The sequence below is a fragment of the Providencia sp. PROV156 genome (assembly GCF_028480905.1).
GTDB classification, from domain to species: Bacteria; Pseudomonadota; Gammaproteobacteria; order Enterobacterales; family Enterobacteriaceae; genus Providencia; species Providencia hangzhouensis.
Map to the genome: position 1 here is coordinate 1 of NZ_JAMPPE010000022.1, position 57671 is coordinate 57671.

The 57671-nt window shown below is 41.1% G+C and carries 48 protein-coding genes, 1 tRNA gene and 2 pseudogenes (1 of these 51 running past the window's edge); 37 read left to right on the top strand and 14 right to left on the bottom strand.

The window, feature by feature from the left end:
* The first annotated feature begins 44 nt into the window (after positions 1–44).
* The 14 genes and pseudogenes from PSF31_RS15460 to PSF31_RS15525 all read left to right on the top strand — a co-directional run.
* Complete coding sequence (locus PSF31_RS15460; RefSeq protein ID WP_272537703.1) at positions 45–326, top strand: helix-turn-helix domain-containing protein; 282 nt, start codon at positions 45–47, stop codon at positions 324–326.
* Between the two features lie 45 nt (positions 327–371).
* Positions 372–602, top strand: coding sequence for a helix-turn-helix domain-containing protein (locus PSF31_RS15465; RefSeq protein ID WP_272683207.1), 231 nt, complete (start codon positions 372–374; stop codon positions 600–602).
* Positions 603–760: 158 nt separating this feature from the next.
* Complete coding sequence (locus PSF31_RS15470; protein ID WP_154611496.1) at positions 761–1297, top strand: fimbrial protein; 537 nt, start codon at positions 761–763, stop codon at positions 1295–1297.
* A gap of 76 nt (positions 1298–1373) precedes the next feature.
* Positions 1374–1904 (top strand): fimbrial protein, encoded by a 531-nt coding sequence (locus PSF31_RS15475; protein WP_154611495.1) that lies wholly within the window; start codon positions 1374–1376, stop codon positions 1902–1904.
* A gap of 76 nt (positions 1905–1980) precedes the next feature.
* Complete coding sequence (locus PSF31_RS15480; protein ID WP_272537701.1) at positions 1981–4674, top strand: outer membrane usher protein; 2694 nt, start codon at positions 1981–1983, stop codon at positions 4672–4674.
* A gap of 140 nt (positions 4675–4814) precedes the next feature.
* The gene (locus tag PSF31_RS15485; protein WP_154598341.1) at positions 4815–5549 is read left to right on the top strand and encodes a fimbria/pilus periplasmic chaperone; all 735 of its coding nucleotides are present in this window, start codon (positions 4815–4817) and stop codon (positions 5547–5549) included.
* A 78-nt stretch (positions 5550–5627) separates the two neighbouring features.
* The gene (locus PSF31_RS15490) at positions 5628–6191 is read left to right on the top strand and encodes a fimbrial protein (protein ID WP_442959492.1); all 564 of its coding nucleotides are present in this window, start codon (positions 5628–5630) and stop codon (positions 6189–6191) included.
* A gap of 5 nt (positions 6192–6196) precedes the next feature.
* A complete protein-coding gene (locus PSF31_RS15495; RefSeq protein WP_272683208.1) occupies positions 6197–6742 on the top strand; it encodes a fimbrial protein in 546 nt (181 codons plus the stop codon).
* 10 nt (positions 6743–6752) lie between these two features.
* Positions 6753–7250, top strand: coding sequence for a fimbrial protein (locus tag PSF31_RS15500; RefSeq protein ID WP_311135739.1), 498 nt, complete (start codon positions 6753–6755; stop codon positions 7248–7250).
* An 8-nt stretch (positions 7251–7258) separates the two neighbouring features.
* Positions 7259–7768, top strand: coding sequence for a fimbrial protein (locus tag PSF31_RS15505; RefSeq protein ID WP_196717984.1), 510 nt, complete (start codon positions 7259–7261; stop codon positions 7766–7768).
* A 16-nt stretch (positions 7769–7784) separates the two neighbouring features.
* Positions 7785–8315: a fimbrial protein gene (locus tag PSF31_RS15510; RefSeq protein WP_196717985.1), complete on the top strand. Its 531-nt coding sequence runs from the start codon at positions 7785–7787 to the stop codon at positions 8313–8315.
* A 6-nt stretch (positions 8316–8321) separates the two neighbouring features.
* A complete protein-coding gene (locus tag PSF31_RS15515; RefSeq protein WP_272683209.1) occupies positions 8322–9206 on the top strand; it encodes an MrpH family fimbial adhesin in 885 nt (294 codons plus the stop codon).
* Positions 9207–9609: 403 nt separating this feature from the next.
* Positions 9610–10307, top strand: a protein-coding gene (locus PSF31_RS15520; RefSeq protein WP_272537698.1) for an IS1 family transposase whose coding sequence is annotated in 2 segments (ribosomal slippage) — positions 9610–9859 and positions 9859–10307 — 699 coding nt in all. Because the reading frame shifts where the segments join, the coding sequence is not laid out codon by codon here.
* Positions 10308–10625: 318 nt separating this feature from the next.
* A pseudogene (locus PSF31_RS15525) lies at positions 10626–10742 on the top strand (transposase); the annotation flags it as partial.
* A 219-nt stretch (positions 10743–10961) separates the two neighbouring features.
* On the opposite strand, the pseudogene PSF31_RS15530 reads toward PSF31_RS15525, so the two are convergent.
* The 5 genes and pseudogenes from PSF31_RS15530 to PSF31_RS15550 all read right to left on the bottom strand — a co-directional run.
* Positions 10962–11709 (bottom strand): annotated as a pseudogene (locus PSF31_RS15530) (IS110 family transposase); the annotation flags it as partial.
* Positions 11710–11949: 240 nt separating this feature from the next.
* Positions 11950–12534, bottom strand: coding sequence for an antirestriction protein ArdA (locus PSF31_RS15535; protein ID WP_272537697.1), 585 nt, complete (start codon positions 12532–12534; stop codon positions 11950–11952).
* Between the two features lie 324 nt (positions 12535–12858).
* Positions 12859–13143 carry a hypothetical protein gene (locus PSF31_RS15540; RefSeq protein WP_272537696.1) on the bottom strand — a complete coding sequence of 95 codons (285 nt, stop codon included), beginning with the start codon at positions 13141–13143 and terminating at the stop codon, positions 12859–12861.
* A gap of 255 nt (positions 13144–13398) precedes the next feature.
* Complete coding sequence (locus tag PSF31_RS15545; RefSeq protein WP_241544534.1) at positions 13399–14664, bottom strand: tyrosine-type recombinase/integrase; 1266 nt, start codon at positions 14662–14664, stop codon at positions 13399–13401.
* A 195-nt stretch (positions 14665–14859) separates the two neighbouring features.
* Positions 14860–14934 (bottom strand) — tRNA-Arg (locus PSF31_RS15550).
* 355 nt (positions 14935–15289) lie between these two features.
* Between PSF31_RS15550 and mlaA the strand changes: the two genes are divergently transcribed.
* Entirely contained in the window at positions 15290–16042 is a 753-nt protein-coding gene (gene mlaA / locus PSF31_RS15555) for a phospholipid-binding lipoprotein MlaA (protein WP_004912414.1), read from the top strand.
* 570 nt (positions 16043–16612) lie between these two features.
* On the opposite strand, the gene fadL is transcribed toward mlaA, so the two are convergent.
* Positions 16613–17932: a long-chain fatty acid transporter FadL gene (gene fadL, locus PSF31_RS15560; RefSeq protein WP_096864908.1), complete on the bottom strand. Its 1320-nt coding sequence runs from the start codon at positions 17930–17932 to the stop codon at positions 16613–16615.
* A gap of 353 nt (positions 17933–18285) precedes the next feature.
* On the opposite strand from fadL, the gene PSF31_RS15565 reads away from it, so the two are divergent.
* The 4 genes from PSF31_RS15565 (at position 18286) to sixA (ending at position 23224) form a co-directional block, all read left to right on the top strand.
* Positions 18286–18582, top strand: coding sequence for a YfcZ/YiiS family protein (locus PSF31_RS15565; protein ID WP_004257173.1), 297 nt, complete (start codon positions 18286–18288; stop codon positions 18580–18582).
* A gap of 272 nt (positions 18583–18854) precedes the next feature.
* Positions 18855–20174 (top strand): acetyl-CoA C-acyltransferase FadI, encoded by a 1320-nt coding sequence (gene fadI, locus PSF31_RS15570; RefSeq protein WP_096864909.1) that lies wholly within the window; start codon positions 18855–18857, stop codon positions 20172–20174.
* Positions 20174–22396 (top strand): fatty acid oxidation complex subunit alpha FadJ, encoded by a 2223-nt coding sequence (fadJ, locus tag PSF31_RS15575; protein ID WP_096864910.1) that lies wholly within the window; start codon positions 20174–20176, stop codon positions 22394–22396. Before fadI ends, fadJ begins: the two co-directional genes overlap by 1 nt.
* 345 nt (positions 22397–22741) lie before the next feature.
* The gene (sixA, locus tag PSF31_RS15580; RefSeq protein ID WP_096864911.1) at positions 22742–23224 is read left to right on the top strand and encodes a phosphohistidine phosphatase SixA; all 483 of its coding nucleotides are present in this window, start codon (positions 22742–22744) and stop codon (positions 23222–23224) included.
* Between the two features lie 19 nt (positions 23225–23243).
* On the opposite strand, the gene smrB is transcribed toward sixA, so the two are convergent.
* Positions 23244–23786 (bottom strand): endonuclease SmrB, encoded by a 543-nt coding sequence (smrB, locus tag PSF31_RS15585; protein WP_004257192.1) that lies wholly within the window; start codon positions 23784–23786, stop codon positions 23244–23246.
* A gap of 227 nt (positions 23787–24013) precedes the next feature.
* Here smrB and hutI point away from each other — a divergent pair, with 227 nt between their 5' ends.
* The 11 genes from hutI to PSF31_RS15640 all read left to right on the top strand — a co-directional run bounded on the left by hutI (position 24014) and on the right by PSF31_RS15640 (position 36072).
* Positions 24014–25252, top strand: a complete 1239-nt coding sequence (gene hutI, locus PSF31_RS15590) for an imidazolonepropionase (protein ID WP_096864912.1) — start codon at positions 24014–24016, stop codon at positions 25250–25252.
* Positions 25253–25522: 270 nt separating this feature from the next.
* Complete coding sequence (hutC, locus tag PSF31_RS15595) at positions 25523–26260, top strand: histidine utilization repressor (RefSeq protein ID WP_176489325.1); 738 nt, start codon at positions 25523–25525, stop codon at positions 26258–26260.
* A gap of 322 nt (positions 26261–26582) precedes the next feature.
* On the top strand, positions 26583–28262 hold the full coding sequence (gene hutU / locus PSF31_RS15600) for a urocanate hydratase (RefSeq protein ID WP_096864913.1): 1680 nt from the start codon (positions 26583–26585) through the stop codon (positions 28260–28262).
* 11 nt (positions 28263–28273) lie between these two features.
* Positions 28274–29806 carry a histidine ammonia-lyase gene (gene hutH, locus PSF31_RS15605; RefSeq protein WP_164561095.1) on the top strand — a complete coding sequence of 511 codons (1533 nt, stop codon included), beginning with the start codon at positions 28274–28276 and terminating at the stop codon, positions 29804–29806.
* An 89-nt stretch (positions 29807–29895) separates the two neighbouring features.
* Positions 29896–31287 (top strand): amino acid permease, encoded by a 1392-nt coding sequence (locus tag PSF31_RS15610; protein ID WP_272683210.1) that lies wholly within the window; start codon positions 29896–29898, stop codon positions 31285–31287.
* A gap of 212 nt (positions 31288–31499) precedes the next feature.
* On the top strand, positions 31500–32432 hold the full coding sequence (gene prmB / locus PSF31_RS15615) for a 50S ribosomal protein L3 N(5)-glutamine methyltransferase (RefSeq protein ID WP_004257202.1): 933 nt from the start codon (positions 31500–31502) through the stop codon (positions 32430–32432).
* 115 nt (positions 32433–32547) lie between these two features.
* Complete coding sequence (gene aroC, locus PSF31_RS15620) at positions 32548–33636, top strand: chorismate synthase (RefSeq protein ID WP_004257206.1); 1089 nt, start codon at positions 32548–32550, stop codon at positions 33634–33636.
* A gap of 177 nt (positions 33637–33813) precedes the next feature.
* Positions 33814–34617, top strand: a complete 804-nt coding sequence (locus PSF31_RS15625; protein ID WP_004257209.1) for a TSUP family transporter — start codon at positions 33814–33816, stop codon at positions 34615–34617.
* 17 nt (positions 34618–34634) lie between these two features.
* Entirely contained in the window at positions 34635–35183 is a 549-nt protein-coding gene (locus PSF31_RS15630; RefSeq protein ID WP_004257212.1) for an elongation factor P hydroxylase, read from the top strand.
* A gap of 28 nt (positions 35184–35211) precedes the next feature.
* Positions 35212–35484: a YfcL family protein gene (locus PSF31_RS15635; RefSeq protein ID WP_004257217.1), complete on the top strand. Its 273-nt coding sequence runs from the start codon at positions 35212–35214 to the stop codon at positions 35482–35484.
* A 72-nt stretch (positions 35485–35556) separates the two neighbouring features.
* On the top strand, positions 35557–36072 hold the full coding sequence (locus tag PSF31_RS15640) for a GNAT family N-acetyltransferase (RefSeq protein WP_096864914.1): 516 nt from the start codon (positions 35557–35559) through the stop codon (positions 36070–36072).
* Positions 36073–36076: 4 nt separating this feature from the next.
* Here PSF31_RS15640 and mnmC read toward each other — a convergent pair whose 3' ends face one another.
* Positions 36077–38116, bottom strand: a complete 2040-nt coding sequence (gene mnmC / locus PSF31_RS15645) for a bifunctional tRNA (5-methylaminomethyl-2-thiouridine)(34)-methyltransferase MnmD/FAD-dependent 5-carboxymethylaminomethyl-2-thiouridine(34) oxidoreductase MnmC (protein ID WP_096864915.1) — start codon at positions 38114–38116, stop codon at positions 36077–36079.
* A 201-nt stretch (positions 38117–38317) separates the two neighbouring features.
* On the opposite strand from mnmC, the gene fabB reads away from it, so the two are divergent.
* Both fabB and PSF31_RS15655 read left to right on the top strand, forming a co-directional pair.
* Entirely contained in the window at positions 38318–39532 is a 1215-nt protein-coding gene (gene fabB / locus PSF31_RS15650) for a beta-ketoacyl-ACP synthase I (protein ID WP_096864916.1), read from the top strand.
* 169 nt (positions 39533–39701) lie between these two features.
* Positions 39702–40517, top strand: a complete 816-nt coding sequence (locus tag PSF31_RS15655; RefSeq protein WP_164561094.1) for a hypothetical protein — start codon at positions 39702–39704, stop codon at positions 40515–40517.
* Positions 40518–40871: 354 nt separating this feature from the next.
* Here PSF31_RS15655 and PSF31_RS15660 read toward each other — a convergent pair whose 3' ends face one another.
* Genes PSF31_RS15660 through PSF31_RS15670 form a run of 3 tightly spaced genes read right to left on the bottom strand, consistent with a single transcriptional unit; the run spans position 40872 to position 43806 of the window.
* Positions 40872–42377 (bottom strand): tripartite tricarboxylate transporter permease, encoded by a 1506-nt coding sequence (locus PSF31_RS15660; RefSeq protein ID WP_096864919.1) that lies wholly within the window; start codon positions 42375–42377, stop codon positions 40872–40874.
* A gap of 11 nt (positions 42378–42388) precedes the next feature.
* Complete coding sequence (locus PSF31_RS15665; protein WP_094962691.1) at positions 42389–42820, bottom strand: tripartite tricarboxylate transporter TctB family protein; 432 nt, start codon at positions 42818–42820, stop codon at positions 42389–42391.
* 11 nt (positions 42821–42831) lie between these two features.
* Complete coding sequence (locus PSF31_RS15670; RefSeq protein WP_004257243.1) at positions 42832–43806, bottom strand: Bug family tripartite tricarboxylate transporter substrate binding protein; 975 nt, start codon at positions 43804–43806, stop codon at positions 42832–42834.
* 309 nt (positions 43807–44115) lie between these two features.
* Between PSF31_RS15670 and tctD the strand changes: the two genes are divergently transcribed.
* Positions 44116–44784 carry a transcriptional regulator TctD gene (tctD, locus tag PSF31_RS15675; RefSeq protein WP_004257247.1) on the top strand — a complete coding sequence of 223 codons (669 nt, stop codon included), beginning with the start codon at positions 44116–44118 and terminating at the stop codon, positions 44782–44784.
* Positions 44781–46205 carry a sensor histidine kinase gene (locus tag PSF31_RS15680; protein WP_096864920.1) on the top strand — a complete coding sequence of 475 codons (1425 nt, stop codon included), beginning with the start codon at positions 44781–44783 and terminating at the stop codon, positions 46203–46205. The genes tctD and PSF31_RS15680 overlap by 4 nt, the downstream gene beginning before the upstream one ends.
* 75 nt (positions 46206–46280) lie before the next feature.
* Here the strand turns inward: PSF31_RS15680 and PSF31_RS15685 are convergent, their stop codons facing one another.
* The 3 genes from PSF31_RS15685 to PSF31_RS15695 all read right to left on the bottom strand — a co-directional run bounded on the left by PSF31_RS15685 (position 46281) and on the right by PSF31_RS15695 (position 54493).
* Positions 46281–48317 carry a hypothetical protein gene (locus PSF31_RS15685; protein ID WP_164561093.1) on the bottom strand — a complete coding sequence of 679 codons (2037 nt, stop codon included), beginning with the start codon at positions 48315–48317 and terminating at the stop codon, positions 46281–46283.
* A 235-nt stretch (positions 48318–48552) separates the two neighbouring features.
* Positions 48553–53217, bottom strand: coding sequence for a tetratricopeptide repeat protein (locus PSF31_RS15690; protein WP_232062894.1), 4665 nt, complete (start codon positions 53215–53217; stop codon positions 48553–48555).
* Between the two features lie 355 nt (positions 53218–53572).
* Positions 53573–54493 (bottom strand): DMT family transporter, encoded by a 921-nt coding sequence (locus PSF31_RS15695; RefSeq protein ID WP_036957974.1) that lies wholly within the window; start codon positions 54491–54493, stop codon positions 53573–53575.
* A 101-nt stretch (positions 54494–54594) separates the two neighbouring features.
* Between PSF31_RS15695 and PSF31_RS15700 the strand changes: the two genes are divergently transcribed.
* The 3 genes from PSF31_RS15700 to PSF31_RS15710 form a co-directional block, all read left to right on the top strand.
* On the top strand, positions 54595–55407 hold the full coding sequence (locus PSF31_RS15700) for an AraC family transcriptional regulator (protein WP_096864925.1): 813 nt from the start codon (positions 54595–54597) through the stop codon (positions 55405–55407).
* 86 nt (positions 55408–55493) lie between these two features.
* On the top strand, positions 55494–56630 hold the full coding sequence (gene pdxB / locus PSF31_RS15705) for a 4-phosphoerythronate dehydrogenase PdxB (RefSeq protein WP_096864926.1): 1137 nt from the start codon (positions 55494–55496) through the stop codon (positions 56628–56630).
* Between the two features lie 76 nt (positions 56631–56706).
* A protein-coding gene (locus tag PSF31_RS15710) for an aspartate-semialdehyde dehydrogenase (protein ID WP_096864927.1) crosses the window boundary here: on the top strand, positions 56707–57671 show its 5' portion. The gene runs 46 nt beyond the window's last position; 965 of the gene's 1011 nt are visible here — the first part of the coding sequence; the start codon lies at positions 56707–56709; the stop codon falls past the right edge of the window.

The following is a 57671-nucleotide window of genomic DNA, read 5'->3' on the forward strand; positions in this document are numbered from 1 at the left end:
TAGTTGAATAAGGCTAAGTATCTATTTCTTATGGAGGAACGTCTATGATATCTCCGAAGGAAATTGTCGGGAGTAACATAAAAAGGATCCGTTTAAAAAAAGGGTTGAGTGGAGCTGAGTTGGCTGATCGGCTGTTATGTTCGCAACAACATATTTCTCGTATTGAACGAGGGCTTACTCGACTGAATATGGCGCAAATCTATTGTATTGCGGATTGTCTTGACGTCAATATTCAATGGTTATTAGAAGGGGTAGGTTTTCTGGTTAATCCTTTAGACCGAATATATGACCAAATGTATTACTTCCAAGCAGAAGGTTTATTTTAGAGTTCTTGCTCATTATTAAAATAAATAGAGTTAATGATTATGTTAATGAATACTCCTCCATCGGAAATAGATTTATTTATTGGAATTAAAATAAAACAGTTACGAAAAGAAAAAGGATTAACGGGAAAGGAGTTAGCTCGATGTCTTGGTGTTAGCCAGCAGCAGGTTTCGCGCTATGAACAAGGCATTAATTGTGTGCATATTGATTTGCTCGCTAAATTATCAGAGATGTTTAAAGTTCCTATTCAAACATTTCTACCCAGTAATGATATTTAATATCCTTATTTTTATTATTTATCTTAAATATATTTAATTTGAAAAATTAAATATATTTAAATTCTATTTTATTTTCTCATTGCAAGAGAGTGTTTGTAATGAGCAATGTAGTCTAACACTCAATATTTATTGAACAACAAACATAGGAAATAATCTTCATGAAAATGAAAACCATTGCAATGGCAACGTTTATGGCGCTGGGTTTAGCCTCTGCAGCAAATGCAGCAGACCAAGGCCACGGTAAAGTGACATTTAAAGGTTCAATTATTGATGCACCGTGCTCAATTTCACCGGATTCAATTGACCAAACTGTTGAACTGGGTCAAATCTCCAACATGGCTCTTGTGGATGGCGGTAAGTCTAGCCCACGTATATTTGATATCGCCTTAGAAAACTGTGATGTGACTAACTTAACGAAAGGCGTGCAATTAACTTTTACGGGGGCAGCAGCATCCTTTGACACAACCAATAAAACATTGGGGATTGTGGGAACCGGTGCGGGTGCGGGCGTTCAAATCACCAATGGGAGTGGTAATGTTATTACATTAGGCACAGCAACCCCGTTCCAAAACATCCAAGATGGTAATAATACACTGCGTTTCTCTGCGTACTTAATGGGTAATGGTGGTGATATTTCAACTATCACTCCGGGTGATTTTAGCTCTGTCGCTGACTTTACTTTGTCTTACGAGTAATTCATAAAAAACCTCGCGCTACAAGGACGTTTTGCGGGGTTATTTTAAGCGGTATAGCACACAGGAGAAGAAAACCATGAAGTGGTTAGCGACTTATGGATTATTTTCATTAACGCTGAATCTGTGGGCGTTCACGCTCCCCGCGAATGCGCAAAGTTCGGTGAAGATGCGGGGCAGTATTATCGAAACCGCCTGCGCCATTGACGTCGGCAGTCGTGACCAAACCGTTGAGATGGGCAGTTTACCTTTAACACAAATTCGTCGTGATGGGCAAGGGCCTGCACGCCCTTTTGTTATTCGATTAGTCAATTGTGTTCTTGAACGACCCAACCCGAATAAGCCGAACTGGCAGTATTTTCGTGTGACATTTGATGGCCCACAATCTCGCGGACTGTTTGGGATCCAGGGGCAAGCGAAAGGGGTAGGGTTACAAATTCAGCGTGATGATGACGGTGAAATTGCGGTGCCTGGAAAATCCTTGTCGGCTCAGTTGTTGACGCTAGGGACACGGGATTTAGCCTTTCAGTTGCGCTTGGTGGCCAATCAGGACCCACTGGCTTCGGGGCAATATACCAGCTTATTACGGTTTAAATTGGATTACGAATAACCGTTTTTTGGTTGTCACACTGTCAACATGATGGGTGTCATGACGTAATGAATATAGAACAAATAAGAAGGTCGAGATGATGACCCTAAATTGTATTTCTGCGCCATTGTTAGGGATTAGCCGACCTCGTTGGTTGGGGTTGTTTGTGTCCATCGTACTCTGTAGTCAAAGTTATGCGGCTGACATTGAATTCAATACCGATATTTTAGATGTCAATGACCGAGCCAATATTGATTTGAGTCAGTTTTCACGTCCGGGGTATTTAATGCCCGGCGAATACCGTTTTACTGTGTTTTTGAACAAGCACAGCTTGCCTGAGCAAACGGTGTTTTATTATGCCCCCGATGACCAGCCGGATGAGAGTTTAGCTTGTTTGAGTCCGACGTTAGTGGAGTTGCTAGGACTTAAACCCGAGTTATTACCCACGTTGCAGTGGTGGCATCAAGGGCAGTGTTTGTCGCTGGCAAGTTTGCCAGGAACGGAAGTGAAAGCGGATTTGGCTGCTTCGGCGTTGTACATCAGTTTACCGCAAGCCTATTTAGAATATACCGCAGAGAATTGGGACCCTCCGGCTCGATGGGAAGAGGGGTTGTCTGGCGCGTTATTTGATTATAACGTCAATGCGCTGGTGGGGCAGCAAACCCGTGGCGGGCAGCGAACCAATATGAGCACCAGTGGTAACGGTGTTGCCGGGGTAAACTTAGGGGTTTGGCGAGCGCGTGCCGATTGGCAATTGCGCTTGGATAAACAACAAGGACAAGGTACGACAAGTTCGCTTGATTGGACCCGTTATTACGTGTATCGCGCAATTAAAGCCTTAGGGGCCAAACTCACCCTCGGGGAAGATTATTTAGTCTCTGATATTTTTGACAGCTTTCGGTTTACGGGGCTGAGCCTCATCACCGACACCAATATGTTGCCGCCGAATTTACGCGGTTATGCGCCTGAAATTACGGGCGTGGCTAAAAGTAATGCGACGGTGATTGTGAGTCAACAAGGGCGCATTATTTATCAAACGCAAGTTGCGGCAGGACCATTCCGCATTCAAGATTTGAATGATGCGTTAGCGGGTGAGCTCAATGTCGAAGTGAAAGAGCAAGACGGTTCAAGTCAAACGTTCACCGTGAGTACGGCGAGCGTGCCGTATCTGACGCGTCCCGGGCAGCTACGCTATAAGCTTGCGGCAGGGCGTCCGACAGACTGGCGCCATCATGTGAGTGGTGAAACCTTTGCGAGTGGCGAATTTTCGTGGGGGGTAAATAACGGATGGTCGCTGTATGGTGGAGGCATTGCGGCTGAAAATTACGCCTCTGCGGCGGTGGGGATTGGGCGAGACTTGCTGATGTTTGGGGCGTTGTCGTTTGATATTACCCATGCGCGTTCGCGTTTGAAAGGGTTAACGGAGATAGGGGATAAAACCTATCGGGGCAGTTCATACCGACTCAGTTATTCCAAACGTTTTGATGCCTATAACAGTCAAGTGACTTTTGCCGGGTACCGTTTCTCTGAGCAAGGCTTTATGAGTATGTCAGAGTATCTGGATGCACAATCGACGGGCGTGAGGCAATACAACAGTAAAGAGATGTACACCATCTCCTATAACCAACAGTTCCCTGAAATCGGTTTAAGTGCGTACATCAACTACTACCACCAGACCTATTGGGACCAGCCGGATAACGACCGTTATAGCGTGTCGTTAGCCCGTTATTTTGATATTGGCAAATGGAAAAACATCAGTCTGAATTTAACGGCATATCGAAATCAGTATCGCGAGACGAAGGATGATGGCGTGTATGCGTCACTGTCGGTGCCGTGGGGGGAAAAAGGGACGCTGAGCTTAAACAGCAGTTGGGATAAAAACGATAATACCCAGCGCGCCAGTTATTACGACCGAATCGACGAGCGAAGTAATTATCAATTGAGTACGGGATGGTCACGTTCCGGCGCCTTAGTAAGTGGCTATTACACCCATGATGGAAATTTGGCGCAAATTAATGCCAATGCCACCTATCAACAAGACCGATATCGCTCGGCCGGGTTGTCATTCCAAGGCGGCTTCACAGCCACAGAGAAAGGGGCGGTTATGCACCGTAATAACCAACTTGGTGGGACGCGAATTTTTGTGGAGACCGATGGGGTAGCGGATATTCCGCTGCGCGGGTATGGCTCGACGGTTCGAACGAATCGATTTGGGCAGGCCGTTCTGACGGATGTGAACAGTTATTACCGCAACCAAGTCAGTGTCGATTTGAACACGTTACCGGAGGAAGCGCAGGTTGCTCAATCCGTTAAGCAAGGCACGTTAACCGAAGGGGCGATTGGCTACCGCCAATTTGAGGTCGTGTCGGGTCACAGTGCCATGGCGCTTCTGCGTTTGGCAGATAACAGTACACCGCCGTTTGGGGCTCAGGTATTTAATGCTCGGGGTCAGCAAGTGGGTATGGTTGGTGACGATGGCAGTACGTATTTAACGGGACTGAATGCGAACGATATTTTACAGCTCCGTTGGGATGATAGCGTGCAGTGTGAAATCACGTTACCGAGTGTCTTACCGGATAATGACACGTTACTGTCGAATTGGTTATTGCCGTGCCATTCACCGGGGCGTCAGTCCTCTCCAGTGGTGAAGTCGGCAGCGGTAAGTACCCCCTTGCCGTCGGGAAAACCGGTGATGCGAGATGACCTGACCTGTACAACGTCGTGTCAGGCAGAGATGAAACCCGTGATTGAGCCTGCAAACTCACAGGCGACGCGGTGGTTACTCAAATAAACTAACGATATCGATTGGGTGATGTTATTCCGCTACGTCGAACGCAGCGGGTCACCTGAACGTCAAAGAATGACATCAAGAAGGCAATAAACATGAACAATGCAGTGACACATCCCCTCATCACTCAATCCTCTCGTGCGATGGTGATGGTATTGGGGGGCACAATACTGAGTACATTAATAATGTCATCGGCTCAGGCGGCGGTGGCTTTAGACCGTACTCGCGCCATCATCACAGGGGATGATAAATCCATTAGCTTAAATATCAGCAATGAAAATAAGCAACTGCCGTATTTGGCGCAAGGTTGGATTGAGAATGCGCAAGGAGAAAAAATCACAGACCCGTTTACGGTATTACCGCCCGTGCAACGTGTTGAACCCGGCGCTAAAAGCCAAGTGAAAATTCAGGCACTCCCCAGTGTTGCCGCGCTTCCGCAAGACCGAGAGTCGGTGTATTACTTTAACTTGCGGGAAATTCCGCCGAAAAGTGATAAACCCAATACGCTGCAATTAGCGTTGCAAACCCGGATTAAGTTGTTCTATCGCCCGAAAGCCATTATTCCAACGCGTGAGCAAATGGATAATCCGTGGCAAGAAAAAGTGACGTTGACACGTCAAGGTGACCAATACACGTTGGTCAACCCGACGCCCTACTACGTGACGATTGTGGATGCGGTACCACGTAAAGACGGCAAAACGGTGACGGGATTTGAGCCTGTAATGGTTGCGCCAAAAGGAAGTCAAGTCATGCCGGTCAGTGCAACGGCATTGGGCAATAGCCCGGTACTGACTTACATCAATGATTACGGTGGTCGCCCTACCCTGACATTTAGTTGTCAAGGTAACCAGTGTCATGTGGTACCGGAAAAGAAATAATCCCCCGAGCATATCGGAAAAGGAGTAAGCATGAGCGAACAGCATCGGTCATTAAACCAAAGTGTAATTGGCGCTGGGATGATCTTCAGTCTACTCAGTGCTTCCGCAATGGGAACAGCGCTGGATAAAGTGGATAACTGGGATGTGGATGGCGCGCATGGCACATTATATGTCACCGGGGCGTTAACGGAGAGTGCTTGCCGCTTAGCGATGTCATCCGCCTACCAAACGGTCAATCTCGGGACAACGGGAACGGGACAATTACAGCATGAAGGTCAGACAGGTACCCCTGTCGCGGTACAACTGCGTTTAGAAGATTGTTTAAGTGGTGAAAGTCGTCAGCGTAATAAACTCGGCAATTTATTGTGGAGTCCTGATATGCCTGCGATGAAAATTCGTTTCTTGGCGCCGGCCGATAGTCAAGAGCCACGACTCGCCGCGGTGACGGGGGCAAAAGGGATTGGGTTGCAATTGAGTGATGCGTCTCGGCGTCCGATAACACTGGGACAGTATAGTGCGCCTCAGTTAGTGTCGCCGGGACAAAATCAACTGACGTATTATGTGACCCCAGTTCGCACTTCAGCGGGGTTAAATGCGGGTGCATATCAGGCTCTCATTCAGTTTCAAGTGAGTTATGACTAGAGGGCATGATGATGCGAATAATCAGTTTCATCACACCGTGTTTTAAAGCTATTGTATTTTCGGCGCTCGTTTTATTTAGTGCTATTGCGTCAATGAGTTTTTTTTACTCGTCGGCTAACGCTGCAGATTTAGCAACCAATATTCAAATTCGCGTTACGGTCTATGGCGAGCCCGATTGTACCCTTGGTGGGGCGACATCGACATCCGTAGATTTTGGCGATGTACATCAGGCTCTAATTGATGGCGTATATAAGCGGTTACCCATTAATTACAATTTGGTCTGCAATGGCCTTTATAAAAATGGGTTAAAGATGCGACTGAATTGGACAAATCGACAAATCAACGGGTTGTCATCGGTCACTACGAATTTAACGGATTTAGGGATTGCAATTTATCAAGGTAATACCCGGTTAAGTAGTGGGGCAACGTTAAATTTTAATTACGGAAGCTCACCAGCTTTATATGCGGTTCCTGTTAAGCCAACGGGGAGCAATTTGACGGATGGGGGCAATTTTACGGGCAATATCACGATGACACTGGATTACCAATAGGACTATCTCAATGAAGCAACGCAATGTTCTCTTTTCGGTATGCATGTTATTTGGGATATTTAGCCAATGTGATGCATTAACCCTGAATATTGGCTTAAAGGGGCGTTTATTGGTTACGCCCCCCGAATGCATTCTTAATAATAACCAGCAGGAAGTCGTTCACTTTGGGGATATATTATTGCCTCGAATTGATGGTGTGGAATACAAGCATCGCGTTCCGATGACATTAAGCTGTACAGGACTCGTTAAAAATACCCTAAAAATGACATTTGTTGGGGCTGGGACATCATTTACCAGTAATGGCGCATTAGCGACGAGTAATTCGAAATTAGGCTTAGCCTTTTATGTCAATAATGTCAGGCAAGCGATAAATCAGCCATTCAATGTGGTCTATACGACACTGCCATCATTGGAGGTTGCTCCCATTAAAAACAGTGGTGCCAATTTCAGCGATACGGATGGTGGCTTTTTTACCGCACAGGCAACACTGAAAATTGATTATCAGTGAGATGGATTATGTGGAATAACAATAAAAAAAGACCGTGGATGAATATGCTCCTGTTGTGGTGTCTCGGGATATCATCAGCGAATGCAAATTGGTTATTTGATGGCACGCTGATTATTCCACCGGTGTGTCAATTAAGCCAAGACGACCCGATTAAAGTCTCATTTGGTAAAGTGGGGGTGAGAAAAGTGGATGGTGTTGCGTTTAAACAAACGATCCCCTATCAATTAAATTGTGTTGGTGATATGAGCCAACCGTGGGACATCAGTTTAACCTTTAGTGGTACGCCTGCGGGGAATGGATTTGACAATGCGACATTGCAAGCCATCTCACCGTTAAACAATGGAAAATTGGGGATCCAAATTCAAAAAAATGGTCAGCCGCAACCATTAAATAATGCCTTTTTAGTTGATCGAACCGCATTGCCCATCTTGTCGGCGGTGCCGGTTATGCGAGCAGGCTCTGAGCTGGTTGGTGATAATTTTACCGCCTCTGGCACATTAACGGTCATCTTTGAATAACGGCGAGGAGCATATTATGTCTAACCAATACCGCGGTTATATCGCCTGTGGACTTTTACTCTTTGGGATAACAACCAGTTTCGCTGCCAAAGTCGATTTTGATGGCACACTCATTGAAGATGCGTGTGATGTTTACCCGGGGGATGAAGCGATTGAATTAGATTTTGGTACGATTATTAATAAATATTTATATCTTAATACTCGAACACACAGTCAGCCTTTTGCTATTCGACTCATTAATTGTGATTTATCCCTTGGGCACGAGGTGAAAGTTACTTTTTTGGGAATGGAGAGTGCGGTTTTACCTGGGCGATTAGCACTGGATGGGGGGAGTCAAGCGAAAGGGGTTGCTGTAGGGTTAGAGACATCCTCCGGGATCGCACTTGCCATTAATCATGGTGTCTACACACAAGCTTTATATGCCAGCAATAACAATGTCTTAAATTTACAAGCTTACGTTCAAGGTGAGCCTATGGCCTTACAAAATAAGTCATTAGTTTTAGGTCCATGGTCAGCGACAGCAACGTTTAAATTAGATTACGAGTAACTTATTATGCGCATTGACTTATTAAAAGAAACACATCGCTTGAAGCCTCAATCTCTTTGGCTTTTGCTTTTTTTTGTTGCAATTTGTGCGACGTTATTGCCTGTTCGTAGTGCCCAGGCTGGGGCTTATGTAATGCCTATAAGTGTTATTCCTGGCGCTGGAGGTCAAGGGTTACCTAAGGTAACACAAGAAATTATCTATTGGGATGAAGATAATTCAACCTTAAACCCTTGCTATGGCGTAACAGAATGTTGGATTGGGCCGGATGTTTTATACTCCAGTAATTATCCTAGTTTAAGAGGTACTTGTGAATTTTATAATAACTGTATTGAAATTAGTGGGTATAGATACGCCTATCAAGTCATGAATGCATTTAAAGCATCAAAAGGGATCCCATATAGGGCAATATTTGATATAAGCTCATCTGATGCGACTTGTGTGGGGCTATTTTATGTTCCCCATAGACCGAAAAATAACGTGTTTGATTCCCAATTATGGCCAGGAAGTACTTGTGGTCAGCTACCCCCTGCAAATCAATTTTGCAGCATCAGTTTACCATCTTATGTCGATCATGGCTCAATAAGTAACTCGAATTTAAACGGGCAAATAAAAAGTGTTAGTGGTACTATCAGTTGTACACGACCAGCGAGTTTAAAGGTTTATGCGCGTTCAACAACGGGGGAGCGCTATATTTATATGAATTCGAATAGCGCCTTTTATTCTCGTCCGTTAATTAATAATCAAGACGGATGGTATGGGGTCAATATCTCTGTTTCAGGCAGTAATGTAAATAATCCATTTACGTTTACGTCTGAATTGCATACAACTACTAGTGCGATAACACCCGGTTATTATACTGGGAATTCGATAGTTATCATATCGTTTAATTAATATTAAAGATATTATATATTACTAAATAATAGTTAGGTGAAATTTAACTCGGTAAATAAGACTGTTTTCCAGGGATTCATTATATGAATTTCCTAGTTAAGCAGTTTTAGTTATTGAATATATTCATGCAAATAATTCTTGTATGGGATTATTTGTTGGGGGGATGAAAAACACAAAGTGTTATATGCAATGTTAAATAATGGTATTAATTCAATATGGTTTTGATTAGAATGAGCTGTTGCTGTAATTATATGTTAAAAATTTTAAATGAATTACAGTTGTTATTCATTATAGTGCCGTAAGTGGTTCATGATTTTGATGTTTATAACTTGTGAGTTTATAGGGGCGTGTATTCAATCCGGTGATTAACCTGTAATATAGGGTAATTTACCGGGGAATATTCATGGCTAAAGTTGATGTAAGGTGCCCATTTTGTCAACAAACTCCCTCAGTGAAAAAACATGGCTTAGGGAGCACTGGTCATCAACGTTATCGCTGCCAAGACTGCCGCCGAAGCTTCCAACTCGACTATGAGTATCGAGCCTGCCAGCCCGGTACCAAAGATAAAATTATCGACCTCACGATGAATAATGCCGGTATTCGTGATACCGCTAGAGCCCTTCATATCAGCATTAATGCGGTTGTTCGCACTTTAAAAAACTCTCACCGAGGCAGGTAACCTCTTTACCTCTTGATAATCTGCACATTGAACTCCTTTGCGAAGTCGATGAACAGTGGTCTTTTGTAGCTAATAAGAAGCAACAACGCTGGCTTTGGTATGCGTGGGAGCCCCGCCTAAAACGGATTATTGCTCATACGTTTGGTCGTCGAAACAAAAGGACTCTTCGCCAGTTACTGGCTTTACTGTCTCGGTTTAATGTGGCTTTTTGGTGCACGGATAAGTTCAGTACTTATGAGATATTGCCTAAACAAAAACACGTAGCAAGTAAGTTTTATACCCAACGAATAGAAAGAGAGAATCTGAACTTAAGAAATCGCTTAAAGCGTCTTAACCGTAAGACGTTAGGTTACTCTAAGTCGCCTGAAATGCATGACAAAATCATCGGCACATTCATCGAGCGGGAGCATTACCTATTGTGATGATCTCTATATTGAATACACGACCGTCTCTTACAACTATTGTTGCTTCACCGTATTCATTTAGATTACTGTTAAAAGTTACAAAATAGACTCCATTTTTTACAAGATTATTCACTATATAATATATTAATTGATAGAGCTTAATTTTAATGTATCACCAAAAGACAATATAGGGGAAAAATATAAAATCATGCAAAAAAATGTAATCTTTCATTATGTAAATTGAATCACTTTTACATATTTACCTTAAATTGTCCACTCCCCCTAAAATAAGACAGCTATAATTAGATTTTTTGTCCTAACAATTGCAGAGGCTAGATGAAAAAAGCGCGTTTTACTGAAACTCAAATCGTCAATATTTTAAAGCTCGCTGATTCTGGTATCAAAGTGGAAGATATCTGCCGCCAAAATGGCATTAGCAACGCCACTTACTATATCTATGGACTACCTCCGTTTTGTAAGTACTGAATGAGGTTTTAGGTTGTTGCTTACATCTATCTGGCATCAGAAATATCTGTGCCCAAATGGGTAATCCGCACACAATCGCCTCAACAACTGAACGGCTACGAAGGCCAATATAATAATCAGGTTCCGATCGTGCAGGTTTAACCTGTGGCCATTTTTCAATACTTTACAACTTTTAAAGGTATGCTATTACACTGCCGGTCCGTACTCTGTTTCTTTGTGAAGAATTGACCAAATAACTCTGGTATTTTATTGGCGACTGCAACGGTCGTTTTGTTAAATCCTCGTCGCTTTTTTAGCTGATTAACCCATTGATTTAAGTAACCCTCATTATTAGTTGCAGCCACCCTGACGACAGCCCAGGCTCTGTGAATTAATAAGGTTTGCAGATGCTTATCGCTTTTTTGGTCATGTTCATTAGCACCTGTCAGTTACCACTGGAGTGCAGCCTTAGTACAAGACCCAATCAGGCTGAGAAATGGTGGTCATTTTTGAATTCAGTTCCTTTGCTAATCGCAGCAACAACCGTAGTAGCTGTTTTAGAGCCAATACCTTTAACTTAGACAATCTGCTGACAGGCTTAGGATTGTCGAAAAACAGCATCAATTTCTTTATCAAAAAAGTTGATACGACGACCAAGGTCGTTGAAAAGAGCATAGAGTTCTGCGATCGTTCTACGCATTCTGGCACTAAGACCATTTTCTGCGTCTCCCTGTGTCAGCGGAACAGCGTGATGGATTCAGGAGACAGTCGCACCGATTGTTATTCCTCGGTCAAGCAGCAGTCCTCTGATTTGACAGATTGTCGCAGTGCAGTGATTAACAATACGCTGTCTTGCCCGATGCAGGGTCTGAATATCCTGCGGTTCCGGACTTTTGGGTAGTACGAATTGCATTGTTGGTTGCATCAGAGCAGTTGCGATAGCCTGTGCATCATTAAGCGCTTAAGTTCATCTTAGTTTGCGCTTTTCACCATAGGAAGATAAGTATCAATTTAATAGCTTGCATTAAATAAAAAAATAATACCACAACAGCCATCTTTACGGATATCCGTAAAGATGGCTTAGGGTTTAGTTTGATTAAGGTTCTAGCTTATGGATGTCATTGGGGGACCACAGCATTCTTTATTTCCCGCCTTAAGGGATGAAAGCGGTTTGACTCTCATTTTGTTGTCCTATCTACCCACTCGTATGATAAACATATCCTCCACTGTGAAAAATTCCTCCTTGTTCAAGACAAACATCACGTCCATAGCGTTCATAGTCAAAGTAATGGGATAAATGACCCAGTTGTGCTAAATCATAACAACCACTTTCTTGTATCCAGTAATAACCTAAATCATATTCATTATTGACTCCAGCTAATTGCTGGAAAGAATCTAAATTATCCGCTAAATGAATTAAATCATGGATTGAACTCGCTGAAGAACCGATTTCAATTGCCGCCTGATAAAGGTCAATTTCATCAGGCGATAACATGGCTAATTGTGTGGCTAATTCGTTCAACTCATCTAAAAGGCTGTATTCTGAAATGTACGACGAAAGGCCATCAATTGAGGATTCATAGTCCGTCAAGAAATACTCTTCATACTGAATACCATCAATGCCAATCCGCATTAAACAGTGTTCGATCTCTTTTGAGGTTGCTGGAAGCTCAAGCCACTCACCAACCAGTTCACCTTCGTTATATTTTCCTAAGTTTGTAATAAAAACAGAAATCATTCCCGATTTTAGGCATGGGGAAACCGTCGCTGTTATACGCATATTCATGTCCTATTATTGATGTATTGTGATTTAATTAATGGCGATATTTTGATAAAGGGATCTATTTCCCTTTAGAAGATGATATTGATATAAAATCCCCATTAGATGAAAACAGACAATCTGCTTTAAAAATGATTAATGACGTTTTAGAGCAGGATAATGAGTTGCCTTACAGTCCCGATAACATGTTATGCTTTCTATCATGATTTCATTTTGCGCGGGTTAAAACGAAAAAAGCCCCTGTCCAATAAACTAGGGTCAGTTCAGACTCACAGACTCCTAAGAGATGAAACCCCATCAGGGGTTTCCGTTAACTTATGGCTATCAATCAAACGTGTATTCACACTCGATACATTCATAACGAGCAAATACCACGCCATCTAAAGCTGAACCACTCACAGCCCCAGCAGTAGCTCCAGCTACTAAACGTCCAAATAAAGCGCCTACCGCAGCACCAGCAATCGTCCCTACAACAGGAACAGCAGAGCCGATAGACGCTCCAGCTAGTGCGCCTGACACGCCACCAGCAACAGCTCCTGTCTTTTTCCCTATATGACGTTCACGAATGCGAGTTGAATCGCAGGCCGGGCAACGAATGTAATTTTCCATGATAATTTCCTTTTAGGTTGATTTAAAAGCAAAAAAGCCCCTGTCCGTGAGGACAGAGGCTTTCAGTGATAAAGCTTCTTTATTGAATGAGATGTATTACGATAAATCGTGGTTAGTTATCATGCGTTTTGACGATTAAAATTCCCATGAAGAATATTTCCACCATTTCTCAATGAATCGATATAGTCGGCATACTACCACATTATTTCACTTCTCGTATTGCAAATGGATCTTCTATATGACATGGTTAAAGTCTTAGTGATTCATTGGATTATTCAATTTAGCAAAATCGAAAGGTGATATTGTTTTCTCCCGATTAGCATCCAAATAATCAGCCCACCACTGCACCATAAGCCTCCGTTCCTCAATATGCTCAGCTTTATGAATGTAAGCTGCCCTCACTGAATTACGTTCTTGGTGGCTCATTTGCCTTTCTACTGCATCCTTCGACCATAACCCTGATTCAATCAAAGAGCTACATGCCATTGTTCTGAAGCCGTGTCCGCACACTTCTGTTTTGGTGTCATAGCCCATGACTCGTAAGGCTTTATTGACGGTATTTTCACTCATTGGTTTAAAGGGGTTATGAGCGCCTGTTAAAATAAGTTCATGTTGACCAGTCCAAGCGTGTAATATTTTAAATAATTCTATTGATTGTTTGCTAAGGGGAACTAAATGAGTTGTACGCATTTTAGCTCCACGATGAGAGTATTTTACCCCGGGAATTGGTTCTCTTTTTGGAGGAATAGTCCAAAGAGCCTTTTCTAGATCAATCTCTGACCATCTAGCATAGCGTAGTTCACTTGAGCGAGTGAAAACAAGAAGACTAAGATTGACAGCTATTTTAGTCATAGGATGTCCCTTGTAGTTATCAATTCGAGTGAGTAGTTCAGATAATTGTTCCAGTTCAAGTGCAGGGCGATGTTGAGATTTCGCAGTAGTAATTGCACCAGCTGTATCAATAGCTGGATTATAGTTAATTATCCCGGATTGGATAGCGTAACGCATAATAGCGCCTATACGCTGCTGTAGCCTAACAGCGGTTTCAAATGCTTCTTTACTTTCAACTGCTCTAATGGGGAGTAAAAGATCAGGAGTATTTAAAGATGAAATATCTCGTGAACCAATAAAAGGGAATATATAAGTTTCTAAGCTTCTAATAACTCTCAAGCTGTGGGACTCTGACCATTTCTTATTTGAAGAGTGCCATTGCCTAGCTATAGATTCAAATGACAAGTTTGTATTTGAGATAATCTTGTTTACTCTTTTTTGTTCACAGGGGTCTATACCATTTGCAATTAGTTTTCTAGCATCATCCCGTTTGGTTCGGGCTTCAGATAATGAAATTGTGGGATATAAGCCCAATGCAAGGGTATTCTCTTTGCCTTGATGGCGGTAACGCATTCTCCAATATCGTGAACCATTAGGATGGACAAGTAGGTGTAGACCTAATCCATCTGTAAGTTTATATGGCTTAGTATCGGGTTTCGCTGCCCGAATTTTTGCATCAGTTAGCGGCATAACTAGATTCCAAAATAAAAATTGAGGGTATAATATATATCGAACTATTTTATACCCATAATTGTACCCTCACAAGAGGCTTGATGTAGGGAGAGTTAAGTTGAATTCGGTTGAGTTAAAAATGAAGAATTGGACTAGTATAATAGGTTATTTAAGAGGTTAGGAGAGTTATGTGGACTTCTGTTGAATAAAGGATGGTGCCCCCTGCAGGAATCGAACCTGCAACTAGCCCTTAGGAGGGGCTCGTTATATCCATTTAACTAAGGGGACTTTTGGAGTCGTAATTACGACAGCGAAGGCATTTTACTGTTCAGGTCTAATTGAATCAAGTTGTTACGGGCAAATAATCCAATTTATCTTCTATAAATATTTTTTTGACTATTTTTCACTCGAAAATAGGGTGATTATCATTTCTATAATTAAGGGAAGTGAGCATTTCTGCTTTGTACTAATTGTTCAATTTTCTTATAATAAGAATATGATTAAATGGCGTATAATTAGTCCTTAAGGGAATTAAATAACTCAAAAGGATTAACATAATTCTTTTTTTAGCCTTACTATAAGCAAAACAGTTATTACAGTGGAAAGTACCGTAGTGGAACGGTGCAGGGAATGGAGAAATGTTATGAAGTTTCGCATGACGGGTGTTTTTCTGGCAGGGGTGCTAATTGCAGGTTGTGCAAGTAGCATTGACCCAGAAACACATGAGCGTTCAGACCCCTTAGAAGGGTTCAACCGAGCAATGTTTAATTTCAACTATAACGTCCTCGACCCTTATGTGTTAAGACCAGTCGCTGTTGCTTGGAATGATTATGTCCCGATGCCTGCCCGTAATGGATTAACCAATTTTTTTGTTAACCTTGAAGAACCTGCAAGTATGTTGAATAGCTTTTTGCGGGGTGAAGTTACTCAAGGTTTCAAACATTTTAACCGCTTTTTCCTTAATACCGTCTTTGGCATGGGGGGACTCATTGATGTTGCATCAATGGCCAATCCTCAGCTAGTTAAAGAAGAACCCAAACGCTTTGGTAATACATTGGGTTATTATGATGTGGGCTATGGCCCCTATGTGGTACTGCCAGGATATGGTAGCGCAACACCGAGGGAACAAGGGGGGGACTTAGTTGATGATTTATATCCAATGCTAAGCTATCTCACATTCTGGATGTCAGCGGGTAAATGGGCACTGGAAGGAATTGAAACTCGAGCAAGGTTATTAGATTCAGATGGATTACTGAAAAACTCTTCAGACCCGTACTTAATGATGCGAGAAGCCTATTTCCAACGTAATGACTTTTTATCAAGTGGTGGTGCGTTAAAAGCAACAGAAAACCCAAATGCAGCAGCGATTGAAGACCAACTTGATTCGATAGATTAGTATATTGAATTGTTTTGGAAGGTTTATCACTCTCTTGTATACGAATGATACTAGAGAGTGATAAATAAAAAGCTAATCATTGTCTCGCTTTCCTCGTTGAGAGATGGTGTCAATTAAGGCTATTACCCCTAATACACCAATAAAACCGACAGTAAACAGTGTTCCCATAAAGCCTCCTAAGTTTTAGTCATTGTTGCCTCTTTTACATGCCTTTCGGCTTTAGCCAATAATAGAATATAGCGTGATTAATACAGTTTGATGAAAAAGCCATACATATTAGTGGATATCATCAGTATAAAATATGCTATTAGGTTGTACTTGCAAATAAGAACATTCAGAGAATGAATGGTAATCTAATGAAATATAAAACGATTTATCTTAAAAATGCGATAGTGTGTATTTTATAAAGAAATGATGAGGTGAACTCATGTGCTTAACATTTAATTTACATATGATGTGGGTTAGGGTCAAGAAAATTTATGTTAAGTTTTGAAAATTAGTGGGATGAGATAGTTGAAGTTGAAAATAATATCAGGGAGGGAGCTCCCTGATATTTAAAAATTCAATTAATTAGAATGTATAGTTGAAGTTTACGCCGTATAACCAAGCAGAACCTTCAGATTTGAAATGATATGCTGGAAGGATGCTTTCAGGAACATCTTCACTTAATCTTTCTTTAATATCCACTTTTTTACCGTGCATATAAGAAATACCCACATCAACAGAGGCATTTTCATTAAATGCATAAGTGGTACCGGCACTTAACCAGTAGCGATCTTGGTCAGGTATAGAAATTGAACGGTAATCTGAACGTACAGGTGTTTGGTCGTAGGCAATACCTGTACGGAATGTCCAGTTGTCATCATAGAAATAAGTTGTACCCAGTGCTAAACGCCATGCATCTTTAAAGTGCTCAGGTTTATGGAATAACTGTTCACCATCACTTTTTCTGTAAGCGGTTAATTCTTTAAATTCACTCCAGCCAGTATAGGCAACGCTGTAGTGTAAAGCCCACTTAGGCGCAACTTTATGGTACCCAGAGAATTCCCAAATATCTGGTAAATTAAGATCTAACTTACCTTTGACTTTTTCACCCCCAGTACCATGTAACTGACTTATTGATTTAGGTATGTCATTGGAATATTTGCCATCTTCAAACTTAACTTTAACTTTTGAACGATAGCTTAAACTTAAACGGTTATCATCATTGATTTCATACAAAATACCCGCGTTCCAACCATAGCCCCAATCATCCCCTGTTAATTTGGCCATAGTAGTACTGGCAGGGAACGAAGGTAAGCCTAATTTAGGTGCTAGAGCGCCAAGGTCACCTGCGTGGCGAGTAATTTCAGCATCGGCATACACGGCATTCAAACCCAAGCCAAAACTGAAATTATTATTTACGCGGTATGCACCACTTAGGTTCAGGTTAACAGTTTTTAGGTCTGTCTTACCGCCAATAGGGCCTGCTGCATAATTTTTATTAAAATCAGTGGCTAAACCAAAGTTGGTGGTCATTGAGGTACCGACTGCCCACTTATCATTAACTGGGAAGATAAAGTGAGCATTGGGTACTACAGCGCTTGGCGCAATATCGTTTGCGGTTGTGTTACTGCCGAGTAAAGAGCCACCCTTGCCTTTAATATCAACACTTGGGTCAATATAAACGGCACCAATAGAAAGAGAAGGGCGATCAAACAACATCATGGCAGCAGGGTTTCGGCTTCCCTCACTTGCGTTGTCGCCCATCGCACCAGCCCCCGAAAACGCGCGTCCCAGTGCGGATGTAGAATATTCATTAAGCAAAAAACCAGCCGCGCCTGCGTTGGATGATACAATTGCCACTGCTATTGCTAAAGCTGATCTAGAGAACAGGTTTTTCTGGTTCATGACCAAAACCCTCTTATGTTTTATTTTGAATAAAGCGACTTCTATCGCAAGAAGCGCAGAATTGTAGGGTCCCTTGCCGCTATGACAAATCAGACCAGTTACTAGAGTATAGGTCTGACCACCTGATATGTTGCAAGCTTGTTTTGCAGTTATTGTGACTTTGTTTTCAAAAATGCGACATATTTAACAAAATGGCAACATAAACTGACGAATTGGGAGCAATAAGTATACGAATACGGGGTAAGATCAAACTTATGTTTAATTATTAGCGATATATTTTGATACACACTAGTTTTTAGCACTTTTTCAGCGTTATGATAGCAGCTTAACAGTTTGTTTATTTGGAGAGTAAGATGACTGATGCGATTAACCGTTGTAGCGCGGATGAAACCGCAGCCTGCTGCTGTGTAGATGTGGGAACAGTATTGGATAATAAAGACTGTACTGCTTCGTATCAGCATGTTTTTGCTACACAAGGTGAAGCAGAAACCATGTTGAAAACACTCACAGAGAAAGCAAAATCTGTTGAGTCAGACCCTTGTGTAATAACCCATTCTATCAAGTCTGTAGAGGGTGGAGTTGAGCTGACGGCTGAGTTTAGTTTTAGCTGTGAAGCTGAAAGCCTGATTTTTCAATTAGGCCTTCGTTAATCAAACGATTGAATTTACTCTAATTTGCCTTTTATCACTAAAACGATGGTGTGATTAACGTTCAGTGGTAAAAGGCTTCCTTTATCTTTTCACTTTCTTCTATTGCAAATCGCTGTGTTTTTACTCTAAGTTGCGTACCTGCTCGCATTTTTTATTAATACCCATTGATAATTGTGAATTTTATGTTAACAATCATTACAGGTCAGACCTCTTTGTCCGCTTAGTGAGTTAGTTAACTATAATTTTCATTTTTGCTTTTAGCAGGAGCGACCATGAATCAATATCTCCACCATGGTGAAAATACAGATAAAACAAAAGAAAGGATCGCCATTGTCAGTGGTCTACGCTTGCCTTTTGCAAAGCAATCTACGGCATATGCAGGAATTCCAGCCGTCGATTTAGGTAAAGCAGTCGTTGCTGAATTATTAGCCCGCAGTGATTTAGACAAAAACCTTATTGAGCAACTGGTATTTGGGCAAGTAGTACAAATGCCTGAAGCGCCGAATATTGCGCGGGAAATTGTTCTTGGAACAGGTATGAGTGTCTCAACAGATGCCTATAGTGTATCAAGAGCCTGTGCGACAAGTTTTCAAGCAATTGTTAACGTTGCTCAAAGTATGATGGTAGGTGATATTTCTATCGGTATTGCTGGCGGGGCCGATTCATCTTCTGTGCTTCCTATTGGCGTATCAAAAAAATTGGCCGAGACGTTATTAGCATTAAGCAAAGCAAAGTCTGTTGGGCAAAAATTATCATTGTTAGCGAAATTACGTTTGAAGGATTTAGCGCCAGTTGCACCCGGTGTTGCGGAATATTCTACAGGGCTGCGTATGGGAGATACCGCGGAGCAAATGGCGAAAAGTTATCAAATTAGCCGAGCCCAGCAAGATGAGCTTGCTCATCGCTCGCATATGTTAGCGACAAAAGCGTGGGAAAATGGCGCTTTAAATGATGAAGTTATGACTGCCTATATGCCTCCTTTTAAGCAAGCCTTTTCCCAAGATAACAATGTGCGTACAAACTCAGTATTATCATCCTATGCGAAATTAAAACCCGCCTTTGACCGTAAGCACGGTAGTGTTACCGCTGCGAACAGCACACCGTTGACCGATGGTGCTGCTGCAGTATTGATGATGACCGAGTCCCGAGCAAAATCGCTGGGTTATACGCCGCTAGGCTATATTCGAAGTTATGCGTTTTCAGCGATAGACGTATGGGAAGATATGCTATTAGGGCCTTCTTATGCCACACCACTTGCATTAAAACGTGCAGGGCTATCGTTGCAAGACTTATCCCTGATTGATATGCATGAGGCCTTTGCTGCGCAAACGCTCGCTAATTTACACATGTTTGGTAGCCGTAAATTCGCTCAGGAGAAACTGGGAATGGATAACGCAATTGGCGAAGTGGATATGGCTAAATTTAACGTCTTAGGCGGTTCTATCGCTTATGGGCACCCATTTGCGGCTACAGGCGCACGAATGGTGACTCAAACCCTAAATGAATTGCGCAGACGGGGTGGTGGTTTTGGTTTAACAACAGCTTGTGCTGCGGGTGGTTTAGGTGCAGCTATGATCTTAGAGGTGGAATAATGGCTCAAAATTCTGCTACAGAAGTTGCAAGAGAAACAACACAACAGGCTTTTAGCTTAGAAATTTATGGCGAAAACGTGGGGGTGATTTTCATTGATGTTCCCAATGAAAAAGTCAATACATTAAAAGCTGAGTTTGCGGAGCAATTCCTTGCGATTTTACAGCAAGCGCAGTCTACCTCTGGCCTGAAAGGGTTAGTTATTACCTCAGGGAAAAAAGATAATTTTATTGCAGGTGCGGACATTAGCATGATCGCTGGCTGTGAAAATAAAGCCCAAGCCAGTGAGTTGTCAAAAGCAGGCCATGTATTATTTGATAAAATCGATAATTACCCCTTGCCTATTATTGCTGCGATACATGGTGCGTGTTTAGGGGGTGGGCTAGAGCTTGCTTTAGCATGTCATGCACGAGTTTGTTCAAATGATAATAAAACGAAATTAGGCTTACCCGAAGTACAATTGGGGTTGTTACCCGGTTCCGGAGGAACGCAGCGTTTACCTAGGTTGATCGGCATTCCACATGCATTGGATTTAATGCTGACAGGTCGTCAGTTAAAAGCCAAACAGGCGCTGAAATTAGGGTTGGTTGATGATGTGGTTCCTGAGTCTATTTTACTCGACGTTGCAGTTAAAATGGTGAAAAAAGGGGGCGTTCAGCGTCCTGCTATTCATTGGCAACAGCGCCTATTAAGTAGCAAATTACTTCGCAATAAAGTGTTCGATAGTGCCAAACAAAAAGCACTCAGCAAAACCAAAGGCCATTACCCCGCCCCTGAAAAAATTATTCATGTTGTGAAAACAGGAATGAATAAAGGGTTGCAAGCCGGTTATGCAGAAGAAGCGAAAGCCTTTGGTGAGCTTGTGATGACACCAGAGTCTGCTGCATTACGTAATTTATTTTTTGCGGTTACTGCGTTAAAAAATGAAACGGGTGCACAAGCAACACCCTTGAAGATTAATCAAGTTGGTGTGCTTGGTGGCGGGTTGATGGGGGGCGGAATTGCTTATGTCACGGCTTTTCAAGGTAAATTACCCGTTCGTATTAAAGATATTTCAGACAAAGGTGTTACCCAAGCCTTGCGCTATAGCTGGGATCTGCTGACTCAGCGAGTTATCAAGCGGCGGTTATTAGCTCAAGAGCGTGCAGCCGTTATGGCTAGAGTATCAGGCACATTAAGTTATCAAGGTCTTGAAAATGCTAATGTTATTATTGAGGCGGTATTTGAAGATTTAGCACTAAAACAAAAAATGGTTGCTGAAGTTGAAAAGATGTCGAAACAACAAGCCATTTTTGCCTCTAATACATCATCTTTACCTATTCACCAAATTGCACAGAATGCGACCCATCCTGAAAAAGTTATTGGCTTACACTATTTTAGTCCAGTGGATAAAATGCCGTTGGTTGAAGTCATCCCTCATCAACACACCGATGAAACAACGATTGCAACTGTTGTTGCTTTGGCAAAACGTCAAGGCAAAACAGCGATTGTTGTAGGGGATGATGCAGGTTTCTATGTAAATCGTATTTTAGCGCCATTCTTATGTGAAGCCGCCCAATGCCTTGTTGAAGGTGAATCAATAGAGCATATTGACCGTGCTTTAGTTGAATTTGGCTTCCCTGTCGGGCCTTTTAATCTATTAGACGAAGTCGGTATTGATGTAGGGACTAAAATTTTACCGATTTTAGTTGAGCGTTTTGGTGAGCGTTTTAAAGCCCCTGATTTACTCGATAAAGTCGTTAAAGATGACAGAAAAGGGAAGAAAAACGGCAAAGGTTTTTATGAATATGGTCATCACACAAATAAGTTGTGGTTTTGGAAAAAAGCCAATAAACGTCAAGTTGATAAAACCATTTATTCACTGATTGGCGTAGTTCCCAACAATACACTGACTAAAGCGGATATTGCGCAGCGGTGCGTTATGATGATGCTTAACGAAGCTGCCCGTTGTCTTGATGAAAATATCATTAAAAGTGCGCGTGATGGGGATGTGGGGGCGGTATTTGGTATCGGTTTCCCTCCTTTCTTTGGTGGCCCATTCAGGTATATGGATAGCTTGGGGATTGCAAAAACCGTGGAAACCCTGAATAACCTCGCTGTGAAATATGGTGATAAATTCCAGCCTTGTGAATTGCTATGTAACATGGCAAAAAATAATCAAACCTTTTTTTCTGCAAATGCAGAAGATGAGGTTAACGCAACAAAACTAAGTAACGAACAATAATGGCATAGCAGGGGAGACTATTAGCCGATGGTTGTTTGATTCAATAAAACCAGTCAAGGCCTGATGCCAAATATATTCTTGGTTATCAGGCTTTTTTAAGTAAAGTTCGCATGATTAGAATAAATAATTATATTATCTTTAACTGATTGATAATAAATAGCAAACTTTAGCCCACAACATAGCCAGCTAAAGAAACATACATAAAAATCTACCCAAATCATTTTCTTTGTTGGTCATTTCATGCAGAATCACATTTCACCCCAACTGATGGTTACTTTTACAACAATTATCTTAACAACAAAAGAATAACCACCTTAATAAGGTAGGTTACTCAGATGGTGGATTATGCAAGTTTACATTATGCGTCACGGTGATGCAGCGATACAAGCGCCTAGCGATGCTGAGCGCCCATTGACTCAAAAGGGAAAAGACGACTCAGTATTAATGGCTCAATGGTTACAGAACCAAGGTATTAAGATTGATTCGGTGTTAGTAAGCCCTTATTTAAGAGCCGAACAAACTAGGCAGGTTGTGAGTCAATACCTTGATTTGCCAGCAAAGTCGGAAATTTTAGGGCAATTAACACCTGGAGGGAATGCTGAATTTGTGGCTGATCATATTCGAGACCTTGCTGTGCTAGGTGCAAATGCGATATTAGTTGTATCTCATTTACCGCTGGTTGGTTATTTAGTATCGGAGCTGTGTCCACATAAAGAACCACCTATGTTCACCACATCAACAATTGCATGCGTAGATATTGATGTGGCTCATCAGAAAAGTCATTTCGAATGGATGTTGAGCCCATCACAATTGCTGTTTGCTAAATAATACAGAACAGTATGAGCGCTTAACGGCGAGCGCTCTCCGCAGTTTCAATAAGTAGTAATAAGGCAGCATTACCACCCCATTCTTTAGGTGCTTGGTGAAAAGCAATAATATCAGGATGTTGGGCAAGCCATAGTGGTGTTTGCTGCTTTAAAACATGCTTGCCATGGCCGTGCATAATGCAGGCACAATAGACATTTTCACGCTTGCAGGCGGCAATAAGCGCGCCAATTTCTTGTTTTGCTTCCATTTGTGTTAAGCCATGCAAATCTAAAAATAACTCGGGAACGTAGTCACCCCGACGAAGTTTCTTTAATTCATAAGGATTGGCTTCTGGCCTTAAATAACGTGTAGGCCCTTCATTTTCAAGTTGAGGCTGGAATTCATCTGAAAAATAAAAAGAGGCGTCAACCTGTTCTTGCATGACTTTTTTATTTGATGCTTGTGTCACTTTGGCACGTACAGGTGCGTGCAGGACTTGGTCCTGACGGATTTTTTTTGCTCCATTAATGGCTTCTTTGAAAAGACGAATATCTTCATCTTCTAGACCAAATTTTTTCTTCATAATTTTAGTAATGTATTTTTGTGATTAATTTTTCTGGTTGCTGCTAGTGTAACTCATTTTTAATGAATGGTGATAATCGTAGATTGTTCGCGTGAAGTAACATATTTATAACCTTTTTGCAGGTAAGCATTGACAAAAGGGGACTTGCTAGTCTAATTGTATATACATATCTATACTATTTATTAATACAATGATTAAAACTGAATTCAATAACAATAGGAAAAACGATGGTATTCAAAACACACTCACAAGATATCGTTTGGCGTAATGGGCGTATTGCCACTATGGACCCAGAACTATCGGTCCCTTATGGACTTGTTGAACACCATGATTTAGTTGTCCGTGATAATAAAATAGTTGCAATTGTTCCTTCTCGGGAAGTTGAATTAAATGACTGCCAGGTTATTGATGTCAAAGGTAAATTAATAACGCCCGGATTAATCGATTGCCATACTCATTTAGTTTTTGGCGGTGACCGAGCGTCTGAATGGGAACAGAGAATGAATGGGGTTTCTTATGAAACCATTAGTTCTCAAGGTGGTGGAATTAATTCTACTGTGCGTGAAACTCGCAAGATGAGCGAGAACGAATTGTTTGAACGAGCTAAACCAAGGCTCGAAGCATTAATTCGAGAAGGCGTGACAAGTATTGAAATGAAATCAGGTTATGGGCTTGACTATGAAAATGAAGAAAAACAATTACAAGTCGCGAAACAGTTATCTGCACAATATCCTATTTCAGGCAGTTCAACCCTGCTTTCCGCTCACACTGTCCCCGTTGAATATAAAGATAGACCTGATGAATACATTGATTTGATTTGCCAAAAAATCATGCCTGAATTATGGGAAAAAGGCCTGTTTGAGGCGGTAGATGTTTTCTGTGAAAGTGTGGGGTTTTCCCTTTATCAAAGTGAAAAATTATTTTCAGCGGCTCAGAAATTAGGGATCCCAGTGAAAGGGCATGTGGAGCAGTTATCAAACTTAGGTGGGAGCGAGTTGGTTGCTCGTTACAAAGGTTTGTCAGTTGACCATATTGAATATCTAGACCTAGAAGGGATTAAAGCACTTAAAGCGAGTGGAACGGTTGCAGTTTTATTACCGGGGGCATTTTATTTTTTACGGGAAACCAAGTTACCGCCAATTGAGCTGTTGCGGGAACACAATGTTCCTATGGCAGTTTCAACGGATTTTAACCCGGGCACCAGTCCTTTTGCCTCATTACGTATTATTATGAATATGGCGGCCGTCCTATTTAAGCTGACACCGGAGGAGATATGGGCAGGCGTGACACGTAACGCTGCAAAGGCGTTAGGCCGTAAAAATAGCCATGGGCAATTGAAAACGGGCTTTGTTGCTGATTTTGTTGTGTGGAATGCGCAAGAGCCTGTCGAAATGATTTATGAACAAGGGAGTAACCCATTGTTCATCAGAGTGCATGAAGGCAAAATTACCCATCGAAACGGGTGATATATGTGACCCGCAGTTCTAGCTACGAAAATAACAATAATTAATAGTGGTAAATGATGTTGTTTGCCGCAATTTACCCTAAATATTTTCTGTTTTTTGTTTGTTTTTATTAAAATTACATCGTTTAATTATGTGAATGCTTAATAATTAAGCATGATGTTTTTATTCGCGACTGTCAGGATAAAAAATGTCCGATAGCACTAAGGTCGTGTTGTATGCTATCCAATGAATAGCATATTAATACTTAAGATTTTAATCATTAAATTGGAAATGACTGTGACAGCCGATAAAAAGGATAAACAGGGGGCACCGCTCCCACTCTATTTGCAAGTAAAACAATCGATAATTGAAAAGATCCATACGGCAGAGTGGAAGGCAAATGACCGTATTCCATCTGAGTCTGAGCTCGTGACACAATTTCAATGTAGCCGGATGACCGCTAACCGAGCACTACGCGAATTAACTGCTGAAGGATTATTGGTTCGCTTGCAAGGTGTGGGAACATTTGTGGCTGAGCCAAAGGGGCAATCCGCACTATTTGAAATACACAGTATTGAAGCCGAAATACTGGCAAGAAACCACAAATACAGTTGCAGGATCATTAAACTCGAAGAAATACAAGCGTCTCCAGCGCTCGCAAATGAATTAAATATCAGCCCAGATAGCGCCGTGTTTCATTCTATTATTGTTCATTTAGAAAATGATGTCCCTGTACAAATTGAAGACAGATATGTCAATGCCTTAGCAGCACCTGACTATTTAAAGCAAAATTTTTTATCGATTACACCGCATGATTATTTGTCTCAAGTCGCTCCTTTAACACAAGGGGAGCATATTGTTGAGGCCGTAGAGGCAGATGAGCGCTCAGCGAGGTTATTGCAAATTACCACAGGCGCATCTTGTTTGTTAATTACAAGGCGTACTTGGTCCCAGTCTTTCACGGTGACAAGTACCAAACTATTGTTTCCTGGTCACCGCTATAAGCTTAAAGGTAGTTTCACGTCATAAGTTATTTCTCCACGTAAAAGTATGGGCGGAATGATATACAACATATTTTCCGCTTATCGTATCGAGTGATTTCCTTTCATACCCATTTCGTGTGAATTTATTGTGAATTAAATGTGATCCAACAAGCATATTTAGAATAAAAAACACACACAAAAATATCAGGTTCATTTTATATCCAATTGTTTTATTTGAATAAAAATATTTTTATATCATATTTTTTTAATCTTTATGTTAAAAGATTGATTGATCGTACATGTATATACAACTATATCTATAAGAACAATAAAAGGTAGCTAATGGACAGATAAAAGAGGGTATACAAGTGACAGCACTGAATAATAAATATCGAAATATCGAAATTAGGGCGCCGCGGGGAAACACATTAAATGCCAAAAGTTGGCTGACAGAAGCCCCATTACGCATGTTAATGAATAACCTTGATCCTGATGTTGCAGAAAATCCTCATGAATTAGTGGTTTATGGCGGTATCGGGCGTGCAGCACGTAATTGGCAATGCTATGACCAAATTGTTGAGTCCTTAAAACAACTCGAGAGTGATGAAACACTGCTGGTTCAGTCAGGTAAGCCCGTCGGTGTTTTCAAAACCCATGCAAATGCTCCACGTGTTTTAATTGCTAACTCAAATATAGTGCCACATTGGGCAAACTGGGAGCATTTCAATGAGTTGGATGCGAAAGGCCTCGCCATGTATGGGCAAATGACGGCAGGTAGCTGGATTTATATCGGTAGCCAAGGCATTGTTCAAGGAACGTATGAAACCTTTGTGGAAGCCGCTCGTCAGCACTTTAATGGTGATTTAACCGGGCGTTGGGTATTGACTGCAGGTTTGGGTGGAATGGGGGGAGCGCAACCTCTTGCTGCAACATTGGCTGGTGCATGCTCATTGAATATTGAGTGCCAGCAAAGCCGTATTGATTTCCGTTTAAGAACTCACTATGTGGATGAACAAGCGGCCGACCTTGATGATGCATTAGCGCGTCTTAAAAAATATACATCGGAAGGAAAAGCCATTTCTATTGCACTGTGTGCCAATGCCGCTGAAATTCTTCCTGAGCTTGTCAAACGTGGTGTAAAACCGGATATGGTGACCGATCAGACAAGTGCTCATGACCCGCTAAATGGTTATTTGCCAATTGGGATGAGCTGGGAAGAGTACCGTGAACGCAGTGTTCAAGAGCCCCAAGCCACCGCGTTGGCAGCGAAAAAATCTATGGCTGAGCATGTTAAAGCCATGTTAGCGTTCAAACAACAAGGCATTCCTACGTTTGATTATGGGAACAATATTCGCCAAATGGCGTTGGAAATGGGCGTAGAGAATGCGTTTGATTTCCCTGGTTTTGTGCCTGCTTATATTCGCCCACTATTTTGCCGCGGTGTTGGCCCATTCCGCTGGGTCGCGTTATCAGGGGATCCTGAAGATATCTATAAAACCGATGCGAAAGTGAAAGAGCTGCTACCGGATGATAAGCATTTACATCGCTGGTTGGATATGGCTCGTGAACGTATTAGCTTCCAAGGCTTGCCAGCACGTATTTGTTGGGTAGGGCTTGGGGACCGCGCTAAATTAGGTTTAGCATTCAATGAGATGGTAAGAAGCGGTGAGGTTTTGGCCCCGATTGTTATTGGTCGTGACCATCTGGATTCAGGTTCAGTGGCCAGCCCAAACCGTGAAACAGAATCCATGAAAGATGGCTCTGATGCCGTTTCAGACTGGCCGTTACTCAATGCGTTATTAAATACAGCCAGTGGTGCGACGTGGGTATCTTTACATCACGGTGGTGGCGTAGGTATGGGCTTCTCTCAGCACTCTGGGGTAGTGATTGTGTGTGATGGAACGGATGAAGCAGCAGAGCGTATTGCCCGAGTGTTGCACAATGACCCGGCAACCGGTGTCATGCGCCATGCCGATGCGGGCTATGACATCGCTATCGCATGTGCGCAGGAAAAAAATCTTAATTTACCAATGATTAAAACACGTTAAGGAGTGCCATGATGACTAAGTTAACCATTCACCCAGGAAAAATGACACTCGAAGACCTCCGCATTGTTTTCCAACAGGCAGTAACAGTGGTACTGGATAAACGCGCTCACGCGGCTATTGAAAAAAGCGTTGCAACGGTCAATAAAATTATTGAAGAAGATAGAACCGCTTACGGTATCAATACAGGTTTTGGTTTGCTTGCCAATACCCGCATTGCGACTAAAGATTTGCAATCATTACAACGCTCTATTGTGATGTCTCACGCTGCGGGTGTTGGCGAGCCGTTAGATGACGACCTCGTACGTTTAATCATGGTGCTCAAAATTAATAGTTTAGCTCGTGGTTTCTCGGGTATTCGTCTTGAAGTCATTAATGCCTTGATTGCATTAGTGAATGCGCAAGTTTATCCATTTATTCCTGCGAAGGGTTCTGTGGGAGCTTCTGGCGACTTAGCGCCATTAGCACATATGAGCCTAATTTTGTTAGGAGAAGGGAAAGCCCGCTATGAAGGCAAATGGATTTCAGCGAAGAAAGCGTTAGAAAAAGCAGGGTTGACCCCGCTAAAATTGGAAGCTAAAGAAGGCTTAGCCCTATTAAACGGTACGCAAACCTCCACGGCTTTCGCGTTGAAAGGGTTATTTGAAGCAGAAAAATTGCTGTTATCTGGCATTGTTTGTGGTGCGCTTAGTGTTGAAGCCACACTGGGCTCTCGTAAACCGTTCGATGCTCGCGTGCAAGAGGTTCGAGGGCAAAAAGGGCAAATTGATGTTGCGGCGATGTTCCGTGATGTTTTATCACCGACTAGTGAGTTGGCGAAGTCCCATGAGAACTGCGTGAAAGTGCAAGACCCTTATTCACTACGTTGTCAGCCACAAGTGATGGGGGCTTGTTTAACCCAAATTCGCCAAGCCGCTGAAGTGATTTTAATTGAATCAAATGCCGTGTCGGATAACCCGCTAGTCTTTACCGATAATGGCGATATTATTTCAGGTGGTAACTTCCATGCAGAGCCTGTTGCTATGGCAGCCGATAATATTGCGCTTGCGTTAGCGGAAATCGGTGCGTTATCTGAACGCCGTATTGCATTATTGATGGATACCCACATGTCACAGTTGCCTCCTTTCTTAGTGAATAATGGGGGGGTTAACTCAGGTTTTATGATAGCTCAAGTCACCGCGGCTGCATTAGCCAGTGAAAACAAAGCATTAGCCCATCCTTCGAGTGTTGATAGCCTGCCGACATCAGCCAACCAAGAAGACCATGTCTCGATGGCGCCTGCCGCGGGTCGTCGTTTATGGGAAATGGCAAAGAATGTCACGGGTATTTTAGCCATTGAATGGCTTTCAGCGTGTCAGGGAATGGATTTCCGCGAAGGTTTGAAATCGAGTGAAACCTTGGAGAAAGCACGTAAAACATTACGTGACCAAGTGGCTTACTATGATAAAGACCGTTATTTTGCCCCTGATATTGAAGCGGCAATTAATTTAATTAACCAATATAAACTGTCCGCGCTTTTTAAGGACGGCACTGTTTTCCCTAACTAGTCTATCAAGCAAATAAAAGGTGGCCGGCAATGTACTGGCCGCCTGAAGTATTTATCTGCACGACAATAAAATAATACGAAGGATAAATCATGCAAAGCACATCACAACTTGCGCGAGGGCTTTCTGCGTGCCACATTCGATTTATGGCTTTAGGTTCTGCGATTGGTACAGGTTTGTTTTATGGTTCAGCGAAAGCAATAGAAACCGCTGGTCCCGCGGTATTACTCGCCTATATTATCGGCGGTGCCGCAGTGTTTATGGTTATGAGAGCGTTGGGTGAAATGGCGGTCCATCGGCCACTTGCTGGGTCGTTCTCACAGTATGCTAGTCATTATTTAGGGCCGAGAGCCGGTTTTTTTGCGGGTTGGACCTATGTTTTTGAAATGCTTATTGTTTGCTTGGCGGACGTGACAGCATTTGGTGTTTATATGAAACTGTGGTTTCCGGAGGTTGCGCAGTGGATCTGGGTGTTGAGCATTATTTTCTTTATTGGTGCAATAAACCTATGCCACGTGAAAACTTTCGGCGAAATGGAGTTTTGGCTTTCAATCATTAAAGTTATTGCGATTATTGCAATGATTGTTGGTGGTGCAGCCATTATGATGTTTGGCTTTGGCCAAGCGGCAGACCATGCGGTTGGGGTATCAAACTTATTTATTCACGATGGGTTTATGCCAAATGGTATTGGTGGGGTGATTGCTTCCTTTGCCGTGGTGATGTTTGCGTTTGGGGGAATTGAAGTTATTGGTATTACCGCGAGTGAAGCGAAAAACCCGGAAACCACTATCCCAAGAGCGATTAATGCCGTGCCAATTCGCATCTTACTGTTTTATGTCCTGACCTTATTTGTCTTAATGTGCATTTACCCGTGGAACCAAATTGGGCAGCAAGGTAGCCCATTTGTGCAAATTTTCGACAGCTTAGGTATTCAATCTGCAGCGAATATCTTAAATATTGTGGTGATCACGGCGGCAATTTCGGCGATTAACAGTGATATATTTGGTGCTGGGCGTATGATGTATGGCATGGCACATGAAGGACAAGCGCCAAAAGCCTTTACCAAGCTGACAAAAAATGGTGTACCTTGGATGACGGTATTAGTCATGGTTGCGGTGCTGTTAGTCGGAGTGGTATTGAATTATGTCATTCCTGATGATGTGTTTGTAGTGATTGCGTCAATTGCAACATTTGCCACCATTTGGGTATGGTTGATGATTTTACTGTCACAGTTTGCAATGCGTAAAAAAATGTCACCAGAAGAAATTAGCCAATTAAAATTCCCTGTGCCTATGTGGCCTGTCGCACCTATTCTAGCCATCGCATTTATGGTATTTGTTTTTGGTGTACTGGGGTATTTTGAATCAACACGAATTGCACTCTATGTCGGAATTGTTTGGTTAGTATTACTGGCTATCGCCTATGCACTTTGGGTCAAAAAACCTACGAAAGAGGCGGAAGTCGTGCTGCAAAACGAAAGCTAATATTGTTACTTTCTTACTGAGCTTGTTATTTTTCTCACGCCCTTTAGCTAAAATAAAGGGCGTTTTTACATCACCGCATTCATTAATAAGCGCGATAACCAGACTTTTTGGGCAAATTTTATTATATTAATCTGCTGATTTGTCTTTCACTTCGTGGCAAACTTTAACTATTCATATATTCCCTTTCAAAATACAGGCTGGAGAACCCCTTCTTGGAAAAGATTTTCGTTGATGAAGCCGTTGCAGAACTTCATACCATTCAAGATATTTTGCGTTGGACGATGAGCCGCTTTAATGCGGCTAATGTGTACTATGGCCACGGTACAGATAACCCATGGGATGAGGCGCTACAACTGGTGTTACCAACACTTTACTTGCCTCTAGACCTGCCCGATGAGCTGTTAACATCCCGTTTAACGCCAACAGAGCGTCACCGTATTATTGAGCGTGTTTTACGCCGCATCAATGAGCGTATTCCAGTTGCATACCTGACAAATCGTTCATGGTTCTGTGGTCATGAATTTTATGTTGATGAACGTGTGCTTATCCCTCGCTCGCCAATTGGTGAGTTAATCAATAACCACTTTGTTGGCTTAGTGGCTGATGAACCGCAAACCATTCTTGATTTATGTACCGGAAGTGGTTGTATTGCGATTGCTTGTGCTTATGAGTTCCCTGATGCAGAAGTTGATGCGGTTGATATTTCAAGTGATGTGCTGGCGGTGGCTGAACAAAATATTGCCAATCATGGTTTAGAACACCGTGTGATACCGATTCGTTCTGACTTATTCCGTGATATGCCAGAGGTTAAATATGACCTGATCGTGACGAACCCACCGTATGTTGATGCGGAAGATATGGACGATTTACCAGAAGAGTTTCGTGTCGAGCCTGAATTAGCACTGGCTGCTGGAAGTGATGGTTTGAAACTGGTACGCCGTATTTTAGCGAATGCCCCGCGTTTTCTGACGGAAGAAGGGGTGTTAGTGTGCGAAGTGGGTAACAGTATGGTTCATTTAATTGAACAATACCCTGAAATTCCATTTATTTGGCTGGACTTCGAATACGGCGGTGATGGTGTGTTTATGTTAACACGTGAACAACTTGTTGAGCACCACGCACATTTTGAGCTTTATATCGATTAATCAACAGTTGCGTGATGTTCCAAGATCATGTAATCAATAATAACGACACAACGATATAATAACTAACAACCAAAATTCTTGGTAAAACAAGAATGGCTTAGAATAGGAAACTCCGATGGCAGGAAATTCAATTGGGCAGCTGTTTCGTGTGACCACATTTGGGGAATCACACGGGGTTGCATTAGGTTGCATCGTCGATGGGGTTCCCCCAGGCTTAGCACTAACAGAAGCAGATTTACAAAAAGATTTAGACCGTCGCCGTCCAGGAACATCACGTTATACGACTGCGCGTCGTGAACCTGACCAAGTAAAGATTTTATCGGGTGTATTTAATGGGGTAACAACCGGAACCAGCATCGGTTTATTGATTGAAAATACTGACCAGCGTTCGCAAGATTATGGTGCAATCAAAGACGTGTTTAGGCCGGGCCATGCGGATTACACTTACGAACAAAAATACGGCCAGCGTGATTACCGTGGTGGTGGCCGCTCATCAGCACGTGAAACGGCAATGCGTGTTGCGGCAGGCGCGATTGCGAAAAAATATTTACAAGAAAAGCTTGGTGTGCAGATTCATGGCTGCTTAACGCAAATGGGCTCCGTCGCTTGTGAAATTAAAGACTGGTCAATTGTCGAAGAAAACCCATTTTTCTGTCCAGATCCAAGCAAATTAGAGGCTCTTGACGAATTATTGCGCGGTTTAAAGAAAGAAGGTGATTCGATTGGCGCTAAAATTACTGTCATTGCAGAGCATGTGCCTGCAGGCTTAGGTGAGCCCGTATTTGACCGATTAGATGCCGATCTCGCTCATGCATTAATGAGTATTAATGCAGTGAAAGGGGTGGAAATTGGTGATGGCTTCGGTGTTATTGCGCTTAAAGGCAGCGAAAACCGTGATGAAATTACACGAAATGGTTTCACATCAAACCATGCAGGCGGTATTTTAGGCGGTATTAGCAGTAGTCAGCCTATCATTGCACATATTGCGTTAAAGCCGACATCCAGTATTACCGTTTCAGGTAAAACATTAAACCGTGATGGCGAGGAAGTGGAAATGATCACCAAAGGGCGTCATGACCCTTGTGTAGGCATTCGCGCGGTACCGATTGCGGAAGCAATGATGGCGATTGTTCTAATGGACCACTATTTACGTCATCGTGGCCAGTGTGCGGATGTAACGCCAGCAATGGAACCTTTTGAGTAATCGGTTTTACTGTGTTTTATGTAGTGACAACAGAGCGGCCTATAAGGTCGCTTTGTTGATGATGAAGGTTCGGATGAAGCCTCCTAAAAATACCTCATCTAGGTTGTGATATCACCAAACCTGACTGGCGATATATTCACATCAACATCATGATATTTCTTCTCTTTGGATAGTAAAATGGATTGGCTAACTGCCGTTGCACCTGAAGTTTATGCTTTACTCTTCTTTGTTGCGCTGTTTGCAGGGTTTATTGACTCCATCGCGGGTGGTGGTGGGTTATTAACGATCCCAGCCCTGTTATCTGTGGGAATAACACCTGTTGAAGCTTTAGCAACCAATAAGTTGCAAGCGGTTGGCGGTTCGTTTTCTTCAACGCTCTATTTTGTTAGGCGCAAAGCCATAGATTTACGAGCACAACTGTTTCCGTTCATTATGACCATGATTGGTGCCATGCTGGGTGCGATTGTCATTCAAATGATTGATACCGCGTTCTTAAAACAGCTATTACCCATCTTGGTGATTTGTGTCGGCTTATACTTTTTATTGACGCCATCAATTGGTGTACAAGACCGCCAACAGCGTATCAGTATGCCTTTCTTCGGGGTGGCAATTGGGATGACGCTGGGTTTTTATGATGGTGCCTTTGGTCCCGGAACCGGTTCATTTTTGGCATTGGGTTATGTTTTGTTGCTTGGTTATAATCTTGCCAAAGCTACCGCGCATGCGAAGTTACTTAATTTTGCCTCTAATTTTGGCTCTTTAGTGTTCTTTATTATCGGGGGTCATGTTCTTTGGGCCTTAGGTTTTGTTATGCTAATCGGCCAAATGGTTGGCGCTCGTTTAGGTGCGCGTTTGGTCTTAACTAAAGGACAAAAACTGATCAGGCCGATGATCGTGGTGATTTCGTTACTGATGAGTATTAAATTACTCCATGATAGCCATGGTGACGTGATTAAAGCTTGGTTTCTCTCATTATTTTAAGATGATTTAAATTATTCATGAGTACACATAATTATCAGGATCTAATCAATATCTTTGATGAATGTTTTGGTGTGACATATAACACCAAGCTGGTAAAAGGGGATGATGAACCCATTTATTTACCCGCAGATGAGGCAGTACCTTATCACCGGATCGTCTTTGCACACGGCTTTTTCACCAGTGCGCTGCATGAAATCTCACATTGGTGTATTGCTGGGGAGGCAAGACGTCAGCAAGTCGATTACGGTTATTGGTATTGCCCAGATGGGCGAGATGAAAAAACACAGTGTGAGTTTGAAGTGGTGGAAATCAAGCCCCAAGCGTTGGACTGGCTGTTTTGTGTTGCCGTTGGCATTCCATTTAATGTCAGTTGTGACAACTTAGAGGGGGATTTTGAGCCTGATCGTATTGCGTTTATGCGCAAAGTTCATGCACAAGTCATGCTTTATTTAGAAAATGGCATCCCTGAACGGCCATTACGCTTTATTAATGCGTTACAATTGTTTTACAATACGCCACCTCTTTGTGCAGAAGCTTTTCCTTATCCGGAAGATATTTTTGCCTAATGAACACACATTTAAGTAAGGATTAAGCATGCTTGCGGATTTAGAAACACGCATACTAACGAAAATTGATGATATGGTTGAACACGCGAGCGATGATGAACTCTTCGCTGGCGGCTATTTGCGTGGTCACTTAACCCTTGCTGTGGCTGAACTGGAAGAAGAAAACGAAACCAGTTCTGAAGCATTATATCAACGTGTCGAAGTCAGTATTCAAAATGCCATCAAAGCTGGCGAATTGACACCACCAGACCAAGTACTGGTTTTAGATATGTGGAAAAACTTATTAAATAACGCCATTTAATTTGTTGAGTTCTGCATGAAAAGCGGGGAAACCCGCTTTTTTGTTAGCTAAATTTTGTTGCGAGTAAAAATTATGGCGAATATTCGTTTAGCAACCCCCCTTGATGCCAAATATCTTCCTCCGGTGGAAGTCTCCGCAGGCCAGGCATTTACGAGTATCGAAAAATATAAATGGCTTGCTGAAGGTGATGGGCAAACGGAGCAAGACCACCTCGATTTTATTTCTGAGCAATTAGAGTGGGTAGCAGTGAATGATTGTGATGAACCAATTGGTTTTATCAATGCTGAAGATCATCATACTAGCCTGCATATTTGTGAGGTTTCTGTTTGCCAGCCATGGCAAGGACGCGGGCTGGGTAAAAAGCTGATTAAGCAGGTTCTTGATGCTGCTTTGGCACGTAATATCACGGTAGTGACATTGACCACTTGCCGCGATGTGCCTTGGAATGCACCTTATTACCAACGCTTGGGTTTTAAAATTCTTGAAGATAATGAGCTAACCACCGAACTACAGGCTATTTTACAGTCTGAGGTCGATGCAGGGTTTGCTGCTGAAGGCCGTTGTGCAATGGCTATCTCATTAACTTAATGCATTAATAAGGGAGTTTAATAGGGCGACCTAATAATAATTTCCTTACCCAAAAACGGTTTGGGTTGAGTTCTGCAAGAGTTTCATCGTCTAGGGGGAGTACTTCCCCAAAAATTTGCGCCGCAAGCAATTCTGCGCAAAGTGGTGCGGTTGATAACCCTCTTGACCCTAATGCACCAAAAATAAATAAATTTGGGTGCACTGGAGCGAGTGCAATAGGCTGTTCTTTGGCAATTTGAGTGGGCAAATTGTGATAGAGTGCCACATGTTGTTCGAAATCAGGCACATTGCCTAATAACGGAAAATGGTCGCGAATAACACAACGAATACCTTGGCGTGAACGTTGTTGAGAAATATCGATATCCTTAGGCCAAGTTACATCGGGTAGGTTATCAACCAGCTTTTGGCGGTTCCCTTGCTGTTCCTCTTCACTATAATCGAAATCAAGTCGTTCACGTTGGTAGCTAGCACCTAAGCAATGTTGTGTACCCGTGGCATCGGCAGGGGTTAAATAGCCTTCAAAGCACAGAACATTTTTCAGTTGTTGTAGGGTGTGATTGGTTGGAATATGGCTGACTTGCCCTCGCACAGGCGAAATAGGTAAATTAACGGTTTGAGCAAATTGGCGCAGCTTGTGCCCATTAGCAATAATGACAGTTGAGTGAACACGTGTTAGCTGTTTGTGTTGTGCGGTTTCAATGAATAACTGCCAATCTTGTTCTGTTTGTTTTAATTCAACGACATTATGTTCAAAACAGAAGGTAATACCCTGCTGTTGTAAATATTGTTGTAAACTCTCACAAAGCTGGGCAGGGCACAGCCATCCTCCAGACGCATAATGAATGCCATCATGGTTGACATCAACGCCGCAAATATCACTCAGTTGCTGACGATTTTTACCAATAGCAAAATCAGTCGGCCATTCGGTTCCTAGCATTCCCGCTATCTTGCGAGCCACTTTGTCGTTATAGGCTAATTGGCTCACGCCACACCATTGCCCTTCAAACGCGAGCCCTTGTTTTGCTAATTGGTGATAAAAGCGAGAGGCAAAGGGGAAAGCGCTGACAAAAAAACGTTCGAGTGGGTCGTTATTGCCGGTGAGTAAGGGGTAAATAGCCCCTTGGCGATTGCCCGAAGCATTCTGCGCAACTTGTGCATCTTGGCAGTATAAGGTGACTTTAGCACCGCGGTTATGAAGGGCGTAGGCCGCTGTTAAACTGGCAAGCCCACCACCAATGATAGCGACATCAGTTGGGTTATCTGCGCTTTTTCTGGCAAACCAAGGCGTTGGGATATCAATTTCTTTTTCAGCTAAGACCCCAGTTAACATTTCTCGTTTGTTACCAAAGCCTTTGACTTTTTTAAGGGTAAAGCCAGCTTGTTGCAGGCCTCGTTTAACGGAACCTGCCACGGTAAATGTTGCAAAAGTTCCATTGAGGCGGGCGAATTTTGCCATATTAGTGAACAGTTGTTCACTCCACATTTCGGGATTTTTTGAGGGAGCGAAACCATCTAAAAACCAAGCATCTATCTTATTGTTTAAATTGTTTTTTAGTAAAGATATTTGCTCATTTACATCACCAAACCATAAATCTAATATCACGCTACCATTTTCTAACATGATCCGCTGGTTACCCGGTAAGGCTTGTGGCCAATTTTTACAAAGGGATTGTGAGAAGCTGCTCAGTTCAGGCCAACATTGGTGGGCTGTCATTAAGTCAGATTGTATTAATGGGTATTTTTCAAAACTAATAAAATGTAATTGTTGCAATTTTGCGTTTGGATTTTCTGCTTTAAATTGTTTAAAAGATTGCCATAATGCTAAAAAATTCAACCCAGTACCAAAGCCAGTTTCGGCAATCACACAGGTTGTGAAAGGGTGTGTCGCGAAGCGATCAGGAAAATGATTTCCTTGCAAAAACACATGACGAGCCTCTTCTAAGCCATCTTGGTTAGAAAAATAGATATCTGCAAACTGTTCAGACATGGGTGTGCCTTCGTCATTCCAACTTAGGCGTGCGGTTTGTACAGCGTTCTTTTTCACAATAAGCCTACATTCTTTATTTAATACCTAAATTTTACCGCTGATATGGGTGTAAGGCTACCGTCATAAAAAAGTCTTATTGGCGTCATAAAGAAAAAAATACAAATATTTACCCTGATCGGACTTGTTCAGCGTACAAGTGTAAGCTAAAGTGACAACCTGTAATCCCGCAATCATATAATTATAGACATGAGGTAACGAATGAAGCGTGCAGTCATCACTGGTCTAGGTATTGTTTCCAGCCTTGGTAATAACCAGGAAGAAGTACTGGCTTCTCTGAAGGAAGGTCGTTCCGGGATCACTTTCTCAGAAGAATTCAAAGAGGCAGGGCTGCGTAGCCATGTCTGGGGTAATGTTAAAAATTTAGACCCAAAAGATTTAATCGACCGCAAAATTTTCCGTTTTATGAGTGATTGCTCCGCCTATGCTTATTTATCGATGGAACAAGCGATTGCGGATTCAGGTTTAACAGAAGAACAAGTTTCAAATTTACGTACAGGTATCGTTGTTGGCTCTGGTGGTGGCTCTCCACGTAACCAAGTTGCAGGTTCTGACGGTATGCGTGCTAAAGGTTTACGTGGTGTGGGCCCATACATGGTGACTCGTGCAATGGCATCGGGTATTTCTGCTTGTTTAGCAACGCCATTTAAAATCAAAGGTGTAAACTACTCCATCAGTTCTGCTTGTTCAACATCAGCACACTGTATTGGTCATGCGGTTGAGTTAATTCAATTAGGCAAGCAAGATGTTGTTTTCGCTGGTGGCGGTGAAGAACTGAGCTGGGAAATGACCTGTGAGTTTGATGCAATGGGCGCATTGTCAACTAAATACAATGAGACGCCAGACAAAGCATCAAGAACCTATGACAAAGACCGTGATGGTTTCGTTATTGCAGGTGGCGGCGGTATCGTTGTTGTTGAGGAATTAGAGCATGCGTTAGCGCGTGGTGCACATATCTATGCTGAAATTGTGGGCTATGGTGCAACATCTGATGGTGCAGACATGGTTGCTCCTTCAGGTGAAGGCGCGGTTCGTTGTATGCAAATGGCGATGCAAGGTGTTGATAAAATTGATTACATCAATACACATGGTACCTCAACGCCAGTGGGTGACACGAAAGAGTTAGAAGCGATTCAAGAAGTGTTCGGTAACAACTCTCCAGCAATTTCAGCAACGAAAGCAATGAGTGGTCACTCATTAGGTGCTGCGGGTGTTCACGAAGCAATTTATAGCTTACTGATGTTAGAACACGGCTTTATTGCGCCAAGCATTAACGTCGAAAACCTAGATGAGAAAGCTGCTGGCTTGAATATCGTGACTAAACCAACCGAACAAGCGCTGGAAACAGTCATGTCTAACAGTTTCGGTTTCGGTGGAACTAACGCCACATTAGTGATGAGCAAATACAAAGCATAATTTGTATCAGGAAAACTAATTAAATAAGCGAGAACTTCGGTTCTCGTTTTTTTTTATATATATGAAATCAATAGAATAGGTACACTATCGTTGTTTTATTAAATAATTAATATTTTGAATATGGGAGTATATGGCAAATAAACAAAGTTAATTGATATAGGAAAAATTTATGAGTATTAAAAATTTCTTTTACACAATGAGTAATAGTTCGACAAAGATGCTTGAAGTCTATATTAAAAATAGCTCCGAAGCGAATAAAAAAAATGTATTTAACATGGCTTTTTCTAAGATAAGTAACATATACAACCGATATGGGTGGGATGTTGAAGGAAAAGGTAAAGAGAAAATCACAAAGCAAATTAAAATTTTAAATTATCTAGTGGATATAAATACCGACAAATCGAAAAATAGTGATAGTAGTCATCTATTACACGTCAAATCAGAACATAAACTCGATATGCTTGCAGCCTACTATGACCATTCGAATAAAAAAATAACTGCGGAAAGCATGGTGAAACTTCTTCTTGGTAGTACCTATAATAGAAATATTCATGTTAGTAGCGCAAATATTGATTTCTCAGGCTCAGATTTGTCGAACACAGTAGTTGAAACAAGTAATAACATCCCTTTGTTAAGAGCTAATTTTTCTGAGGCCAATGCTGAAAATACGAAAATTAACATCCCAGTTAAAATAGATGTTGATTACAACTTTACGAATACTAATTTAAAAAATGCGACAATAAAACTAGATATCCAGTATGATAATTTGAGTGATACGGTTATGAGTAGCTTATTTGGTAATGATAGCTTCCCTTATAAAAGTGTTTTTAGCTCAATATCGACAATTGATAATAAATATATTGGAATTAAAAGAGATTTATTTAAAATGCTAGAGAATGCTTATGTTAGAAGAAAGGATTATTTTAAGAATAATATCTTAATTGAAGATGAGTTTTTAAAACAGTATAAAAGTCTCAATGTATAAATGTAAATAATACGATAAATTAAGTAGTTTCAACGGATTCAAGTAACTAATAATTTTTTGGAGTATAATGAATATGATAAGGTTGAAAATGTTGATAGGTGATTTAAAAATATTAAGTAAAGGATTGGTTAATCACGGCGTTAAAAAATTCAGCAATATGATTTTTAAAATAAAAAACTGCAATAACTCACTTGTATTTTTAACGAAAAAACGGCCTGTATATATAGTTGGTCAAGATGAGGAAATATTAAAAAAATTAAGCGTAAAACAATGTGTTAATAAATGAATAAATTAGCGACTAAAAAGCCCCAAAGTATATTTGGGGCAAATTTTTTAAAAAAAAGTATAAATTCGCTATTGTGCAGAAATTTTTCTATGTTTACGAATGCGTTTTACAATCGGTGGCAAAATTAGCACTAATACCGCTAGAATTAATAAACTTTGGGAAATCGTACTGCTCCAAAGAATATCGAAATTACCATTACTGATGGATAATGAACGGCGTAAGTTTTGTTCTAACATTTCGCCCAATACAAACCCTAAAATTAATGGTGAAAGTGGGAAGTTCATTTTACGTAATATAAACCCAAATACGCCAAGCCCCATCATGAGTAATAAATCAAATGTCGTACTATGAACGGCATATACCCCGACAGCAGAAATGCAAGCAATAGCAGGGACTAAAAACCATAACGGAACCGTTAACATGCGAGTGAATAAGCCAATTAATGGAATATTCATGATGAGCAAAACCACGTTAGCAATCAACAGAGCGGCAATTAACCCCCAAACAATATCCGGCTGCTCTGTAAACATACCTGGGCCTGGGGTGATATTATAGAGCGTTAGTGCGCCCATCATGACTGCTGTTGTCCCCGAACCTGGAACGCCAAGGGTTAACATAGGGATAAATGAGCCACACGCAGAGGCATTATTGGCCGCTTCTGGTGCGGCAACACCACGCACATCACCATTACCAAAGTCGCCTTTTTCACCACTGATTTTCTTTTCAGTCATGTAGGTGATAGCACTGGCGATGGTGGCTCCCGCTCCCGGCAAAACGCCAACAAAGAAACCGATGAATGAAGAGCGTAAAGCAGGGCCAGCACATGCTTTGGCTTCTTTGCGATTGAATAGCATTCTGCCTGTTTTACGGATCAGACCTTGGCCTGTTGCAGTGCCTTCGAGCATCAATAAAATTTCACTAACAGAAAATAAACCAATAACCACGACGATAAACTGCACGCCATCCGATAAATGTACGCTATCAAACGTAAAACGATATTCCCCAGAGTTGGCATCCACTCCCACAGTGGCGAGTGATAAACCAATTAATGCAGCCAATAGTGATTTGATTGGGTTTTGGCTCATCATGCTACCTAAGCAGGCAATGGCAAAAACCATTAAGGCAAAATATTCGGCAGGACCAAAGGCGAGTGACCATTGGGCAAGCAAAGGAGCGAATAGTATTATCCCTACAATTGCAATCGTTGAACCAATAAATGAACTGACCGCGGAAATAGAGAGCGCAACGCCACCTTTTCCCTGTTTTGCCATAGGATAACCATCTAGCGTGGTCATGATTGCTGCGGCATCGCCGGGGACATTAAGTAAAATAGATGAAATTCGCCCACCATATTCACAACCTAAATAAACCGTGGCGAGTAAAATTAATGCGGACTCGGCGGGTAATTTCAGGGCAAAGGCCAATGGTAGCAAAATAGCGACACCATTAATTGGGCCAAGGCCGGGAAGCATACCCACGATTGTACCGATAAAACAGCCAATTAAGGCGATCAAGATATTTTGAGGAACCAGTGCGACCTCAAAACCTTGCGATAGATACATCCAAGTTTCCATGATTTCGCTCCTTAACTTAGCAGGCTGCCAATAGGCAAGGTTACATCTAGCCATTTATCAAAGGCATAGAACAAAAAGATACCTAAGACCGGGCCCGAAATAATCGCGGCGATAGGTGTCGCACCAAATAGCAGGGCGATACTGATGGTGAGTAAGCTGGTTGCAATCGGGAACCCTAACCATTCAAAAGCCCATGCATAAATAACAAGTGCAACAACTAATAAAACTAAACGACGTAATACATAGGGTTTTGGCCACTCAACGGCTTCTTGCTTGCCAAATAATAAGGCAAGGGCACAAAGCGCCATTAAGGAGAGTATGACAACCGGAAAAGGGCGGGGGCCCAGTGGTTCATAACTGAACTCACTTTGGATCCCCCAACCAATATAAATTCCGATAGCACACAGTATTAGCCAAACTATGGCAAATATGCGTTGGCTCATCGTTTACTCCGTTATTTGGCTAAACCGAAGGCACGGGCTTGTTCACGATACTGCTCGATTTCTTTTTTGACATAGCTATCGAGTTCTTGCCCCGTTAAGTTGTATTCAAATAAACCACGCAGTTCACGTTGTTTTTTGAATTCGTCGGTTTGTTGCAGTTTTTGGAAGGCTTCGACCCATTGGTTATAGTCAGCATCGGAGACTTTCGGCCCCATATAGAAACCACGAATGATTGGCCAAACAATGTCATAACCCTGCTCTTTTGCTGTTGGGATATCTGATAAACCATCCCCAAGGCGTTTGTCTGAGTAGACAGCAAGGATACGAATTTTACCTTCATTGATATACGGCGTCATTTCGCTGATATCCCCTGAAAGGACTTGGATATGGTTGCCCAGTAGTGCAGTTAAGGTTTCACCGCCGCCTTCAAAGGCCACATAGCGCATTTTTCGTGGGTCTATATCAATGGCTTTGGCTAATAAGGCCGTTTTCATCCAATCTTGGCTGCCAATAGACCCTCCCGCACCAAATACGATGCTGTTAGGATCTTTTTTGAAGGTATCCATTAAATCTTTCAGGGTTTTATAAGGTGAGTCGGCACGTACGGCTATCATACCGTAGTCGCTTCCCACACTGGCGAGCCAGCGAACATCGTTTTCGTTATAACGACCAAATTTTCCCTGTGCGAGATTGAGTAAGGAGCCTCCTGAGAAAGCAACAATGGTGCCGGGTTCTGCAGGACGTTGTGCGACAATGGCGTTATAAGCAACGGCACCAATACCGCCTGGCATATAGGTTACGCGCATTGGTTTTTCAATTTCTTTGGTTTCCAGAAGAGATACTTGTACTAACTTACAGGTTAAATCAAAACCGCCTCCAGGTTTGGCAGGGGCAATACATTCTGTACGTTCGGGTAGGGCGTTTGCTTGATTGATGCCAACTAAAAATATTGCTGTTGCTAAGGCCGTTTGGGTGAATTTTTTCATTATTTTTCCTTACTAAGACAATAATTAGAGGTATATACTATTACTGCTTGTTGTGCTGGTATGGCATCATTGTCCGATGAAGCTTTCATTTACCTTTCATTAACAAATATTATTATTTTTATGTGATATATATCAGATTGTTTTGTATTTTTACTTTTTTGTTATGTTAACTTAATGTTAAATTAATCACGTTAATAGTGTTTGTTAGCAATAGTTGTGATGGACACAGTAAAAATGTGCACATTTGCTTTCCATTCATTCAATGGAATGCCAACGTATACTGATAAATAATTATAATGAGTATGCGGAATGAGAATTTTATTGGTTGAAGATCATGACGAGTTGTCATTATGGTTACAGAAGGCCTTATCGTCATCTGGGTTTGCGGTTGATCTTGCTAGTGATGGTGCGATAGCAGACCAGCTATTACAAACTGAACGCTATGAATTAGTCGTGTTAGATGTATCACTACCTAGAATGAGTGGGCTTGAGGTATTGGCGCAAATGCGCAAACGGCATCAAGAAACCCCCGTATTGTTACTAACAGCGAATTCCGACGTAGCCGACCGTGTACAAGGGCTAAATGCAGGGGCTGATGACTACCTGACTAAACCTTTCGATATTGCGGAATTAGAAGCGCGTCTTCGTGCTTTATTGCGGCGTAGTCAAGGGCAAGTTAATGAGTCACAACAGTTTGGTTTACTTAGTTACCATGAGGACGGTTATTTTTTATTAGGCGAAGAGCCGCTAGGCTTAACACCAAGGGAATATGCGGTGTTAAACACCCTATTTCATCGACGAGGTCGGCCTGTTTCTAAAATGCAATTATTTGAACAGGTATTTTCGCTGTCAGATGAAGCCAATTTACAAAGTATTGAGTTATATGTTCACCGTGTAAGAAAAAAACTTGCCGGTTCGGATGTTAACATCAATACCTTACGCGGATTGGGATACCGATTAGAGCAGTGTAGTGTATGAAATTAGTCGCTCATCCACGCTCTCTCTTTCATCAGTTACTGCTCTTTTTCGGTATCCCCCTCATTTTGTTGGGGGGATTTTCGGTTTATACCCACTATTACAGTGCAAAAAATGCTGCAAATTTAGCCTATGATCGAACGTTATTAGCGTCAGCTCGAACAGTTGCAGAACGCTTGCAAGTGGTTGATGGGCACCTCTCGGTGAATGTGCCTTATGTGGTGCTCGATAGTTTCGAATTAAATAATAATGACCGAATTTTTTATCAAGTTATCTCCCCTGACGGTGAAACTATCTCCGGTTATGACGACTTACCGCCAATTCCCCCTTATTGGATGCGTTCACAACATTATACTGCGCTAGTTTATTTTTATGATGCGCAGTACAAAGGCTTACCTATTCGTATTGCTGCGTTTTATCAACCGATTAATGAAGGTGGCATCACTGGGATGGTTGAAATTCGTGTTGCGGAAACGGTCTATTCGCGGCAAGATCTCGCTAATCAATTACTAATTTCTGCCTTGATGAGTCAAGGTACCGTGGTACTTTTAACCATGGTGCTTGCCTATATTCTACTTAGTAAGCTGCTGGCACCGTTGAAAAGATTATCTCACTTAATGTTAGGCCGTTCTGCTAATGATTTAACACCCTTACCAGATTTACTGCCATGGTCGGATTTATCGCCATTAATTGATGCATTAAACCGTTATATTTCCCGCTTAAAGCGGATGGTTAGACGACAAGAGCGGTTTAGTGCCGATGCATCTCATCAGCTTAAAACACCCCTAACCGTTCTTAAAACTCAGGTTTCTGTCGCGATTAATAGTACGGATGAAACTCAACGGCAGCAGAGTTTACAAGCCATCAATAAAACCCTCGATAATACGATCATTTTGACTGATAGGCTTTTGCAGCTATCGCGGTTGAAAGCCCATGAAAAAGAAGCCATTACACAGTATCGTGCTATAAACTTAGTGGATATTGTTCACCAAGCGTGTTTTACTCGGTTATCTCAAGCTGAAAGCCAAAATATTGACTTAGGTTATGAAGGTGCGGAAACGGCATGGATTAAAGGCGAGCCTATCTTATTAGCAGAGATGTGTGCAAATTTAATTGATAATGCGATTAAATACACACCTGCAAATGGGGTGGTCACTGTTCGTGTGGTCAGCAGTGATGACCATCTTCATTGGGTCTTAGAGGTTGAAGACTCTGGGCCTGGGATCCCAGATGCGAAAATAAATCGTTCGATGGAAGCGTTTACTCGTTTAAATAATGCGTTAGGTAAGGAAGGAGCAGGGCTTGGACTGGCGCTTGTGAAAGATATTGCTAGTTATCATGGCTCTGAACCTCAATTATTAAAAAGTAAATTACTTAAAGGATTATTGGTTAGAATCGCATTTAAAGCCAGCCAAGCACCATGATAACAGAAACCACCTAATTCAGTAGGTGGTTTCAATAATAGTAAAATACAAATCTAGTGAAAATAAAGATACGTGTTAATCCCGTAATGGGATAAATACAGGCATTGATTTGTTATGCAATGGTTGGTCGTATACATCGCTAATTATTGTATCTTGTGGGAATTCAGCAATGATAGATGATAATAAGGATTCAAAGTCTTTATTATTTCCATTACCATCAGTGAAATTGACTTCATCAGCTCCCTCGTTAATGCGAGTTTCAATTGACATTATTTTTGATTTTTTATTCATGATTTCAATAATTAATGGTGTTATTTCTGAGGAAATTGATTTTTTGTCTTTATTTTCTGAATGAGTATAAATATATTGAGAAATCTCTTTTTCTGTCTGAACAATTTGTTTTTCTAAAGAATGAATATCATTGATATATTCTAGTATCTCTGAGTGTTCTTTTGAACTGTACATTTTAGTTAAACTCCCTAACTGTTCAGTTAAGTCTAATAATGTATACATTTTTCCTTTAACTGTTTGATAATATGCATCTTCATCAACAGCATACGAAGTTGATTTTAAAGGAATCTTTATATGAATGTTAGAAATTAAATTATTTAATTCATTTTTTAATAGTTTTTTTTCTACTGCTAGCATATATATGTTATTTTTTTTATCACCAAAGTTATTAGTATAAGAGACTATTTTACTTGGAGGATTAAATTGGTGAAGGTGATTGTTTAATTCTAAATTAACAAACTTTTGGAGTGTTTTTGCTCTAAGGAATTCATCATGAAACTGAGTTGTTAATTCTTCAATGCTATCATGAGTTTTTTTCTCTTGAGCTAACGTACTATTTTCAATAATATAATTTGCTAAATTTTCTTTTACACTCAATATGTCTTTTTCTAACTGGGATCTATTAATTAAATATGTAGACTGGTCGTAATATAAACCTGTTTCTTTTTTTATTTCTATGTTGATACGTGACTCAATTTGGTTGAATAGTTTCTCTAACTTTTCGTTAATATTTTTTGAGTGTTTTGTTTCTCTTTTAGGGTTAAGTGTAAATATTTCATTAATTGGTTCTATATGACTATACAATTTTATTTTAGCATTAATTTTTATTTTTTTTAAGTTACTAATTGACTGGTTTAACTCAGTTAGTAATTTAAACTCTTTATTGTTTTGGTAGTCACTCTCCTGATAATTAAGGTAAAAGCCTTTATCTTGTTCAAAGTGGTTATGAATATCATCTAAGTATTCAAAGTTTTTGATTTTATCAAAATTATCATGTGAATATTGAATTTCTGTATATTGGGTGTTTAACTTTGTTGTGCATTTTATTAACTTATCGACTGTATGATTACTTGTTGAATGCATTATGCTATTGTTATTAAGTGCTTTTAGCAGCTGTTCTATGTTGCTTTTACTTTTCTTGGCATCGGTATATAAATCATTCATATGACCTTCTGCATAGAATGTTTTTTCCATGAGTAAAAACCTATTTTGCACATTTTCAGTCATTTTCTGTGTGTATTGCTGAGACAATTGATGGCTATCGTTTAGATTAGAATTAAACTGATCAAGTTCTGTGCCTATAGCATTTTGAATAATCGGGTTCTTGTGATAAGAAATGTTATCAGGTAAGATAAATTTCTCTCTCATATTACTCAGTAGATTTAATAAGTCTGCTTTATACTGCTCAATTAAGTCGAAGGTATTAAGTTTAATAGATGACGAGGTTATAGGTAATGTATAATAATTTTCCATTTTTGTGTGTTTACTATGTAACTTTTGTAATACTTCAAAGTTTTTTGTCTGCTTGTCAGCTTGTTCGATAAGTTTAAGTTCTAACTCTTGTAATTTGTACCATTCATCAGATTTACCCATCTTAAATATATCTTTTAAATTATCAATTTTAGCTAACAAATTATTAAATATTTTTTTGTTGTGTTCTGATTTTTTGCTTATGTGCTTATATACCCCTTCTAGGTAAACGACATTTATTGATGGTTTCTTTCTAATTGATAAGGTTGCTGAATAGTCTATTTCTTTAAATATGTTTTGGTTTTTTATACTTTTTAATGATGCCCGATTTTTATTAAATGTAGAACTCATAGTAAACACTCCATGTTAATGATTATTGAAATCTGCATATCTGCAAATGCCAATAAAATATAATATAACAATAGGAGATGGACTAATTTTTATTTTATATAAAAATGCGATTAATATAATTTAAATTATTAGCAATCTCATAAGTGGAGGGAATAATATTGTTTTATTTAGATATAAAAATGATAATTGTTGATAGGTTAAGGCGCTAAAGAAAGTTAGCGCCTTTATAATTCAATTATTGGTTAATTAGACTAAAATCCCACTCTTTTAGTGCGTTGATTGAGTCTTTGTCTTGGTATTTTGCGCCAAGTTCAAGGTAATCATGGGCTTTTTGGATTTCGTCTTTACTTTTGGTACCGACCCAGCCGTTATAATACATATAAGCAAGTTTGTATTTTGCCATCGCATGGTGAGTACCTTGTTCAAGGTCTGTTATATCGTAATATTTTGCTGCGCGGACATAATCTTTTGGCACTCCTTGGCCAAAATAGAGCATATCCCCAGCTAAATGAGCAGTGTTACTGTCATTTTGTTGTGCGCCTAAATCAAAATAATAAAGCGCTTTCGGGAAGTCTTTTTCTATACCGCGCTCATTATCTTTACGATAAAGATTACCTAAAATATTATAAGCGCGAGGATAGCCATTTTTCCCTGCTAACTCATAATAATAGATCATTTTTTGGGTATCTTCAGGCACACGTTCACCACGTGCATAAGCGACACCCAATGAGAAGGCTGACATTTTGTCGCCAGCCTCAGCTTCGACGCGCTGCTTTTCAATTTGCTCGGCAAAACGGCCATATTTCTCGTAGGCTTTTTCATCGGCAACTTGTTTTTCAATCTCTTGTTTATCTTGAGCTGAAAGTTTATCCATTAGCTCAATAGAACTTGGTTTTTTATCAAGTTGTAATGCATAGTAATAGGCTTGCTTGGCATCGCCTTTTTCTACATAAGCCTGATAAATTGCATCAAGTGCGTGAGTTGGGTGGTAATTTAACGAAATTTGATACCATTCGATGGCTTTGTCGATATTTTTATCAATATCACAATCGCCTTTTAAATAGAGGGTTCCCATCTCTTTGGAAAGACTTTCTGGATAATGAATATAGTGTTTGTCGGTATTTTTCTGGAAATTGCTTTTTTCAATCCATTCCTTCAAATACCGGCTTGCTTTATCCATATCCACATTATCGCTGTTTCCACAATATTGGCCAGGATAGTAGATTTGATAGAGTTTCTCCGTTGCGGCTAAATCACCTTTATCGTAAGCTTGTTGTAAATAAGTTAAGGCTTTAGCGTTATCACTATTTACGTAATAGTAATACAGATTAATTAAAGCTTTGGTACGCGTGTTTTCTTCACTTAGCAGCAGTGCTAAATATTTTTGTTCGTCTTTAGGGCGATTAAGCTCTCTTTTTTTATCTTTAATTCCATCTCGATACAAATCAACCAGTGCATTGAAGGCATTATTAGAAAGCTTCTCATCGGTTGATTTCATACCTTCTTGTAGATATTGAATGGCTAAATCATATTCAGGAGAGCCAGAAACAATTTCGCTATCATATAAATAAGTTTGGGCTAACTGAACTTTAGAAAATAGGTCACCTTTCGCTGTGCCATCAATATAATTTTGACGTTTTGATTGGCTATCTTCAGTCACGGAATCCAGAGGTTGATATGCGGCTAAGTTGCCCGCTTCAATACTTTTCTTATACCAATCTTGCGCCGCGAGATTTTGGCCGCGTGAACTATACCAATCCCCGAGTTTAATATAAGCAGAGGTATCGCCTTTTTTGGCAGGAACAACGAGAGTTTCATAGACTTCAATATAATCATCAACCCGTTTGGGATTCGAATGTTTACGTAAATAAACGATGGCCTCATCCCAGTCAGGTTCCATTACCCAAGCGTTTTTTTCTTCATTTAGCACGCCCATATATCGCATCTCACTATAGAGAGCGATTGCGTGATCATTGCCTTCATCACTCGCTTGTTTCAGGTATTTAGCCGCTTTCAGGCGATCTTCCTTGACACCTTGGCCATAGAAATAAGCTCGGCCCACTTTGTATTTTGCGGAAGGACTTTCATTGAGCATTTTCATGCCAATGTCATAATCATCCATATATTTGATGAATTCATTGCCCCAGCTTCCTGCTTTAAGGTAATACTCACGTGCTTTTTGTCGATTAGGCTCAACAAGCTGGCTGCCATTTAAATACTGATGTGCCAGTTTACGGGTATAATCTTTACTGCCAATCGCTGCTAATTGGTCGTAATAACCTAAGATTTTTGCTTTATTTGCATTGAGATATTGATCCTGTTGGTAATAATCAATGAGTTCTTCAAGTGCGCTTTCTTGATTGAATTTTGCACTTTTCTCTAAATATTCAAGCCATTTTTTCTGGTCGACTTTTTGCCCATAATTACCATATTTGTAAGCATTGGCGAGCGTACGTAACGCATCAGGGTCATTCTGTTTCGCTTTTAGTTGAATATTGGCAAATGAAGCTTTGGCTTTTTCAATTTCTCTTTTACGTGATTTTAAAAAGCTAAAATCAGGGTCAGAAATCTGATTGTAATAGAAAAGGGCGGTATCATAATTGGCATCTTCGCCGTAGTTACCTTCTTGATATATTTCCCCTAATTCATATAAGCAGCGGTTATTTTTGAGTGCCGCACATTTTTTATATTGAGGAACTAAATCTTTTGCGGTAAGCCCAGTAATTTGCTGGAAGCGAGATTTGTAATACGCCTTATCATTGTGATAAGTAACGCCATCAAGGTTTTGCGCAATATATAAATAAGCAGATGCACTACCCAATTCTGCAGCTTTTAAAATATAATCGTACAATGGTTTTATTTCAGCATCACTTAAGGTATCAACATTAGTTAATTGAGTGAGCTTGTTTATCCCATATAAATAGGTGATATCAGCATCTTTATTAATCAGTGGTTCAATTAATTTCTGAGCCTCAGTATGGTTTTCATATAAAGCCATTTTGACTAATAACGCTTTTGTGTCAGCGCGATTTAAACCTGTTTTTAATAAAATATCTTTAGCGATTTGTAACTGACTTGGAAGTAATTCGGCTTGTGCTTGAGGTGAATGGAGCACATTGACTATCAGGTTAGCTATTTTATTGGTTTCTGTTGGCCGGTATTTTAATAATGCAGCAGCATAATAAACCTGGCTATTATAATTTTGTTTGATTGATTTTTCATATAAATCAAAGGCCTGATCACTATTTTTCTCGGCGTCTTCTTTTAGTAAATAGTCAGCATACAAATAAGCTAAGGCGTAATTTTCGCGTTTAATGACATCGTTTTTGAGGATATCGACAATCGTTTTCTCATCGATAAGTGCTTTAATATCATAGCGATAATATACTTGAACTAATAAGCGATCGGCCGTTGATGGGTAATCGTTTTCATTAAGGTTGTCGATGAGTAATTTAGCGGCTTTCTGCACATCCTGCTTAGTACCAAAAGCATTAATATAATAACGCGCTAATTGCATCTGAGCATCATAAGTGGGGTCTATGCGATTTGCTTTTTCTAAAGCAGCGAAGGCTTTTTCTGGTGAAAATAATGGGCTACCTTTAACACTATAAACATCACTGGCTACCACTAACGCTTCTGCGGAGTTCGGGTATTTTTCCATTAAAATAGGGGTGTATTTAGCGACAGTATCACTCAGTTTTTTGTTTGGAAAATCGTAACTGGAGATTGCTCTCTCGTTGATGGTAACAAGTGCGTTTAAGTCGCCAAGATCTGCGGCTGCGGTGAGATATTTTTCAGCTAAAGCGTCATTTCGCTTAACATCGCTAAATGTACGGCCAGAATACACGTTATAGGCTTGATACATCGCGGGAGGGTATTGGCCATCAGCGGCATCAGTTAAATCCTGAATGCGGTCGGTGTCAGCTTTGTAATTTAAATATAAGGCTTTAGGATGTTTAGCTTCCACAAGCGGTCGCAGGTAAACCATCGCACGGTTTTTATTTCTCCGCACGCCATCGCCGGTCATATATTTTTGGTACAAAGCATAGATGGCGTTCTCATCACCACGACTCGCACGTTCTTCTAAATTAGTGATGACTTTTTGTTTTTCTTCTTCTGTTTGTGAACCATACAATGATAAAGCCCCTGGCTCTAATTCACTTGCGTCAGAAATGTATTCTAATGCAGAGGAAAAAGAGAGGCGTTCATATTTTTTGGCTAACAGCGGATTTGGTGGTACGCCGTTACCACCTTCTTCATATATCGACGCGAGTAACATCGCGGGTAAGGGAAAGTCGTTGCTGACAAGCGGCGTTAATATTTCAACGGCTTTCTTACTGTCATTTTCAAAGTCATGAGCGATATAGCCCAAAGCAAATTTTGCCAGTTTTGAACCTTGTTCAGAAGCCAACGTAAAATATTGGCGAGAAAGTTCGATATTTTGTGGAACTTGCTCGTATTTATCAGATAAATAAATACCTCCAACCATTTCTTGTGCTTCTTTGACACCGAGATCAGCCGCTTTAGTTAAAGAAATTAAACCGTTTTCATCAGTAGAAGTGTCTTCTATTAGGTGTTTATAACGAAAAAAGCCAAGGTTATATAATGCATTTTTATTGTTAGCCTCTGCCGCTTTAATTAGCCAGTTTTGGGCTGCCACATCATCGGCTTTTGTGCCAATACCCTCTTTATACATCATGGCTAAGGCAAAAGCGGATTGTGAGTCTTTATCTGCGTTTTTTTGGAATTGTTCAAATGCAGCTTGAGATTCACCTTGTTGATATAAGTCGTAGCCTAATTGTGAGGGAGAGGATGAGTTGGTGGTATTGACGAAATAAATGCCAATGGCTACAGCAATTATTATCAATATGAACAACCCAACTTTGAACGGCTTAGTCATTGTCATTCCTTATTATGGTGGTTACTTGCCACGATCCATTTAGGTTTATCGCATTATCACGGCTTATTGAGTGGAGTTAATACTCCTAAAGGGGTATTTGATTTTGCTTAAGTCTAATTGGAATTCCAGAAGATTCAATCGGATTATCCTCTATCTGAAAAACGGTAATTCGATAAATCATATCAATGGTGGGCGAATTAAAGGTGATTTGAGAGGGATTTAAAATGTCACAAAGTATTAATGGTAAGGAATATGAAGGGAAATAAACGAAGGGACGGCGAGGATTTCAAACATAGCCCCACAAAGTGGGGCATATGAGTGACGACATTGCATTTATTGCTTTTGTAATTCTATTCTACTGGCAAGAATCTTCTTGAACCACCTTTTTTTCACGGCGGAATAATTCTGTCAGTGGTGTACGTAATTGTTGCGCTAACATTACCCCGAGTAATACCACACCACCACCGATTAAATGGTAGCTTTTAAGTTCTTCACCCAAGGCGAAAATAGCGATAATGGCAGTGAAAACGGGAGCTAGGTTCATAAAAATAGAGGTTGTATTCGCACCAAGGCGCATAACACCTTGGATCCACAATGCCGGAGCAACAATGGAGGCGGCAATCCCCGCAAATACCACTAAACCGATATTTTGGCTGTTCAGAGAGACATCTTCAGCTAGCAAGAAATTAGGGAGTAGCATGATAACGCCAAAGAAAACCTGAACGTATAGCGAGTCCCAGCTAGATAATTGGATTGACCAACGCTTAGTCAGAACACCGTACAGGGCGTATGCAGCGGACGCAACCAACATCATGGCTTCCCCTTGACCTAAGCCTTGAGAAAATAACGCACTTGGGCTTCCTTGGCTCACTAACCATACTAATCCACATAATGAAAGAATTGAGCCTAATATAATCCCCACAGTAGGAATAACGCGTAGCACAAAGATACTAATAATTACTGTTAGTAATGGGATCATGGAGTTCATAATTCCCATAAAGGTTGCACTTACACTGTGTGCGGCATAATAAGCTAAACTTTGGTATAGCATCATCCCTAGCGCGCCTAAAATGGCGAGTTGCCACCAATGTTTCATAACCGTTTTAAAGTTTCGAAGCACCGAACGTAATACGAAAGGGGTCATGACTAGAAATGCTAATGCCCAACGGTAAAATGAGATTGCCGCAGGGTCAATGGCAGTGGATGCCGCTTTGTTAACAATGGCATTAATTGACCATAATAAAACCGCAATCAGCGGAAAAAGAAGATTCTTCATTAAAACATTCTCCCATATTGAATGGGCGCTAGTATACATCTGTCCGATTTTTTATATATACTGATAACCAGACAATCGATAACGCTTTTCAGACAGGAACCATGGAAAACTTAAAATCAGACATTTGGCAAATCAGTGAATGTAATATCGCAGAGCCTGAATTGGTGGCTTTTCGGCACGAGCAAACCGCAGCCCTCACTGAGTATAAATCCCATTCACACCCTTTTGGGCAAATGCTGTATGTGGTCTGTGGCATTATGGAAATGGAGGTGGCTGGTCAACATTATCTAGCGCCGCCAGAGTTTTGCATTTGGATCCCAGCGAACATTCCCCATGCTAGCTTTAATAAAGAAAGTGTCAAATTTCGGATCATCGATTTTTCTCATGAATATAACCAAGTGCTTGCCCAGCGGCCTTGTGTGATTAAGCTTAGCCCTATATTTCAATCAATTATGACGGATATGTACCAACGCGGTATTGTTCAGCCTGAAACAGAGCAAGACTTACGTTTGGCTCATGTGCTGATTGACCAATTTCCATTGTCCCCTTGCCAAGATACTTATTTGCCTATTTCAAAAGACAAATTTCTTGCCCCAATCTTATTAGAGTTACAAAGCGACCCAGCCGATAACACGACGTTAGCACAATGGGCAAAACGCTATTATACATCGGAACGCACGTTATCAAGACGCTGCCAGCAAGAATTAGGTATGCCGTTTAGTGAATGGCGTCAACGCTTGCGATACTTACATGCCGTTGCCGGGTTAGAAAAGGGGAAAAGTGTCCATGAAGTCGCATTGGATGTTGGGTATAGCTCGGCATCCGCCTTTATTGCGATGTTCCAGCAGATATCAGGTGTCACACCAGACCGTTTTCGAGCGAAAGAATTTGACGTAGAAGGCAACCTCTCATAGGCATCTGGCTTAAACCGTGGCAAAATATTGTTCCACTTATCTATATAACGACACAATACAAAAAAGTTATTGATTGGGACAACAGCGTGAAAATTTTAGTCGATGAGAATATGCCATATGCTCAAACTTTATTTAGCGAGCTTGGTGAAGTGAAAGCAGTACCGGGACGTCCTATACCAGAACAAGAATTAATTGATGCAGATGCATTAATGGTGCGTTCTATCACTAAGGTTAATGAATCACTGCTTGGTAATACGCCAGTTAAATTCGTTGGAACCGCGACAGCCGGTTTTGACCATATTGATACCGAGTGGTTATCGGCGGCAAATATTGGTTTTTCATCAGCGCCGGGTTGTAATGCAATAGCGGTTGTTGAATATGTTATTTCTTCACTATTATTCCTAGCGGAACGTGATAACTTTGATTTGCGTGATAAAACAGTAGGGATCATAGGTGTCGGTAATGTCGGAGGGCGTTTAGCTGCAAGGTTATCGGCTTGGGGAGTCAAAACATTACTCTGCGATCCGCCACGTGCAGCCAAGGGGGATGACGAGTCATTCGTTTCTTTTGATGATATCCTTGAGCACGCTGATGTCATTACCTTTCATACTCCGCTGAATATGTCAGGGGAATATAAAACTTTCCATTTAATGGATGAAACGCATTTAGAAAAATTGCGCGATGGTACCATTTTAATTAACGCAAGTCGGGGTGAGGTGGTTGATAATAAAGCCCTATTATCTGTGCTTAACCGCGGAAAAAACCTGAGCGTTATCTTAGATGTGTGGGAGCCAGAGCCTGATTTAGATACGGCACTTTTAGCATTAGTGGATATTGGCACGCCGCATATTGCAGGCTATACGCTAGAAGGTAAAGCCCGAGGAACGACGCAAGTTTATGAAGCTTACTGTCAGTTTCTCGGCAAATCGTCACAAGTTTCTCTTTCATCATTACTGCCTAAGCCAGATATCAATCAATTGACTTTCAATGGTAAATTAACGCAAAACCAGCTCAAAAGGTTAGTACATCTCGTGTATGATGTGCGCCGAGATGATGCAGTGTTAAGAGCCGTTGCAGGGGTAAAAGGTGAATTTGATAAGCTGCGCAAAAATTATCAAGAGCGTCGTGAATGGTCATCCCTTGAAATTATTTGTGATGATGAACAAACGGCATCAAAACTCAATGAGCTTGGTTTTACAGCAAGTTTAGTTTGCACAAAATAGATTAGTTAAAATGAACACCTGATTAAATAACACCGATTGGTGTTATTTAATTTTTTTATTTTTTAGAGGAATAGCCATGACTGAAGGTTGGAATATTGCAGTATTAGGCGCAACCGGTGCTGTAGGTGAAGCTATTATTTCACTGTTACAAGAAAGAGAATTCCCAGTCGGCGAATTATATTTACTTGCCAGTGAGCGTAGTGCAGGGGAGAGCGTACGCTTTAATGGTAAAAGTATTCAAGTTGAAAATGTGACCGACTTTGATTGGTCACAGGCACAAATTGCCTTTTTTGCAGCCAATGAAGGTGTCAGCCTACAATATGCCGAATTAGCGGCACAAGAAGGGTGCATTGTCATCGATACGAGTGGCGTATTTGCTCAAGAACCGGATGTGCCACTGGTTGTCCCGAATGTGAATCCGCAAGTCTTAGCCGATTACCGCAACCGTAATATTATTTCATTGGCAGACAGCTCTGTGAGTCAATTATTAACGGCAATCAAACCGCTGGTGGATGCCGCAGGGGTGGGGCGTATTACTTTAACAAATATGTTGTCGGTTTCTAGTTATGGTAAAGCCGCCGTAGACGAGCTGGCAGGGCAAAGTGCGCGTTTATTAAATGGTATCCCTGCGGAAGAAGGCCGTTTTAGTAAGCAATTAGCGTTCAATATGTTGCCATTACTGGCGGATATGGAAGGTAGTGTCGTTCACGAACGTCGTTTGGTTGAGCAAGTGCGTAAGGTGCTGCAAGATGATGGCTTACCAGTGGCGGTGAGTTTTATTCAATCTCCTGTTTTTTATGGGAATGCGCAAGTCGTTCATTTAGAAACTTTGCGCCCAATGAGTGCAGAAGAAGCGAACGAAGAACTTGAACGTTTTGAAGATATTCAGGTCTCAGAAGAGGGTGATTATCCTACACAGGTGACTGAAGCGTCAGGTAATGACCAATTAAGCATTGGTTGTGTACGTAATGACTATGGCATACCTGAAATTTTACAATTTTGGTCAGTGGCTGATAACGTGCGTTTCGGTGGGGCACTGAT

Coding starts and splice junctions, on each gene's coding strand:
- PSF31_RS15460 (WP_272537703.1), top strand. CDS start 45: ATGATATCTCCGAAGGAAATTGTCGGGAGTAACATAAAAAGGATCCGT.
- PSF31_RS15465 (WP_272683207.1), top strand. CDS start 372: ATGAATACTCCTCCATCGGAAATAGATTTATTTATTGGAATTAAAATA.
- PSF31_RS15470 (WP_154611496.1), top strand. CDS start 761: ATGAAAATGAAAACCATTGCAATGGCAACGTTTATGGCGCTGGGTTTA.
- PSF31_RS15475 (WP_154611495.1), top strand. CDS start 1,374: ATGAAGTGGTTAGCGACTTATGGATTATTTTCATTAACGCTGAATCTG.
- PSF31_RS15480 (WP_272537701.1), top strand. CDS start 1,981: ATGATGACCCTAAATTGTATTTCTGCGCCATTGTTAGGGATTAGCCGA.
- PSF31_RS15485 (WP_154598341.1), top strand. CDS start 4,815: ATGGTGATGGTATTGGGGGGCACAATACTGAGTACATTAATAATGTCA.
- PSF31_RS15490 (WP_442959492.1), top strand. CDS start 5,628: ATGATCTTCAGTCTACTCAGTGCTTCCGCAATGGGAACAGCGCTGGAT.
- PSF31_RS15495 (WP_272683208.1), top strand. CDS start 6,197: ATGATGATGCGAATAATCAGTTTCATCACACCGTGTTTTAAAGCTATT.
- PSF31_RS15500 (WP_311135739.1), top strand. CDS start 6,753: ATGAAGCAACGCAATGTTCTCTTTTCGGTATGCATGTTATTTGGGATA.
- PSF31_RS15505 (WP_196717984.1), top strand. CDS start 7,259: ATGTGGAATAACAATAAAAAAAGACCGTGGATGAATATGCTCCTGTTG.
- PSF31_RS15510 (WP_196717985.1), top strand. CDS start 7,785: ATGTCTAACCAATACCGCGGTTATATCGCCTGTGGACTTTTACTCTTT.
- PSF31_RS15515 (WP_272683209.1), top strand. CDS start 8,322: ATGCGCATTGACTTATTAAAAGAAACACATCGCTTGAAGCCTCAATCT.
- PSF31_RS15535 (WP_272537697.1), bottom strand. CDS start 12,534: ATGCGTATAACAGCGACGGTTTCCCCATGCCTAAAATCGGGAATGATT.
- PSF31_RS15540 (WP_272537696.1), bottom strand. CDS start 13,143: ATGGAAAATTACATTCGTTGCCCGGCCTGCGATTCAACTCGCATTCGT.
- PSF31_RS15545 (WP_241544534.1), bottom strand. CDS start 14,664: ATGCCGCTAACTGATGCAAAAATTCGGGCAGCGAAACCCGATACTAAG.
- mlaA (WP_004912414.1), top strand. CDS start 15,290: ATGAAGTTTCGCATGACGGGTGTTTTTCTGGCAGGGGTGCTAATTGCA.
- fadL (WP_096864908.1), bottom strand. CDS start 17,932: ATGAACCAGAAAAACCTGTTCTCTAGATCAGCTTTAGCAATAGCAGTG.
- PSF31_RS15565 (WP_004257173.1), top strand. CDS start 18,286: ATGACTGATGCGATTAACCGTTGTAGCGCGGATGAAACCGCAGCCTGC.
- fadI (WP_096864909.1), top strand. CDS start 18,855: ATGAATCAATATCTCCACCATGGTGAAAATACAGATAAAACAAAAGAA.
- fadJ (WP_096864910.1), top strand. CDS start 20,174: ATGGCTCAAAATTCTGCTACAGAAGTTGCAAGAGAAACAACACAACAG.
- sixA (WP_096864911.1), top strand. CDS start 22,742: ATGCAAGTTTACATTATGCGTCACGGTGATGCAGCGATACAAGCGCCT.
- smrB (WP_004257192.1), bottom strand. CDS start 23,786: ATGAAGAAAAAATTTGGTCTAGAAGATGAAGATATTCGTCTTTTCAAA.
- hutI (WP_096864912.1), top strand. CDS start 24,014: ATGGTATTCAAAACACACTCACAAGATATCGTTTGGCGTAATGGGCGT.
- hutC (WP_176489325.1), top strand. CDS start 25,523: ATGACTGTGACAGCCGATAAAAAGGATAAACAGGGGGCACCGCTCCCA.
- hutH (WP_164561095.1), top strand. CDS start 28,274: ATGACTAAGTTAACCATTCACCCAGGAAAAATGACACTCGAAGACCTC.
- PSF31_RS15610 (WP_272683210.1), top strand. CDS start 29,896: ATGCAAAGCACATCACAACTTGCGCGAGGGCTTTCTGCGTGCCACATT.
- aroC (WP_004257206.1), top strand. CDS start 32,548: ATGGCAGGAAATTCAATTGGGCAGCTGTTTCGTGTGACCACATTTGGG.
- PSF31_RS15625 (WP_004257209.1), top strand. CDS start 33,814: ATGGATTGGCTAACTGCCGTTGCACCTGAAGTTTATGCTTTACTCTTC.
- PSF31_RS15630 (WP_004257212.1), top strand. CDS start 34,635: ATGAGTACACATAATTATCAGGATCTAATCAATATCTTTGATGAATGT.
- PSF31_RS15635 (WP_004257217.1), top strand. CDS start 35,212: ATGCTTGCGGATTTAGAAACACGCATACTAACGAAAATTGATGATATG.
- PSF31_RS15640 (WP_096864914.1), top strand. CDS start 35,557: ATGGCGAATATTCGTTTAGCAACCCCCCTTGATGCCAAATATCTTCCT.
- fabB (WP_096864916.1), top strand. CDS start 38,318: ATGAAGCGTGCAGTCATCACTGGTCTAGGTATTGTTTCCAGCCTTGGT.
- PSF31_RS15655 (WP_164561094.1), top strand. CDS start 39,702: ATGAGTATTAAAAATTTCTTTTACACAATGAGTAATAGTTCGACAAAG.
- PSF31_RS15660 (WP_096864919.1), bottom strand. CDS start 42,377: ATGGAAACTTGGATGTATCTATCGCAAGGTTTTGAGGTCGCACTGGTT.
- PSF31_RS15665 (WP_094962691.1), bottom strand. CDS start 42,820: ATGAGCCAACGCATATTTGCCATAGTTTGGCTAATACTGTGTGCTATC.
- PSF31_RS15670 (WP_004257243.1), bottom strand. CDS start 43,806: ATGAAAAAATTCACCCAAACGGCCTTAGCAACAGCAATATTTTTAGTT.
- tctD (WP_004257247.1), top strand. CDS start 44,116: ATGAGAATTTTATTGGTTGAAGATCATGACGAGTTGTCATTATGGTTA.
- PSF31_RS15680 (WP_096864920.1), top strand. CDS start 44,781: ATGAAATTAGTCGCTCATCCACGCTCTCTCTTTCATCAGTTACTGCTC.
- PSF31_RS15685 (WP_164561093.1), bottom strand. CDS start 48,317: ATGAGTTCTACATTTAATAAAAATCGGGCATCATTAAAAAGTATAAAA.
- PSF31_RS15690 (WP_232062894.1), bottom strand. CDS start 53,217: ATGACTAAGCCGTTCAAAGTTGGGTTGTTCATATTGATAATAATTGCT.
- PSF31_RS15695 (WP_036957974.1), bottom strand. CDS start 54,493: ATGAAGAATCTTCTTTTTCCGCTGATTGCGGTTTTATTATGGTCAATT.
- PSF31_RS15700 (WP_096864925.1), top strand. CDS start 54,595: ATGGAAAACTTAAAATCAGACATTTGGCAAATCAGTGAATGTAATATC.